Raw genomic sequence first — 48,679 nt, 5'->3', positions numbered from 1 at the left:
AGCGTCTTGTGCGGGCCGTAGTCGCTGGGCGCATCACGCCAGCGCAGCCCATTGCGGTTCACGAAAACGATGCCGCTCAACACCCGCCGGTCGTCAACTCGCGGCTTGCCATGGCTCTTTGGGAAATATGGCCGCAGGCGTGCCATCTGCTCGTCCGTTAGCCAGTACAGGTCGCTCATCCTCAGTCTCCTCACGGAGCCTGAATCAGATCGCGCCTCTCACATCAATGGGTCCTGACCCTAACAATGCAAAGATGTTTACGCAGATCACCTCTTGGACGCGCCGTAACCGATCGAATTGAGGGCTTCGCGGACCGCGTCCATCGCACTGGGATCGTCTATCGTGGCGGGAAGAGCCACTGCCTCATCATCGGCGACGCGGCGGATCGCTGCGCGGAGGATCTTGCCTGATCGTGTCTTAGGCAGCAGCCGCGTGACCACTACAGACTTGAAGGCGGCGACCGGCCCGAGTTCGTTGCGCACCCGCTCCACGACTTCGCGACATACCGTGTCGTCGCTCCGATCGACACCGGTCTTTAGCACCACCAATCCCACCGGGACCATGCCCTTCAGTTCGTCGGCCGCGCCGATCACTGCACATTCGGCGACATCGGGATGGGCCGCGATGATCTGCTCGATGCCGCCGGTCGACAGCCGGTGGCCTGCGACGTTGATGATGTCGTCGATGCGGCTCATCACATGGACAAAGCCTCCGGCGTCAATCAAGCCCGCGTCACCGGTGGTGTAGTATCCCGGGTGAGCCTCCAGATAGGAGGCGCGGAACTGCTCGGCCCGCTGCCACAAGGTCGTGAGTGCGCCCGGCGCGAGTGGAAGGCGGATGACGATGTCGCCCGTCTCGCCGATCGCCACCAACCTGCCGTCCGGGCCCAATACCTCGAAGTGGTTGCCGGGCACCGGCCTGCCCGCACTGCCATGCCGCGTTTTCGTCTCGCCAAGGCCCAGGCAGATCGCCAGCGCCGGCCAACCCAGTTCGGTCTGCCACCAGTGATCGATGACCGGGACGTTCAACATCGCCTCCGCCCAACGGAGCGTGTCCGGATCGGCGCGCTCGCCGGCCAGGAACAGAGCGCGCAGGCTGCCAATACCATCCGCCGCTACATGCTTGCCATCGGGATCGTCGCGCTTGATCGCACGGATCGCAGTCGGCGCGGTGAACAGCACGCTGACACCGTGGTCGCGAATGACACGCCAGAAGGCTCCGGCGTCGGGCGTCCCGACCGGTTTGCCCTCGTAGAGCACGGTGGTGCAACCGCAGAACAGCGGCGCATAGACGATATAGCTGTGGCCCACCGCCCAGCCGATGTCCGAAGCAGACCAGAAGGTCTCACCCGGTTGCACGCCATAGATGTTCGGCAGGCTCCAGCTTAGTGCAACCGCATGGCCGCCATTGTCATGAACGACACCCTTCGGGATGCCGGTCGTACCGGAGGTGTAGAGGATGTAGAGTGGATCGCCCGAAGCCACCGTCACGCAATCGGCATGCGGTGCTGCGGCGACCGCCTCGGTCCAATCGATATCACGCCCCGGCATGAGAAGCGCGGTGCATTGCGGCCTCTGGAGCACGATGCAGCTATCCGGCTTGTGCGTGGAAAGCGCGATCGCGTCATCCAGCAGCGGCTTGTAGGCGACGACCCGCCCAGGCTCGAGACCACAGGAGGCGGTGAGCACTAGCTTGGGGGTCGCGTCCTCAATGCGTTTGGCTAGCTCGGCCGCAGCGAATCCGCCGAACACCACCGCGTGGATCGCGCCGAGCCGCGCACAGGCGAGCATTGCGAACACTGCCTCGGGTACCATCGGCATATAGACCAGCACCCGGTCACCAGCCTCAACTCCCTGCGTAACCATCATGCCTGCGACACGCCCGACATGATCGTATAGTTCTAGGTAAGTGAAACGGCGGACCGATTCCGTCATCGCGCTGTCGTAGATCAGCGCGAGCTGATCGCCGCGTCCGGCGGCGACGTGTCGATCGAGTGCGTTGTAGCAGCTGTTCAGCTTACCGTCGGGGAACCAGTGCCAGGTGCCATCGGGCTCGACTGCGGCGGCACGGCGCGGTTCAGCAATCCAATCGACAGCGCGAGCAGCTTCCAGCCAGAAGGCTTCGGGCTCCGCAATGCTGCGGCGATAGACATCGGCATAGTCGCGAGCGTTCGTTTGGCCCATCACTGTCATTCTCTGCCCGATCTCAACGGTCAGGCCGCCCGCTCGCGCAACATGTCCAGCGCAACATCGACGATCATGTCCTCTTGTCCACCGATCATCTTACGTCGGCCGAGTTCGACTAAGATTGTGCGAGTATCGAGCCCATAATCTGCCGCGGCCTTCTCGGCATGACGCAGAAAGGACGAATAGACCCCGGCATAGCCCAATGCGAGCGTTTCGCGATCTACCCGGACCGGCCGATCCTGCAACGGTCGAACAAGATCCTCGGCAGCATCCATCAGCTTCATGACATTGCAGCCATGGTCCCAGCCCTTGCGGTCGGCCGCCGCGACGAAAACCTCGAGCGGCGCATTGCCCGCTCCCGCGCCCATCCCCGCCAGGCTCGCGTCGATGCGGATGGCTCCCTCCTGCGCGGCGACGATCGAATTGGCGACGCCGAGAGACAGGTTATGATGCGCGTGCATGCCGCGCTCGGTTTCGGGCTTGAGCACGCGATCATAGGCCTTGAGGCGCGCACGCACGCCGTCCATGTCGAGCGCGCCGCCGCTATCAGTCACATAGACGCACTGCGCGCCGTAGCTTTCCATCAGCAGCGCTTGGCTGGCCAGCGCGTCGGGTTCGACCATGTGGCTCATCATCAGAAAGCCAGACACATCCATGCCGAGATCGCGGGCGATGCCGATATGCTGTTTCGAGACGTCGGCCTCGGTGCAGTGTGTCGCAACACGGACCGACCGTACGCCTAGTTCATAGGCCCGGCGGAGTTCGTCGACTGTGCCGACGCCTGGCAGGATTAGCGTGGTCAGCACCGAATTGGTCAGAACCTCTGCGACCGCTTCCAGCCATTCCCAATCGGTGTGCGCGCCGAAGCCGTAGTTGAAGCTCGCGCCCGACAATCCATCGCCATGCGCCACCTCAATCGCATCGACCCCGGCTTCATCGAGCGCCTTGGCGATGCTGCGTACATGGTCGAGTCCGTACATATGCTTGATGGCATGCATACCGTCGCGCAGCGTCACGTCCTGGATGTAGATCTTCTGGGTGTTTACGTCGAACGTCATGCTGCGGCCCTCCGGTCCATGATCTTCTGCGCCAGCAGTTCGCCGGTCGCCTTGGCAGCAGCCGTCATGATGTCGAGATTGCCCGAGTAGCTCGGCAGATAATCGCCCGCACCCTCAACCTCGAGATAGATCGAGGTCTTTACGCCGGTGAATTCGCCAAGGCCCGGGATCTTGAGCTTGCTGTTGTCGCCATAGCGCTCGAACTGGACTTCCTGCTTGAGGCGATAGCCCGGCACATAGCCCTGAACCTTGGCGACCATCGCCTCGACCGAAGCGCGGATCGCGTCCTCGTCTGCGCCTTCCGATAGCGTGAACACCGTATCGCGCATGATCATCGGCGGCTCGGCGGGATTTAAGATGATGATCGCCTTGCCCTGCGCGGCACCGCCGACTCGTTCGATTGCACGGGAGGTGGTACGAGTGAATTCGTCAATATTTGCGCGGGTACCTGGTCCGGCCGATCTCGACGACACGGACGCCACGATCTCTGCGTAATGTACCTTCGCGACCTGGCTGACGGCCGCCACCATGGGGATAGTCGCTTGCCCGCCGCACGTCACCATATTGACGTTGGGCGCGTCGAGATTAGCCTGCATGTTCACCGGCGGAATCGTGAACGGGCCGAGCGCTGCAGGTGTCAGGTCAATGACCTGCTTGCCATCGGCACGCAACCGGGCGTCATGTACCTTATGCGCATAGGCGGAGGTTGCATCGAAAACGATGCCAATCTCGGGATAGTCTGCCATCTTGACGAGACCCTCGAGACCTTCATGCGTGGTTGCCACACCGCGTGCCTTCGCCATCGCCAGGCCCTCTGACGCCGCGTCGATGCCGACAACCGCCACAAGCTCCATATTTTGCGGATATTTGATCATCTTGATCATCAGGTCGGTGCCGATATTGCCCGAACCAATGATCGCCGCCTTGACCTTCGTGCTCATGATTTCGTCCCATATTCGAAGGCGCAGGTGCCGATGCCGCCGATGCGGGTGCGAACCTGATCGCCGGGAGTGAGTGCGACCATCGGGCCAAGAGCGCCCGACAGGATGATGTCACCGGCCTTGAGCGCCTCTCCGCGCGCGGAGAGCGTTCGCGCGAGCCACTGGACGGCATTGAGCGGATGACCGAGGCATGCGGCACCAGCACCCAGCGATGCGATTGCGCCGTTGATCTCCATCACCATGCCGCAACTGTAGAGATCAAGGTCGCGTAATAGCCGGTGGTCGGTACCGAGCACAAAGAACGCCGAAGAGCCGTTGTCAGCAACCGTATCGGCGAAGGCGATCTTCCAGTCCGCGATGCGGCTATCGACAATCTCGATCGCCGCGACCGCATAGTCGACCGCTGATGTGAGCGTCTCGATCGACACATCCGGATCATCCACATCGCGCGCCATTACGAAGGCGATCTCCGCCTCGGCTTTAGGCTGGATGGCCTTGGCCGGATCGAGCCTGCCGCCATCGGGAATCTGCATGTCCTCGAACAACGCGCCGAGGTCCGGCCGATCGACGCCGAGTTGGGCCTGGACCGCCTTCGCGGTCAGCCCGATTTTGCGCCCGATCAGCCGGCGACCCTGATCCTGCCACAGGCGTGTGTTGATCGCCTGGACGGCATAGGCCCCGTCGATATCGACGGGCTCAAGCAGTTCACGCAATGGGGAAATCGGTACCCCCAAATAAGCTTCGCGCAGCGCCCGGGCCGCAGTCTCATAATCTTTTGCCATGGACGAAGCGTAGGTTTCGATCGGAGACCGGTCAAATCATGCTTGCCGACATATCCCATAGCGTGAGAAGTAGCCTTATGATCAAAACTAGAACAGAACCACCGCAAACCTTGATCAAATCGCTTTCGCTGCTGGCCCGTATCCTGGAGGACGATGGCGGCCGTTCGCTATCAGGGGTGGCGGTCGAAGCTGGGATTCCACTGTCCACCGCACACCGCCTGGCGGTCGGGTTCGAGAAGAGTGGCTTCCTGCTCCGTGTCGGCCGTGGCCAATATGTCGCTGGGCCGGTCTTGTCCCGGATCGCCGCTGCACGGCGCGACTGGGGAAGCTTCGCCTCACGGGTGGCCCGACCGCTCCTAAAAGAGCTCTATCGCCGAACGGGCAAGACCGTTCATTTTGGCATCTTCGAGGACAATATGATGACTTACCTGGTCAAGATCGGTGATCCTCGCTGCGTTATGATCTCACGGCAGGGTATGCAGTTGGAGGCCTATTGCTCAGGCATCGGCAAGGCGCTGCTGGCGAATCTGCCGCAGAAGGAGCGGGAAGCCTATCTGGCAGCGGGCCCATTCGTCGGCCTGACGTCGAAGACGATTACCTCGGCCACCGAACTGGCACGCGAACTTGCGGATATCCGCGAGCGCGGCTATGCCATCGACGATGGCGAGATCACCCCGGGGCTGATATGCATTGCGGTCCCGATCGGAAGCGAACAGGGAGTGTTAGCTGCTATTTCCCTGATCGTGACCCATATCGGCGAGCCATGCATACCGACCGACTTCCTGCCGCCGCTGATCGAAACTGCACGCGTGATCGAATCGCGGCTATTTCCCTATCGGAGCTGCACATGAACGGCTTGAATCAGGTCATATAAACACTTGCTCGATGAATGCAGGTGGGGGTCGGTTCCGGCTGAGGGCGAAATGACACCCCAAGCGGATGTGTCTCGGCATGCTTTGCATGCGCGGACGGTAGATCGTGTTTGTGGTGAGCGGTCCCGGACGGTATCGTGACGTCCCATGGCAGCAGGCAAAGGCAAAGCTCCGGACACGAAGATGGTTCGTGCACTGCTGGATCGCCATGCCTGCCCGGTGCCGTTCCACGCGGTCCGTACACGCTTTCTCGGCAACATCGCGACGCCAATGTTCAGCGCATCACCGTTGCAGGTCGTGGAAGGGCTGTGGGGCGGAGAACTGCCGGAATTCGACAGCATGGCGGAAGCGGAGACGCTGATCGGCTTGCTGGTCCAGGGGCTTTGGAACGACCTTGCCCAGCACCAGAAGCGGAGCCAGCCCTTCCGGCTGGCGCGGTTGCCGATGGAGGCGACCGCCCCGAACCTGCGGTATTTCGGGAAGGTCCGCATGGAAGAGCTCGATGGCTTCGTCGACGGCCTGTTCGCCGGGGAGGACGAGGTCGACTTGTCCGAACGTGCGCATGTCGCGGTCGGGTTGCTCGGAGAGATGCACGCGATGATGGTCGGCATCGTCGATCTGGTCGACCGCGATCCCATGGCTGACGACCGTACGCAGCTTGAGATCACATTCCACGGCTTGCGCGACCTGACCCGGATCATGGAAGGCGAGATTCACGAGGCGGTGCTGTCTTGCACGCGCGCGCGTCGGCAGATGCTCGAGGGCATTCCGACCATGAATCCCACAATGCATTGATAAGGGTGCCAAACGAGGAGCGTCTGCGCGCGACGTTGCGCAAGATCGAAGCGCTGTATGCCGCGGCTGGGACCCAGGGCGAGAAGGTTGCGGCAGGTGCCGCGGCCGAGCGCCTCCGGCGCCGCTTCGAGAAGACGCGTGACGAAGAGGCGAGCGAGGAGTTCAGGTTCTCGATCTCCGATCCCTGGTCCCGTCAGCTGTTCGTCGCGCTATGTCGCCGGTACGGTCTGCGGCCGTTTCGCTACAGCCGGATGCACCGCCAGTCAGTTGTTGTACAGGGACCGCGCAGCTTCGTGGACGGTATACTCTGGCCGGAATTCGAGGAGTTGAGCGTCGCGCTGACTTCGCATCTGGGCGAGATCACCGATCGGATCATTCGCGAGGAAGTTCATGCCTCGACCCAGGACGCTGAAGAGGTTCGTGAAACGCCACTTCTGAGGTAATCGTCGCGTGGGTGCGCTACAGATCGGTGAGATCCTCGGGGTATTGCCCACCGCGTTGGCAAAAGGCCTCCCAGGCTTTCTTCCCGCACTCTGAAACCACGAGACATTCCGGATCATCCGGCATCGGTTCCAAGAGGCCGAGACGAAGGAGCGGTGCGATCGTCTTGTCGCCGATGGCCTTGTCGAGGGCACGCCCGGGGACGACGAGTTCCCATCCGGCCGTTCCGCGTTCGGTGATGGTCAAGGTGAGGTGTCCGCCCCACGCCGGCTCGGCGCCACGCCCCAGCGTGAACAGGCAAATGCTCCAGAAAGCAGTTCTTGGGCGGGGTGGGATCAGCACCCATTCCATAGGTCCGGTACCCGGCTGCCCGACAGCGGATATCGGGTTGGCCGAATCGGCGCCGACACCTCCAACACCATCGCGCCAAGCTCGCTCCAATGCCTGGGCGATGGCGCCTGCCGTATCAACGGCAAGGCCGTATTTGCGGTTGTAGCGGTCCTTGGCGACGATCCCGCGCGCGATCTCCCGAAATCGCGCTTTGCGCTTGGAATTTGGCGGGGGACGCTCCGGTTTCATGCTCATGCCATCGCCTCCGGCCCCGGCTCCAGGGGATCAGCCGCCCTGGCACGGCCGACGATCGCGCCGACCGTGTTCTTGCTGAGGCCTAGATCGCGCGCGATCCAGCGATAGCTGCGTCCTTCGGCGATGAGCGCCAACACTTTGGTTGCCAGCCGGTCGGATTTCGGCCGGTCTCCCGCCTGCCGTCCAAGTTTGCGGCCCCGCGCACGCGCTGCGGCAAGTCCCGAACGGACGCGCTCACCCAGCATGTCGCGCTCGAACTGCGCGATGCCGGCGAGCATCGTCGCCATCATTCGTCCGTGCGGCGTATCGACCTCGAACGTCATGCCGCTCATCGCCACGACTGACACGCGCCAGCCCGAAAGCCGGTTCAACGTGTCGAGCAGGTCCTGCGTCGAGCGTCCCCAGCGACTGAGTTCGGTGACGAGAATCGCATCGATGTGGCGCGCCTGGGCCAGCTTCATCACTTCGGCGCGCGCCGAGCGGTTGGCCTTCATTCCCGAGGCGGTTTCGCGGAAGACCTCGACCACCTCATAGCCGCCCCGTTCGGCAAAACCGGCCAAGTCGCGCAACTGCCGCTCGCACGACTGGTCGGCGGTCGAGACACGGGCGTAGATGGCGGCGCGTTGTCCCAATTGAACCTTCCCGAAATCGGATCCCGAAAACCCTTGATTTGCGCGGGGTCAGTGTTGTCCAAAACAGACATCTGTTCAACAGGGACACTACCGCATGCCGAGACGCCATATCCTGAGCGCGCGCCAGCGGTCGGCGCTGCTCGATCTGCCGACCGACGAGGCGTCGCTGCTGCGGCATTACATCCTGGCGGACGACGACCTGATCCACATCGACCGGCGTCGCCGGCCGGAAAACCGGATCGGCTTCGCGCTGCAACTGTGCGCGCTGCGCTATCCCGGCCGGATGCTGGCGCCGGGTGAGGTGATCCCGCTCGCCGTGTCTACATTTCTCGGTGCCCAGCTCGGCATCGCTGGCGACACGCTCGTCCGCTACGCTGTCCGTCGCCAGACGCGACAGCAACATATGGAGGTGCTGCGCCGAATCTACGGGTACAGGACGTTCCCCGGTCAGGGCGCGCCAGCACGCTCGTTCCGCGAATGGCTGCTCGCCGAAGCCGAACAGGCCCGCTCGAACGACGATCTCGCCCGGCGCTTCATCGCCCGCTGCCGCGACACCATCACCATCCTGCCGGCTATCACAACGATCGAGCGGCTGTGCGCGGACGCGCTGGTCGCGGCCGAGCGCGATATCGAGAAGCGTATCGCCGCGCGCCTCGATCGCGTCGCCTGCGCCCGGCTCGACCGCCTGACGACCGAGATGCTGCCGGGGGTGATCAGTCGCTTCATCTGGCTGCGCCGGATCGAACCGGGCAACAATTCCGCCGCGGCGAACCGGCTGCTCGACCGTTTGGAGTTCCTGCGCGCGATGAACCTCGGCCCTGATCTGCTCGCCGGCGTCCCGCCCCATCGCGTCGCTCGCCTGCGCCGGCAGGGCGAACGCTATTTCGCCGATGGCCTGCGCGACCTGAACGCCGATCGGCGTCGCGCCATCCTTGCGGTCTGCGTCATCGAATGGGCCGCCGCGACCGCCGATGCCATGATCGAGACGCATGACCGCATTGTCGGTCGGACCTGGCGCGAGGCCAAGCAGCTGCACGATGCGCGCGCCGCGGAAACCAGAGGGGCCGTCACTGCGACGCTGGACGGGTTCGCCGCGCTTGGCCGGTCGCTGCTCGACGCGCATGGCGATGGCGCGTCGCTGGAGGATGCGGTCGCGCGTGCAGCGGGATGGGATCATCTTACCCGTCTCGTCGCGACGGCCAGAACGCTGACCGACACGCTGGGCGACGATCCGCTGGCCCATGTGGATCAGGGGTATCACCGCTTCCGGCGCTATGCCCCGCGCATGCTGCGCTGCCTCGAGCTCGAAGCCGCGCCGGTCGCCCGGCCCTTGCTGAATGCTGTGACCGCCATCGCCATCAGGGGCGCACTTCCGGCTACCGATGATTTCCTGCGCCCACATTCCAAATGGCGGCGTCAGTTGCGGGCGAAGGGCGACGATGATGCGCGCCTCCGGGAAGTCGCGGTCATGTTCCACCTGCGCGACGCGCTGCGCTCGGGCGACATATGGCTCGATCGCTCGCATCGTTACGGCGACCTCCGCCACGTCCTCGTGCCGATGGCGGTCGCGCGCGCCGCGAAGCTGGCGGTCCCGCCAGACCCGCATGTCTGGCTAGCCGACCGCAAGGCCCGACTTACCGATGGCCTTGCCCGGCTCGGTCGCGCCGCGCGCAACGGCACGATCCCGAAAGGCAGCATCGAGGGCGGCACGTTGCGCATCGATCGCCTGACCGCCGATGCGCCGGACGGCATCGATGATCTGGTGCTCGACCTGTATCGTCGCCTGCCGCCCGTCCGCATCACCGACCTGCTGCTCGAAGTGGACGCCGCACTCGGGTTTACAGACGCCTTCACCCATCTGCGCACCGGCGTACCATGCGGCGACCGGATCGGCCTGCTCAACGTCCTGCTCGCCGAGGGGCTGAACCTGGGACTGCGCAAGATGGCCGAGGCGTGCAACACCCACGATTACTGGCAACTCTCCCGCCTCGCGCGCTGGCACATCGAAAGCGAGGCGATCGAGCAGGCGCTGGCCAACGTGGTCGCCGCGCAAGGAGCGCTGTCGATGGCGCGGGTCTGGGGGATGGGCACCACCGCATCGGCCGACGGACAATTCTACCCGGCCGCGCGGCAGGGCGAGGCGATGAACACGGTCAACGCCCGTTACGGCAACGATCCCGGCATCAAGGCCTATACTCACGTCAACGACCGCTTCGCGCCGTTCGCATCGCGGACCATCCCCGCAACCGTCAGCGAGGCACCCTATCTGCTCGACGGGCTGACGATGAACGAGGCCGGGCGACGGATCGAGGAGCAGTACGCCGACACCGGCGGGTTCACCGACCATCTGTTCGGAATCAGCGCCATGCTCGGTTACCGCCTCGTACTGCGTATCCGCGACCTTCCGTCCAAACGGCTGTACGTGTTCGATCCCGCCGCCACGCCGAGCGAACTGCGCCCGCTGGTGGGCGGTAAGGCACGCGACGCACTGATCGTGTCCAACTGGCCCGACCTGTTCCGCTGCGCGGCTACCATGAGTGCTGGCCAAGTCGCGCCGAGCCGCATCCTGCGCAAGCTTGCCGCCTATCCGCGCCAGAACGATCTGGCGGCCGCATTGCGCGAGGTCGGCCGGATCGAACGGACGCTGTTCATTATCGAATGGATTCTCGATGCCGGCATGCAGCGCCGTACCCAGGTCGGCCTCAACAAGGGCGAAGCGCACCACGCGCTGAAGAACGCCCTGCGCATCGGCCGTCAGGGCGAGATCCGCGACCGCACCACCGAGGGCCAGCACTATCGGATCGCGGGCCTCAACCTGCTCACCGCCATCATCGTCTACTGGAACACCCTGCATCTCGGTCATGCCGTCGAAGCCCGACGCCGCGAAGGGCTCGAGACGCCCGATCACCTTCTCGCTCATATCTCACCGCTCGGATGGGCGCATATCCTCCTCACTGGCGAATACCTCTGGCCCAAGGATACCACCGCTTAGAGTGTCATTTCGCCCTCAGCCGGAACCGACTCCAGGTGGGGCGATGTAGCCAGCAGCACCGATCTCTGTACATGACGCTTCCGCCGCCGCATGAGATGCGCCGAGTTTGTATGAACTGCACGAGTACAGAACTTTACTACGAAACCCTGCCGGGGACCCTCAATCTTCGGGCCGGACTCTAGCTCCAAATGGAGGAAAAAACGGGGTCAGGTCAATACCTATACAAGTCGCCTGATGCAGTACCGTCGTCCAGCGATTCCATCCTCAGGTTGTTCACGACAATCGCGCGGATGGCTATTTTCAGTAGCTTGCCGGTCGCGGTATGCGGCAGCTCATCGACGACCACCACATCGTCCGGAATACTCCATTTAGGAACCTTGCCCGTGTACAGGTCTACCATGTCCTGAGTTGAGAAATTCATCTCCGGGTTAAGCTGCACGACGAGCACCGGGCGCTCGCCCCAACGCTCGTCCGGCTTGGCGACGACAGCAGCCTCTTTGATGGCCGGATGGGCCTGAGCGATATTCTCCAGCTCGATCGAGCTGATCCATTCGCCGCCGGATTTCACCACATCCTTGGTGCGGTCGACGATCTGGACGAAACCATCGGCATCCATGGTTACAACGTCGCCTGTGTCGAACCAGCCCTCGGCCGCGTGCGCGTGGCTGATGGGGCTGTTGAAATAGCTAGCGGCTACCCAGGGGCCGCGTACGAGCATCGAACCGAAGCTGTTGCCGTCCCTCGCGATCGGCTCACCCTCGGCGCCTATGATGCAGAACTCCATGCCGAAAAGCGGTCTTCCCTGCTTGGCCTGCAGCGACAGCTTCTGTTCGGCCGGTAGTCCTTCGTGCTTCGTTTTCAACGTCGCGGCGAGGCCGATCGGGCTGGTCTCGGTCATGCCCCACACATGCCGGACCATGACACCTTGGTTCTGGAAGCGACTGATCATGATCGAAGGCGAAGCGGAACCCCCGATCGCAACGCGCTTCAAACTGGTAAACGATTGGGCGTGCAAGTCCATCCAGTCCAGCAGCGCGAGCCAAACGGTCGGCACACCGGCGGTAAATGTCACGCCTTCCTGCTCGAACAGCTCATGTAGGCTGGCGCCGTCCAGCCTCGGTCCCGGCATGACAAGCTTGGCGCCGACCATCGGTGCCGCGAAAGGGACACCCCAGGCATTGACGTGGAACATCGGCACGATCGGAGAGGCCGCATCCAGGGCTGAGAGTCCCATCACGTCGGGCAGCGCGCAGGTCATGCCGTGCAATACGCTGGACCGATGGCTGTAGAGCACGCCCTTGGGCTCGCCCGTAGTCCCGGAGGTGTAGCACAGGCCGGACGCAGTATTCTCATCGATATCCGGCCACTCGTATTCGTCCGATTCTCCCGCGATCAGTGTCTCGTAGCAGACGAGACCGGGAAGGATCTCGGATTTCGGCATATGGGCTTCGTCGGTCATGATGACGACGGCCTTCAGGTCCTTCAGCCTGTCCGCCAGCGCTTCGAGGATCGGCAGAAACGACAGGTCCGAGAAGAGGATCCGGTCTCCGGCATGCGCGATGAGATAGGCGATCTGCTCTGGGAAGAGGCGTGGATTGATCGTGTGGCAGACTAGGCCGGATCCGGACACGCCATAATAGAGCTCCATGTGCCGATAGCCGTTCCAGGCCAGTGTTCCGACCCGGTCGCCATTTTCGAGGCCGAGGCGTCCGAGGGCATTGGCGAGCTTCTGCGCGCGCCCTGAAAGCTCGGCATAGGTATAGCGGTGGATCGACCCTTCCACGGTACGCGATACCACCTCCGTGTCACCGTGATAGGCCGACGCGTGTCGCAGGATCGACGACACGAGCAGTGGCGAGTGCATCATCTGTCCAAGCATCACATTTCCTCCACCGGAATTCTTCCGATCAAAATCTCCTGCATCATAGGCGATTTTCATGAAATCATTCGTTTGATCTTTAAACGATCAGAAGCGATAGCCAATTCCTACACCGATAATGGTCGGGTTTATCGCTACATGCGCCGAAGCCGGTGCTGGACCGACTTTTGCGGTCACATTAGTGCTCACCCAAATCTGTTGAATATAACTGTGTAATGTCCAGCGCTCAGAAACGTCGTAGTCGACCCCAAGCTTCAGTGCAGGCCCGAACGCATTGTCAACGCTGACGTCATTAAGTGCAGCATCGTCAACATTCAGGAACACGACATAGGTTACGCCTGCGCCGACATACGGCTTGAGCGCGCCGAAACCTGAGAAGTGATATTCGCCCGACACAGTCAAAGGGCCGTAATTGGCGCTCGCCAACGTGCCGAAGGCGGCGAGCGAGCCAGCCCCCTTGATGTGCGCTCGCGGCGGATATCCAGAATAGACATTTAGCGCAATTTTAGGCGTCAAAAAATAGCTGACATCAAACGTCGCAGTAAGATTGTTCGCAAGCGAAACCGAGCCGTCTGGTACCTTAGCACCGCCAACCGCGACACTCGAACTCTCATTAGTGAACACGTTGGCACCGTCTACGTGTACCAACCAATGTTTAAAATCGCTGGGAATTGCGGTGCTATCGCCTTCTTGCAAAGACGTTGAAGGAGAATAAACCATTCCTTGGTTGGGTATAGTAGCTTCATCCGCCGGGTTGGTTTGCGCCTGTACCGATGAAGAGCATACAAGCAAAAATGATGCCGCTAAAAGCGGCAATAGGTAACCTATCATCACCTGCTCCATAAATTAATTTTTTTGCTTTATATTTGAAAGGCATCAAATACTGAGAACTTTCTAGTTCAAGCCAACAAACTTATGCCCCCATATGCTAATACTGTCATAGCGGACCACAGACCAGCCAGGTGCGACACTTCGCGCGCCCCAACCATATTCGATTGAAAAGCCGGACGGAGTTGCGCCGTAGAACGAAACCATATGGTCGTTCGTATGCCGTCCCAGAGTCGCTACGACCGCCCCGTCGATCTCAAATTTGTCGAAAGCCAAGCCAACATCGTCGAGTTGGTTTAGCTCGAGCATGAAATGATGAAGCGTCTTTCCTTCCGGCATGCTAACCAAAGCCAGCGTATGGTGCCGTCCGTTGCAATGCAGAAAGGTCAACCGTACAGTCAATTGATCGCTTAATTTCCAATCAATAATGTCTGAAAGGTGAAAGCCAAGGCTTTTAATGTAGAAATCAAGAGCCAACGATATGTCAGGAACGTTTAGAACGTAATGTCCTAGGCCCTGATCGCCAGTCAAAAACCCGGAAACCCCAATTGGAGAAGTAAAGGGCTTTTCGAAAACCTCTGTGCCCCCATAAAATATCTCGACACGATTTCCTGCAGGATCTAGGCATGAAATTAGCCCCATAACCCCCCGGTCCGCTGCAAGGTCGGCCCCTTCGACGGTTACGGTAACGTGGTGCTTTTCCAAGCGGTCCTTGACAGCCGCAAGAGCGTCTTCACTATCAACCTCGTAGCCAGAGAACGATAGATCGTCTGCGGGCCCCTTAGCGACATTCAAACGCCATGCGCGACTGTCAATTCGAAAGCGCGCATTGTCCGCGCCGCCGGAGCATTCCATTATACCCAGCTTCGTAGTGGCGAAAGCCCGCCAAGCATTGACGTCTGATACCTCGAAGCCCAAGTAGCCAAGTCGTTGAATGCTCATGCCGCTTTTCCGTCCATAGTTTGTTTACCGAAGCATCTGTCGAGCTCGGCACCTAGATTAACATCTATCAGGCCGCGGACGCCCCAGCCGCTGTTAAAGTCCAGAATGGAACCGGTGAGGGGAACAGTCTCAGCCCGCGTCGCAAAGAAGACATAGGCACCTGTGTATTCCTCGGCCGTGGCGACTTTTCCTGTGGGCAGCACATGATCAAGCATGTCCGGCAGCGATATCGTTGATATGCTCTGCTCTTGTAGTCCGAGTGCCTTCAGGCCACGAAGATCGCTTCCGACGACACCTCCAGGTGCGATGCCGTTGACGCGGATATGCGGCCCCAACTCATAAGCGAGTTGCTTGATTAAACCAACTACGGCATGTTTGCTGGACGTGTAGAGCGGTCCCCCGCCCGACGTGTAAAACGCGGCATTAGAGGCCGTCAAGATAACGCGCCCCTTGCTATCGTAAAGCGCTGGAAGAGCGGCTTTGACAGCTAAGAGATAACCCTTGACGTTAACCGAAAACATTTCGTCAAAAGCAGCTTCTATTTGGTCATCAGGCATGCTGACCAGAGTGGCCATATAATCCCAGACGCCTGCGTTACCTACGAGGCAGTCGAGCTTTCCGAAGGCTTCAATGCAACGGGCTACGGCGTGCTTGTTGCTCTCTAGAAGCCGGACGTCACCTTCTATTCCTACAATGGCATCTCCATGCGTTTCTTTGAGCTTGGCTAACCCAATACTCGATCTATCCAGCACGGCGACCCGCGCACCCTCTGCGACATAGCGATCGACAACTGCTCGCCCTAACCCTGAAGCGCCGCCTGTAACAAGTGCGACCTCACCTCTCAGTCTCATATTATTATCCTACCTGAGTGGAACGCGCGATATCGCGCAGACTTATTCCTTGATCTCTCAGCGCTTCCGGCGGAATGCGGGCCCCACCTTCTACGAGCTTAAAAGCCATGGCGAAATCGCGCGGCGCATCGACAGCCACCACCGCCCGAACTACATTGTCGACAACCCGGAATAGTAGTGCAGGTCCGGCACCCAGGCTTCCGCGCGCAACAATCTCACCCGCCCCTTCGATATCACCACCAATCTGCATTCGATGTCCTGCAATCTCGGTCCACGAGACAGGAGTCTGTGGTGCAGGCTCATCTTTTCCAAGGATAGCACCTACCACTGCCGCCGCTTGGCGTTGTGCATTGAGGTAAGTTTCCAACGACCGACGTCCGCCATCACGCAGTGGCCAACTTGCGACATCCCCAACGGCGAATATTCCCTCAACCTGGGTGGCGCCGCTCGCATTGACCAGGATCCCACGGTCACAGGCCAAACCCGCTTGTTTGGCGAGTTGATCCGCCGGCTCAGCACCGATGCAAATCAGAGCCGCGTCGGCGTCGTATCTATGACCATCCGAAGCGATAACCGCAGCGAGATGGCCCTGCCCGACAAACCTTTCGACGGCGACCCCGAGTTCTACCCGCACGCCGAGTTCCAACAACCTCTCGCGGGTCCAACTGCCAATACGGCGTCCCAAGACTCGCATCAGCAATTCATCAGATGCTTCTAGAATTGTAACTTCGAGACCACGTTTGCGCGCCGTAGTGGCGACCTCGCAGCCTATCAGCCCGCCACCCATAACTACGAGCCGCGTCCCGGAGACCCATTCTCGTCGTAGACGATCCACGTCGTCGTGGTTGCGCAGTGTAGCGACCCCGGAAAGATCGACACCTGAAAGCAAAGGCTGTTTCGCACGGCTGCCAGTAGCAACTACGATCACATCGGCCGCCAGCGTGGTCCCATCGTCAAGAATGATTTGCTTCTTCGCCGTATCTACCACTTTTGCGGTTCTTCCGAAGATCAGGTCTATCCCGGCCTCATCGTACCACTCGCGGGCGACAAGCGGCGGTGATTGTGAAAGGTCGCCACCAAGTACCCCCTTGGATAACGACGGCCTGTCGTAAGGCAGATGGATTTCGTCTCCGATGAGAGAGATACGCCCCTTATAGCCTTCACCACGCAGTAACTGCGCTGTTGTGACACCAGCTACTCCGCTGCCAATAATTGCAATGTGTTGAACCATTAATTATCTGCCCCGGCGTCAAGGTCGATCAGGACTGCATTGTTCTCGACCTTCACGGGAAAAACCCGAAGCGCCTTGCAGGCGGGCAGCGCAGTCACCTTGCCGGTGCGTACGCAGAACTTTGCGAAATGAAGGGAGCACTCAACAACATCACCCTTGATGTAACCATCCGACAGCGCCCATTCCCCATGCGTACATGTATCCTGTACTGCATAGAAATCGCCGTCGACATTACATAGGAGCACCGGCTCCGGTCCACCTTCGTGGCGATGCATATCGCCAGGCTGCAGAGCTGATTGCTCAATGACCTTTGTCCAAACCACTGGTGCTACCGTTAGAAAAAGAAGCTGAGGTTGTTGGCGAGGATCGTGCTTTGGTCGATAAGGATCGTTCGGCTCACGATCTCGAAGCCCGATTCCTTTACCGTTCGCCTCAGCGTGTCACGACGTTCGCCCGCAAAGATGTCAAGCTGACGTTCTAGTCGGTTGCGATATACCAAGACTGCGTTGGAGATCTGATACTCGTCTGCTGACATGCCCGGGGCGATCATTACGTTGGTGATGAGGTGCCGAGTACGTGATGCAGGATTCTCAGACCAGCTAACGTCGGATGTAATCTTCCGAATTCGGCCCTTCATCATGTTGTAATCGTCGTCAAAATGGGCGTACTCACCAACACCGGAGTATTCCTGATCCGCTTCCCGCATACTTCGTGTGGTGCGGATCGGCATAAAGTACCGAATATCTGCTGCTAGCAAGCCGAACCATTCTTCAAAGCGACGATTATTGAGAAGCTTGGCTTCCCAATAATAAAACTGTTCGATCTCTTGTTGAAGCTCCGGTGCAATTGTGACTGGCTTCGATTGAAAGGTGTCGCGTGTATCTGTTGACATCAACATGGGGTAGCCCTTGTCGTTTAACTGCTAATAGGGAGGGTGTGGTCACGTAGGAGGAGCTATTCCGCAGCTACAGGAATGGCGGCAGGCGTCCCCGGTCCGGTCTCTCCCTCAGTCGGACGGGTGGCGTTGAGGGCTTCCCAGTTCTTCGACGTCATCATGCGCGCCCATTGTGCGTACATACCTCTGGCCGCCTCTTCGCTATATACGTAGCTGATCATCCCGGGGTAATCCGGGTCGTTATCAACGGCTTTGCCAAGACCCATTTCGATGTTGAACGGGCGGCTCCGTGCCTTATGGCCGCGCAGAATGTGCTGTATCTCGACCCAGTTCTCGCCGTCGTCCTGCTCGAACACGCCGCCTGCGGAAAAAGTTCGCAACGTTTGACGCCGGAATTCTTCTTTGATGTCTTCTGGGGCGTCGGCGTCGACAAGTGTGAAAGCCCAAACCTCTACCTCGTTCGGGCCGCGCGGATGCCACGCCCGGATGGTATTAATGCCGGGCAGGAAGGAGCAGGTCGGGAATACCGTCATGTGCTGAGCCATCACTTCGGTGCCGCGTTCGACGCTACCCAAACGTTCGGCGGCCTTTTCGGCTGCGGGGCCTTCGGTCATATAGCTGGTGATTTTCGGACCCATAATAGCCAGGAGTAGGTTCGGGTCGCCGATATAGAAGCCGGTGCCGTGCCCGCCCCATGGTGCGCGATACTGTTTACCGACGGACGGCGGCATAAGGTCCGTCAGTTCCAATCCCTCGGGCAAGCCAGCGAGAATTCCGGAAAGGTGCGAGGTGGTGCCGGCATGATACATGTCGCTACAGAACTGTTCGGCGGCAAACTTCCAGTTGCATGGGATCACCCACTTTTGGACGCCGGGAATCGCTTCCGTCCCCGCCTCGGTGCGATCCAGCATATGATCCATGTAAAACCGGGCATCGCCGAGATAGGTATTCAGGTCCGGAGCATCAGCATCCCAATTTGCAAAGATCAAACCTTTGTAGGTTTCGACCCGGGCCTGTAGGGGGCCCCAATCTGCCTTGTTAAGGCAGGGGAATGCCTCTTTCTCGGTAAGCATCCGGTAAGGACCGCGTTTACGCGGCCTTGAGCAGTTCTGCTGGTCGTCGCCAGTTCCAAGGTAGCAGTTCGCAAAGCTGGCTCTGCTGGATATCGGCGATGCGAGCGAGGACGTCGGCGAGCCAGGCTTGCGGATCGATGTCGTTGAGCTTGGCGGTGCCGATCAGCGTATACATGAACGCGGCGCGCTCGCCGCCGCGGTCGGAGCCTGCGAACAGCCACGACTTCCTACCGAGGGCCACGCCACGCAGCGCGCGTTCTGCGGCGTTGTTGGTCAGGCAGATACGGCCGTCGTCGAGGAACCGGGCGAACGCAGCCCAGTCCTTGAGCATGTAGTCGATCGCACCCGCGACCGGGTTGTGGCGTGCGAGCGCGGCACGCTGGGATCGCAGCCACTGCTCCAGGTCTGTGACGAGCGGGATCGCGATCTCCTGGCGCATGGCAAGCCGCTCCGCGATGGTGTTGCCGTTGACCGCGCGTTCGGCGTCGAAGATCACGTCGATCCGCCTGACCGCTTCGGCCGCGATCGGCGAGATGACCGATGCACCCTTACGCCGCTTCAGCTGCGCGGCGACGTCGCCCAGCTCGAAGAACTTGCGCCTGGCATGTGCCCAGCAGAGTGCACGGGTGACTGGTGACGGCGACCGATCGGAGCGGAACAGGGTGTTGTAGCCGGCATAGGCGTCGCCTTGCAGGATACCGCCATAGCCGGTGAGATGTGCGACCGGATGTTCGGCGCGACGGGTCCGCGAATAGCGGAACAGGGCAGCTGGCGGCGCAGGCCCTGCGAACGGTCGGTCATCGCGCACGTAGGTCCATAGGCGTCCGACATGGGCCGTGGTCTTCGCCAGCACCGGCACGGTCGTGTCGTCGCCGTGGAGCCGCTCGGCGGCTAGAACGTGCGCCTCGATCAGCCGGTGGAGCGGCGCGAGTGCGGCCGCGCACGCCCCGACCTGGTCGGCGAGCGTCGACAGACTGATCTCCACGCCCTCCCGAGCATAGCGGTCGCGCTGACGGTTGAGCGGCTGATGCGTCCCGAACTTCTCGAACATGACCATCGCCAGAAAGCTTGGTCCGAACAGCCCGCGCGGCGTCGCATGGAACGGAGCAGGTGGCTGGGTGATACCCTCGCACACGCGGCAGGCGAACCGCTCACGAACGGTCTGCACGACCTTCCACTGCCGCGGGATCACCTCCAGCGTCTCGGTCACGTCCTCGCCCAGCTTCGACAGCCGGTCCGACCCGCAGCAGGCGCAACTGGTGGGCGCGGCAACGACGACGCGCTCGCGCGGCAGATGCGCCGGCAACGGCTTGCGCGAAGGTCGCGTCCGGGTGAACGCCTCGACAGGGGTGCCGGCCGCGGCACGCTGGCCCAGAGCCTCATCCTCGCCGGCGCTCGCCTCCAGCTCCTCCAGACCAAGCTCGAGCTGGCCGATCAACAACTGGCCGCGCTCGGAACGCTGCCCGTAAAGTGCCCGACGCATCTTCTCGTTCTGCAACTCGAGCAGAGCCACCCGGGCCACCAGATCGGCGTTGATCGCCTTCGCGCGGGCAGCTTCGGCCTCGGCATCCAGAAGTGCCGCGCGAAGCGCCGTGACATCGCTGATGGGTGCCGCTGCCATGGCTTGAGGATAGCGAAAAAGCCCCGGAAAACCTAGCTTTTTAGCATCATCCAGCGGCCTGCGGACGCCATGTCATGCGCGGATTACGCCAGTCGATCGCTTCGAGCAGACACGCCATCTGCGACGCGGTGATCGCTACGACGCCATCAGTCGCCGCAGGCCATATGAACCGTCCACGGTCGAGCCGCTTGGCATAGAGCGACATACCCACACCGTCATGCCACAGCACCTTGATCAGATCGCCGCGTCGTCCACGGAAGATGTAGAGATCGCCGGCATGCGGGTCGCGCTTGAGCCCTTGCTGCACCAGCAACGCCAAACCGAACATCCCACGGCGCATGTCTGTGCACCCGGTCGCGAGCCAGATCCGGACGTCGCTTCGGACCGGGATCATCGCCTGAGCGACCGCACCACAGCCGCCACCAATGCGGGCGGCGCATCGCTTGCGATCCGCAGCACCGCCCCGCCGACCTCCAGCACTATCGCGCATCCTGCCGCGGGCTCAGGCTCGGCGCCGACCGTCACCGCCGCGAAGCCCGGCGACACCGGCTCGGCAAGATCGCGTCGCCACCGATAAAGCTGGCTCGGCCGCAGGTCGGCACGCCGCGCGATCTCCGCCACGCTCGCTCCCGGCTCGCAGGCCGCCGCCACCAGCGCCCGCTTCTGATCGTCCGTCCAAACCCGGCGCCGCTCCGCGCCCGAAATAATCGTGATCTGACTCATCGCACCATCGCTAACACCGGTGCAAACACCGTCGCTTGCACCAGTGCTACGTCAGCCGATCACCCGTTCCCGGCAAGGCGGTCCACACCGGAGGGGTACCTTTCTCGAAGGGAACACTTACCAGATTCCCCCCTGTGTCATATGCCCAGCCGTGATAGGTACACGTGAATGCCTTGGCATTTCCAGCGTCGGCTCGGCAGATACGCATCCCACGATGCCGGCACTGGTTAAGGAAGACCTTTATACTGCCGTCCTTTTGCCTCACGACGATGACCGGGTCTTCTCCCATGTAATTGGTGACAAAATCGCCGGGCTTCTTCAGTTGACTCTCGTGACCCAACAGAAGCCACGATCGTCCGAAAACCCGCTCGAGTTCAAGCTCGTAAAGGCTTTCATCACTATATACCGCGGGGTTCAACCTGCCGGTTTCCTCATTAACCATGTCGAGGATCTGTTGATCGGACCAAAGCGATTTTGATTGAGGAGTGCTGGTGTTCATCGTACTTACCTTTCCTAAATCACATATATTCTAGTCATCATCGGTTTTGTAACGCAGGACAGAAATCGGCTCAGACCGAGGTTTGACCCTCTGCGTCGGAAAGGAAGTCCCGCACTTGTCGTGTGAAACCAGTAGCATGCTCGATCTGGACCCAGTGGCCGCACCGGCCAAAGACATGAAGCTGAGATGAAATAATAAGCTCGTGGAGGCGCAAAGAAGTCTCGAGCGGAACCACCTGATCGTCACGGCCATGCAGAATAAGCGTTTCGTGTTGTAAAGCTCGAATATCGTTCTCGGGACTGGCGAGCGCGCCAACCCACCGTTGCCGGGGTGACGGAAACATCGACGAAAAGGCTTCTTGGAAGCCGGGTCTGATACTGGCCTTAAACCGGAGTTCGGCAAGTTCGTCGTTTACCAAACTCCTGTCGTACGCGAAGTAATCCATGATTTTGCGCATATTTTCCGCGGACGGTTCATACCCCCAAACCGCATCAAGACCTTCTGTTATTTTAAAATCGACGCCGGCAGCCCCCATCAAAACGAGTTTCCGGACGCGCCCCGGAAACCTTATGGCAAAAGCCAGGGACAGCGCACCACCAAAGGAATTTCCAATGAGATCAACGCGATCGATTTCCATGGCATCCAGAAGGTCAACCAGATGGTTTACCCAAACATCGCGATCGTAGTTGATGTTTGAAGGCCGTTCTGTGAAGCCGAACCCCACCATGTCGGGAGCGATGACACGCCTGTCTATCGAAAGGGCGGGGATTACAGTGCGCCAGTTTGCCCATGCTGTGACGCCTGGCCCTGATCCATGGATCAGCACGACAGGAGGTCCCTCACCGACGTCATGAACGTTGGTCCTAATGCCACCGGCCTGGACGTATTTAGCAATTTCGAGATGCGCGCCGGACATGGTCAAGCACTGCCTCCGGCGCGCAGAAAAAATGGTGCTGCTACGGCCCGGGGTGGCCCCAGAGTTAAAGCTGGCGAGCACATCATCGTTACATTCATCAGGCATCCTCTCGGTCAGCACCATTGCGGCGTCCGTTAATATCGTTATTATAGAAAAAAACGACTTTGCGCAAGCCAGAGATCGGGCTCCGTGGGAATCTCTACAGCGGTGTACGCTAAGCGATTTGGTGACGGCGGGGGGTAACGGGAAACAGGTCAGACCGTCCGAAAACGCATTCTGGGCAGATGCGAACTTGATCGGGTGCCAGAGGTGTCGTCGCTGACGCTGTTTTCGTCCCAAGTCCGCTTTGATAGCGCGAGAGCCGCGCCCTGGCTGCTGATAGCCGGCTTATAAGGGCGTTTCGGGCAGCCAGACGCGTGCCTTTCAGGCCTGCATGGCCTGCAGCATGGCGGGGATCCCGCGGATCGTGATGGCTCGCCTCAGATTGTAGGCGATCGAGGTGAGGCTGAACTCTGCGTTCACGCTTGCAAGCCCGCGCGTCAGGAACGCACCTTGATTCATCCACTGCTTGATCGAGCCGAACGGATGCTCGACCGTCTCACGGTGCCGGTCAAGGATGTCTGGGCGGGCAGCGATCCGCTCTGCCATGCGGTCGAGTACTGCCTCGCCTTCCCAGCGGCTGATGGTGCGCCGCGCGCCCGACGCGCATTGTGGCCTGAGCGCGCAGTCCTGGCAGGCCTGCCGGTTGCCGTAGCGGATGGTATGATGCCCGTCCTTCACAGAACGGCTGAACGGATCGAGTCGCTGGCTGGCAGGACAGATGTAACAGTCCTGCGCCGCGACGTATCGAAACGCGCTCTTGGCGAAATAGCCATCGTCGATGGCGGGGCCGCGCTCGGGTCGAGCGACATAGGGGACCACGCCTACAGTCTCGCAGGCAGCAATGTCCTCGCCTTTGTAATACCCTTTGTCAGCGACCGCTGCGATACGTTCGACGCCCAGCATCTCGCGCGCGGCGCCGGCCGTTTGCGCCAGCAATCCAAGGTCGCTGCCGGCGTTAGTGACGTGCTGTTCCACGATCAGCTTGTGCCGTGCGTCGACGGCGACCTGCGCGTTGTAGCCGACGCCGACCTTGGGGTGCATCGCCATGCCGCGAGAATCAGGATCGGTCAGCGACTTCTGGCTCTCGCCGCTGGCCACAAGCTCGGCCAGCATCGCTGAATGCCGCAGCCGGCGCTCGCGCATTCGCGCAATCTTCGCTGTCAGCACCGCGGCGCGTGCGGAGGCTCCTTCCGCCTCAGTCTCGGCCTGGTCGGCACGGTCGAGCCGGGTCACATATTCCTCGATCCGCTCATCGGCGATCGTGATCCACCCAGCCAGCTTCTGGCGAGTGAAGTTGCGCCGACGGCTGTTCACCGCCTTGAGCCGTGTGCCGTCCACCGCCAGCAGCTCCCGCCCGAACAGGTCGAGCCTGCGGCACAGCAGCATGAACGACCGAAACAATGGCTTGAACGCGGCCACGTTGACGCGCCGGAAATCCGCGATCGTGCGGAAGTCCGGTCGCAGGCCACCCAGCAGCCACATCACTTCCAGGTTGCGTCCCGCCTCTGCCGCCAGGCACCGGCTCGACCGGACCCGGTTGAGATAGCCGTAGAGGTACAGCTTCAGCAGATCAGCAGGATCATAGCCGGGCCGGCCTGTCGCCTTGGGTCGCGCCCGGCCAAAACCAAGCTCGCCCAGGTCCAGATCGTCGACGAACGCCGCGATGAACCGCGCCGGGTTGTCCGCCGATACGTAGTCATCGACCGATGCCGGCAGCAACAGCATCTGATCGCGTGAAAGCCCTTCGATGTACCCCATGCCGGATCATATCGATCCGGCCGCCACGCTGGAATCCCTCATGACGTTTTCGGACGGTCTGAGGTGATTGTCGTGCTTGGCGTGTGACCAATGGTCTAGCGTCGCGAAAGCCGTAATATCCCGCGCGACAATCCCTGTCGGATCGCTACGGTGTGCGTCAATGTCCGATCGGGGGTTTGTCGCACATGCTAGTCGGTTACATGCGGGTGTCGACCAATGATGAGCGCCAATCGGTCGACCTGCAGCGTGACGCCCTGCTCGGCGCAGGGGTGGACGAGCGGCACCTGCATCACGATCGCGCCTCGGGCGCGCGAGATGACCGGCCCGGCCTCAAGACATGCATGGCCGACCTGCGCGAGGGCGATGTCCTGGTCGTTTGAAGCTCGATCGGCTCGGCCGGTCGCTGTCGCACCTGATCCGGATCGTCGAGGAGCTGAAACAGCGCGGGGTCGCCTTCCGATCGTTGACCGAGGCGATCGACACGACGAGCGTGCATGGCAGCTTCCTGTTCAACCTTTTCGGCACGCTCGCCGAATATGAGCGGGCGCTGATCACCGAGCGCGTCAACGCCGGGCTCGTGGCGGCGCGTCGACGTGGCCGCAAGGGCGGCAGGCCGCCCACGATCGATGCGGAGAAGATCGACCAGATTTTGGCGGCGTTGGAGGGCGGTGCCAGCAAGGCCTCGGTGTGCCGCAGCTTCAAGGTGCCGCGCTCGACATTGATCGACATGCTGAAGCGGACCGGATGGGCTGGGGCCGGGACCGCCGACAAGCCCGCAATCACCGGCTGAAGGAGCGGATCGCGGGCATGGCCTTCCTGGACGCTCAAGCGCGAGCGGTCCTGTTCGAGCCTCCCGACACCCACGAAGAGACGCTGGCGCGCTATGCGCTCACGCCGGAGGACGTCGCCTTCGCCAGGCGTCGTCGCCGATCGCACAACCGGCTGGGCTTTGCGGTGCAGCTGGCGCTGGTGCGCGATCTCGGGCGGCCGTTGCGCCCGGGCGAGACGATCCCGGCTGCCGTCCTGGATACGGTCGCCGACCAGATCGGCATCGATCCGGTCGTGTTCGAGCTTTACGCCCGGCGTGACGAGACCCGCCGCGAGCATCTGGCCGAGATCGTGGCCCAACTGGACCTGCGCACGATGCGCGAGCGGGATTACCGATTGTGCATCCGCGCGGCGGCGACAGGTGCTGTCGCCACGGAAAGGGTGAACCGATCGTACTCGCCGTGATCGACGCGCTGAAGGCCGCGCGCATCGTCGTCCCGGGCGCGGGCCTGGTCGAGCGACTTGCGCTGGCCGGTCGCGCCATGGCGCGACGACAGACGTATCGGCACCTGATCGCCGGACTTGCCCCGGCCACGCTCGCCAGCCTGGACGAGCTGCTCAGCGAGCGGAGCGGAGAACGAACCCTGCTCGGCTGGATCGCCGATGCGCCCGAAGGCGCCAGACCGAAGAGCCTGAAGGCGGTGATCGCGCGGCTCGAGGTCGTGCGCCGCGCAGGCATCACCGACGAACGGCGAAAGACGATCCACGCCAACCGCTACGGCGTCATCGCCAGGGAAGCGCGGATCCTTCACGCCCGCGAGATGCAGCGCTTCTCTGCCGATCGCCGCTATGCGACGCTGACCGCGTTCGTGATCGAGCGCCAGGCCGCGCTGACCGATCTGGCGATCGACCTGTTCGGCAGTCTGCTCGGCACCGCCGGCGCAAGGCGGAGTGGAGCCGCACCGAGCGGCGCCTGCGCGAGGCCGATATCCTGGCCCGTGTCGCGGTGGACCATGTGCGGCTCGGCCAAGCGCTACTGGCGGCGCGCGCGAGCGGCGCTGATCTCTCCGCGGCGATCACCAGCACGCTCGGATGGGAGGTGCTGGAGACCAGTGTCGCGGTCGCCTCGGGTCTCGTTCATCCCGACCGGCACGACGAGTTCGACGAGCTGGTCGATCGCCAGAGATCGTTGCGTGCCGTCGCCAGGCTCGTGTTCGCGGCGTTCAGCTTTCGGTCGTTCCGCCCGACCGATCAGATCCTTCCGTCGATCGAGCTGCTGCGGGCGGTGTATGGGGGCGGCAGGCTGCCGAAGACGGTGCCGCTGTCCTTTCTAACCCGCAAATGGAGACGCCGGGTTCGCTCAGGGAGCGGCGATCTCGATGTCCGCGCCTGGGAGGTCGCGGTTCTTGTCCATCTGCGCGACCGGTTGCGTGCCGGCGACATCTGGGTCGAGGGTAGCCGCGCCTGGCGCAGCTTCGAGGATTATCTCCTGCCGCGGCCGACCTTCAACCTGATGCGAGCCGAGGGTCGCCTGGGGCTCGCCGTACCGGACAGCTTCGATGCATGGCGCAAGGAGCGTACCGTGACGCTTGATGCCCGGCTGAAGGCAATCGCGCAGGCGGCGGCGGCCGATGCGATCCCTGACGCCACCCTTACCGACAAGGGGCTTTCGATCAGCCCGATCGCCACTTTCGCCCCGAAACCTATGCGACGGCAACCGCCGTGCTGGTCGATGCGCAGCAGGCCCATCCGTTCGCGGCGATATGGGGCGATGGCCATGTATCCTCGTCCGATGGACAGTTCTTCCCGCTGGTGGTCGCGGCGAGGCCAGCCTCGACTATAACGCCAAATACGGCAAGCGGCCCGGTGCCTCGCTTTACGGGTTCCTTTCCAACCGGTTCGCCTCCTTCTTCTCCCGGCTGATCTCGGCCTCCGAGAGCGAAGCGCCCTATGTGCTCGACGGGCTCGTCCACAATGAAAGCTCGATCGAAATACACGAGCATGCGACCGACACCGCAGGCGCGACCGAGACGACCTTCGCCATGTTCCACGCGTTCGGCTACCGGCTCATCCCGCGCATCCGCAACCTGGGCGATCGCCGGCTGTTCGTGATCGCCCCCGACAGCGCCTACGATCCACTCGACGCGCTGATCGGCGGCACGATCAACATGAACAGGATCGAGCCGCACTGGGACGAGGTGCTGCGGCTCGGCGCCTCGGTCGCCGCCGGGCTCGTACCCCCTTCAGTAATCCTCAAGAAGATCGCCGCGACGCCTCGCCAGAACGGGCTGTCGGTCGCGCTGCGCGAGATCGGGCGGATCGAGCGCTCGATCTTCATCTGCGACTGGCTCCTCGATCCCAAGCTGCGCCGGCGGTCCCACGCCATCCTCAACAAGGGCGAAAGCCGCCATGCCCTGGCGCGCGCCGTGTTCCTTCATCAGCTCGGCGAACTGCGCAACCGCGTCGCCGAGACGATGGCCTATCGCGCCTCGGGCCTCAACCTCGTCGTCAACGCGATCATCCTGTGGAACACCGTCTATCTCAGCCGCGCCGTCCGCTTCGTCCACGACCAGGGGACCACGATCCCCGATGCGCTTCTCGCCCAGGTCGCGCCGCTGCCCTGGAGCCATATCGCGCTGACCGGCGATTATTGTGGAACGAGATCGACCGCCCCCTCGAACGCTACCGCCCGATCCGCGCCAACCGCTTCAATCCCAAGAACTTCGTGTTCCCTTAGCGTACACGGCTGAAGAAACTCCCACGGAGCCCCGAGAGGGTGCATCGTGAGCAATGCCGGGGGTATGCCTCGCTTCTGCCTTCCAGTCGCGCCTCGCTCGGCGTTTGGATGGTGCGGATGTTGCTTTCCGGTCTGGTTCCGCTGATGAATCGCACAGCCATGATGAAGATCGAAAATGTGGAAGGGGTTACCGATATGAAGGCCACAAGGGGCGCAGCCTTTGAAGCGATTTCACGCCCGATTAACGACCGTGCTGATAAACGAGGGGCAACGGCTATCGAGTGGGCCTACTCAATGCTCAGAAATCAAATCGTTGGCGGCGATTATCCTCACGGTTCGAGGCTTCACCTTGAAAACCTTAAATCTTCCTTGGGCGTGAGCGGTAGTACGCTGCGGGAGGCCCTGACACGCCTAATGAGCGACCGCCTCGTAATCGCCGAAGGTCAAAAAGGATTTACCGTCGCACCGATGTCTTTATCGGATCTTGAAGACCTTACTAGTGCGCGCATTATGCTGGAGACCAGCGCCCTAGTCGAAAGTATCGCACTTGGAGACCACAATTGGGAGGACAATCTGGCCTCTGCTTTTCACCGATTGGCGCTTGCTCAAGGTCGGCTTGAGACCGATACCGCAAACGCCTTCGATGCATGGGAAATTAGGAACAAGGAGTTTCACGAAGCGCTTCTAGCAGCTTCTCCGTCCAATTGGCGAAGGCATTTCAGGCAGACCCTATTCCAAAACTCCGAGCGTTATCGCAGATTGTCGGGCACAGAAGGCCCGATTCCCAAGGAGGTACATCAGGAGCATCAGGAAATATTCACGGCTGCGTTAGAGCGAGACGTTGATCGTGCGGTCAAGTCCCTGGATCATCACATTCAGCGCTCAGCAAATGTGATCCGCTCCAATGCTCTGCTAAATTCGTAAGTGTAGCTGCTTGCAATGACGGTCGTCCGGAACTGCAAATAGATGCGCTTTTTGCGCTCGGTCTATGTGAGACGCAGACGATTTCGGCCGACGCACGTTTGATGAGACGCAAATCAGACAGAGGTGATCGGGTGGACGCCCCCCGACTGCATCGATGTGCAATAGTGGGGGTGTTGAACACCACTGAGGGAGGCGTCCATGGCAGAGGTTACCACGATCGGTCTCGATATCGCCAAGCATGTTTTTAACGCGCACGGCGCCGATGCGACCGGTCGAGCTGTGTTCAGTCGCAGGATCACGCGCGGAAAGCTGCTCGACTTCTTCGCGGCACATCCGCGCTGCTTGGTGGCGCTGGAGGCGTGCGGTGGTGCACATCATTGGGCTCGCGAGCTGCGGGCGATGGGACATGAGGTCCGACTGATCCCACCTGCGTACGTCAAGCCGTTTGTAAAGCGGCACAAGAACGATGCGGTGGATGCGGAGGCGATCTGCGAGGCGGCACAGCGGCCGAGCATGCGCTTCGTCGCGGTGAAGACCGAGGAACAGCAGGCAGCCGCGCTGGTGTTCCGCACGCGCGACTTGGCGGTCAAGCAGCGCACTCAGCTCGGCAACGCGATCCGCGGTCACTTGGCCGAATATGGCTGGGTTGCACCCAAAGGTGCGGCTCACCTTGCGATGCTGGCGGATCTGCTTGATGGCGGCGAGATCGGGGGAACACTGCCGGAGGCGGCACGACCGATGTTTTCGATGATGATCGAGAGGCTGGCCGAACTCGACAAACGAGTAGCAGCCCTCGACAAGGAAATCGCGCGCCGGGCTCGCGAGGACGAGGTGGCGCGCCAATTGATGACTATTCCCGGCATCGGTCCGATTACCGCAACCGCCATTGCTGCCATCGCGCCACTAGCCGAGAAATTCGCCAAGGGGCGCGACTTTGCTGCGTGGCTTGGGCTCGTGCCAAAACAAGCCTCGATGGGCGGCAAACAGAAGCTTGGTGCGATCTCGCGGATGGGTGAGCGAACATTGCGGCGCCTGTTGATCATCGGCAGCCGAGATAGACTGTGTTCCACAGGATGATGGCCGAGACGATGAGGTTGAGGCCGGAGGCGCGGTGTCGCTGGTTCTCGAAGGTGCGGTCGCGAAGCTCGCCGAGCCGGTTGAAGAAGACCGCGCGGGCGAGCACGTTGCGGGCCTCGCCCTTGTTGAGGTTGGCGTTGGTGCGGCGACGCAGATCGGCATCGTCGAGCCAGTCGAGCATGAACAGGGTGCGCTCCACCCGCCCGATCTCGCGCAACGCGCGGGCGACCGGATTTTGGCGCGGATAGCCGGCAAGCTTGCGCAGCATCACCGATGCGCGGACGGTGCCGGCCCGGATCGAGGCGGCAAGCCGCAGCGTCTCGTTCCAGTCCTCCTCGATGGCGCGGAGGTTCACCGGACCGGCGACGAGCGGACGAAGTGTCGGCCAAGGTGTCAGGTCACTCATGGCATAGAGGCGGCGTTAGCCAAGGTCGCGGATGCGGGGTGCGAAGCGGAAGCCGAGCAGGTGGCACAGGCCGAAGACGTGATCGACGGCGCCGGCGGTATCGGTCGCATGTTCGCGGATCGCGATGCCGCTTTCATGGTCGAGTAGCCCGTCAATGACGTGCGAAGCCTCGCCGGTATTGGGGGCAATGACCTTGCTGTGGAAGGGCGCATAACGGTCGGAGACATGGGTGTAGAACAGCACGCCCGGCTCGCTGCCGTAGCGGGCGTTGTGGTCGGCGCGCGCCTCACCTCGTCCGCCCGCACGGAAGAACTGCCCGTCCGACGACGAGGTGTCGCCCAGTCCCCATAGCTGTAGCGGCTTGCAATGATGATCGCCCGGAACTGCAATAAAGGGCGGTTTCCGGCTCACATTGGGTGAGACGTTAGGGGCCGGCAGGCTCACATTGGTTGAGACGCAAATCACAATCGGTGCGACGGACGCGAGATGTTCGGCGATCGGCGCAGGATCGCGGACACGCCATGACGTTGCGACTTCGTGGCCCTTTCGACCTGTGAGGTTGCTAAGCCATGACAGACCGCAGGCATGGTCCGCTCCGCACGACGCTTGCAATCACGCGGTGCTGCCTCCAGTCGAAGGCGACGTGCTCACGATGCTGCAGCGAAAGGACGGGTGCGAGATGACCGATGCCAACCGGATCGCTGCCGCCATTAACCTGCGGGTCCGCCAGCTTGAAGCGCAGGGAATCACCGGGATCGCGCTGGCCAATCATATGATCGGCCACATGCAGGACCTGCACGCCATCTACACCACTGCAAGCGACCGGGCGTTACGCGATCTGTGTGACCGCTTTCCCGGGTTTGAGCGTTATGCCAGAATCATGGAGGAGGTTTCGGAACGGAACCAGGCCATGATGGCCTCCGGCAGCCATCCCCATGGCGATTTACCCGAGTTGCCTGAGCCCATGAAAGCAAAGCTCGTGCACGTGCTGCGCGCTGCCGCCGAACTCGAGCGAGAGGCCCAGGCAGCCGTTGATGGTCGCACAGGCGACCTGTCGGAGCGATTGACGGAGTTGAGGCGAAGTTGGGCCGACGGCTGCGCGCGATTAGTATCCGAATTCAAATCCTCGGATTTACCGCTCGGTTCCCAGGCTTTGGTGGAACAGGTGCTCAAGGCGACAGCAGAAAGAATTTGCAAGGCGGTGGAAAACCGTAGCGCAGCCTGATCGCCGGAAACCGATGCCGGGACCGCCAGGAAAACGAGCGGTTTTCTCGCGGTCGGGCGATGCCGCTTCCGGCTGCCCGAAAACAGCAAGAAAACCCGTTGTGAAAACCAGCGCCATCTTGCACCATGCCGGTGATCTTTTCTGGCGGGGTACGCATTGCTCATCGGCTATATCCGGGTGTCCAAGTCGGACGGCACGCAAACGCTGGAGCCGCAGCGCGACGCACTGTTCGCGGCCGGCATCGATCCATCCCGCATCTATGAGGATATGGCCTCGGGTCGGCATGATGCCCGGCCGGGACTCACCGCCTGCCTGAAGGCGCTCCAGCCAGGCAACACGCTCGTCATCTGGAAGCTCGACCGGCTCGGTCGCGATCTGCGTCACCTCGTGACGACGGCGGAGGATCTCCGGTCGCGCGGGGTCGGGTTGAAGGTCCTGGCCGGTGCCGGCGCGCAGATCGACACAACGTCTGCCAATGGCCGTCTCGCTTTCGGCATCTTCGCGGCGTTCGCCGAGTTCGAGCGCGAGTTGATCGCCGAGCGCACCCATGCCGGCCTTGCTGCGGCGCGCGCGCGCGGTCGCATGGGCGGTCGGCCGCGCAAGATGAACCGGGCGACGCTGACGATGGCGATGGCGGCGATGTCCGATCGGGGTGCCGTCGCAGCCGATGTCGCCAAGCGGCTCGGAATCACGACCACCACGCTCTATGTCTACGTCAACGGCGACGGCACTCCCAAGGCGCCGGGGCAGGCGTTGCTCGATGCTGGTCCCAGTCGGCAACTACAAAGCCAGGCTGCGTAATGAGCGCGGGCGTCACGGTCCCCATTGAGGCGATCGTGACGCTCCGGCGTCGATTGGCGGCACTTCCGGCGAGGCATCCTGAGCGGCAGCCGCTGATGGCATCGACCGCCGAACTCTACGATATCAGCCGCGCCACGCTCTACCGGCTGTTGCGCGGCGAGAGGCGTCCGAAGGACGCGCACCGCGCCGATCGTGGTCTGTCGCGGACGATGCCTGCCGACGAGATTGAGTGGTGGTGCGAGGTCGTCGCGGCGATGAAGAGCCGCACGACCAACCGGCAGGGTCGTCGCCTCTCGACGAAACGTATCCTCGAAATCGTCACTGAACACGGCGTCGAGACCCCCGATCGCGGTCTGGTGAAGCTGCCGTCAGGGCGCTTGGCGGCCTCGACGCTCAATCGCCACATGCGGCAACGCGGGTACGACACCGAGCGGATGACGCGCGAGCCGACTGCGGTGCGCTATCAGGCCGAACGCGCCAACATGCTCTGGCATTTCGACATGAGCCCGTCGGACCTCAAACAGTTGAAAGCCCCGACCTGGATCGATCCCGATCGGGGCGGCGCACCGACGCTGATGCTGTTCTCGGTGGTCGATGACCGGTCGGGCGTCGTCTATCAGGAATATGCGCTGGTTTACGGCGAGGATGCCGAGGCGGCGCTGCGCTTCCTGTTCCGGGCGATGGCGCCGAAGGAGGACAATCCCTTCGAAGGCATTCCGGAGAACATCCAGCTCGATGGCGGCCCGGTCGGCAAATCGAGCGTGTTCAAGCGGGTCATGGAATGTCTCGGGATCACCGTCACCCCGCACATGCCGGCAGGGTCGGACGGACGCCGCACTACCGCGCGCGCCAAAGGCAAGGTCGAGCGACCGTTCCGCACCGTCAAGGAAGCGCACGAGACGCTGTACCACTTCCACGAACCCACCAGTGAGGAAGAGGCCAATCGCTGGCTGGCCCGCTACATCGCCACCTACAACGGTGGCGATCATCGTCGCGAGCCGCATTCCCGGATCGACGACTGGCTCGGGCATCTGCCCGACGGCGGCATTCGCGCCATGTGCGGTTGGGAGCGCTATTGTGCATTCGCCCGCGAGCCCGAACGCCGCAAGGTCGGGCTCGACTGCCGCCTGACCGTCGCTGGCGTTACCTATGAGGTCACGTCCGAGGTGGCCGGCGAAACGGTCGTCGTCTGGTGGGGGCTGTTCGACCAGGAGCTATGGGTTGAATATGGCGACGAGCGGTACGGACCGTTCGATCCGGTCGGAGGGCCGGTGCCGCTGCATCGCTACCGCAAACATCGCAAGAGCCGGCGTGAGATTCGCGCGGATCGGGTTGATGCGCTGGCAACGAAAATCGGGATTCCCCGCTCGGTCCTGACGGGCGAGAATGACATCGTGGTGATCGGTCGCAAGCCTGCCGATGGGATCGCGCCTGTGCCGGCCCGGCCATTTGCCGATCCCGACCCGTTCGGCGAACTCACCTTCGCCACGCCGCTCAAGGCACGCTTCGCCATATCCGAGGAGTTGCGCCTGCCCCTGGGCGGGCTTTGCGAGGAGGACCGCGCCTTCATCGACGCGCTGCTCGCGCGCACGCTCTCCAGGCCCGAGGTGATGGAAGAAATCCGCAGGCGATTCCCGCCCGGCCATAGACGGAGCGGCTGATGCAAACCGAGGTAATGCGCTATTACGGACTGGCCCGGCCTCCGGTCGATCTCGGCTTCTTCGAGACCGAGCATCATGCCCAGCTCACCCATGATCTGAAGACTGCGATTAATGGCGGACGCCTAGTTGCGCTCACCGCCACCATCGGCTCGGGCAAGACCGTGCTGACGCGGCGACTGCGCGAAGAGCTGGAGCGCGAGGGGCGCGTGATCGTGTCGCGCGCGCTCAGCCTGGAGAAGGCCAAGATATCGGTACCGCTGTTGGTCGCGGCCCTGTTCTACGACCTCTCGTCGGAGAAGACCGTCTCGATCCCCAGCCAGTCGGAACGGCGCGAACGCGATTTGCAGGAGCTGTTCCGCAAGGCCAAGCGGCCGGTCGCACTGTTCGTCGACGACGCGCACGACCTCCATCCCAAAACGCTGACCGCGCTCAAGCGCCTCGTCGAGCTTGTCACCGAGGGCGGCGGTCAACTTGCCGTGATCCTCGTCGGCCATCCAAAGCTGCGCAACGACCTCAAGCGCCCTCTTATGGAGGAAATCGGCGATCGGACGACGGTGTTCGAGTTTGGCGGTCTGCGCGACCGTCAGCGCGATTACATCGACTGGGCGCTGCGCACTGCGCTGTCGCCGGGGATTGAGCCCGATGCCGTGCTGACCGAGGATGCCGCGATCCTGCTCGCCGCCAAGCTCAAGACCCCGCTCCAGATCGGCCGTCATCTTGTGCGGGCGTTCGAGGCAGGGTTCGAGGCCAGCGTGAAACCGATCGACGCCGCGACCGTCGAGGGTGTGCTTTCACGCCAGATCGACGACCTCGAACCTCAGCTTACCCGCCACGGCTACGACACGAAGAGCCTGGCGGACCAGTTCTACGCCAAGCCGGCGGAAATCCGCCAATTGCTCCGGGGCGGACTCGACCCGGCTCGTGCGCGCGAACTGACCGACGATATGCGAGCAGCAGGATTGCCGCTTTGACCGCCGTGTCCGCGATCCTGCGCCCATCGCCGAACATCTCACGTCCGTCGCACCGAATGTGATTTGCGTCTCAACGAAACTGCGTCTGCCGCGCCCTTCCGTCTCACGCAATGTGAGCCGGAAACCGTCCTTTATTGCAGTTCCGGCCGCGCATCATTGCAAGCCACTACAACTATGCCGCTGCACCGAGCATGCCCGCGACCCCGCGGCCGGCACCGCCGATGCCCACCGCGGCGCTCGCGCGTCTGCTGCGGCTGTGTCCCTGCCTGTTCAATCAGATCGATGTGGCACCCACACCACGCGCAATCGTCCACTTCTGCGAACTTACCCTGGGCCAAGAAATCACGGCGGCGAACGTGCATGCCGCCTTCATGGTCCAGCACCCGAACCTGCCTCCCGGCTTCAATCCGGGTCCGATCAAATCCTGTGGCAGCGGTGGTGCCATCATGGAGATGCTTTGCAGCGAGGTGCTGACTTCTGCCGGCATCCCGGCCATGTCCCCGGAAACCAGAGGCTGGCCCCAGTGGGAGATGCCGGGGCATGTTCTCCTGAACGAAGGGAAAATGTCGAGCCTCCAGGCACTCGGCGACATCCTGATCCCGTGTGCACCGACCAACCTGATAATCTCGGTCAAGAGCGAGGTGGCGCGCGAACGTCTGCTGTACTCGGCCAATTCGATCGAAGGCATCGGATTCGGCTTCTTCAAGGAGCCGGAGGAGTTCTGGACCAGCTCCAGGATGAGCCTCTACAAGCGAATGGGCTTCACCGCGATCTACATGCCGGACGGCACGCATCAGGCGGTGATGGATCACGTCCTGGCGGCCGGCGAGGAGCGCCACGCGATCAACATCAACGGGACCGAACTGTACCGGCCGCTTTCCGTTTTCGCCACGGACATGCTGCGGGTGATCGGCAGATCGAGTGCTCTGCTATAGCCAAGAGATGGTCGCAGGTGACTAGAACTAAGCAAGTAAGCCACTAACCCACTAAGCGACTAAGCCCACGAGAGTAACCTGTCGTATGGGCGTGCGCGCCCGTACCGGGCCGCGCTCTATCTCCGCTGCGCTCCGATCAAGCCGCCGTGCGGCGTCTTGCCCCATGCGGGTGACGATCGCTCGCGCGGGCGGGGCATGCCCCGCATTGAGGACGCCGGCGTTGCCGGCGAAGATCCTGCCAGGAGGGGAAAGGGAGCGCCGCCCCCTCTCCCCAGCAACGGCAATCAGCCGGGCCGTGGCTCGCTGCGCTGCGCCCGCACCACCCCGGCAGATTCCCGCTGCCCCCCTCTCCCCCGCTGTTCGCCACGAGGCAGGGCCGATGGCCGAGGCCATCGCCCGAGGGCGATTTGAGAAGGGAGACGACGACATGGAGCAGGACAACCGCGAGAGCTGGCTGAACCGGGTTGCGATCGGCATGGCCCCCCTGTTCGACGCGCTGGATGCCCCCTACCCGACCGCATCCGCGTTGCGATCGGCTTCACCAGCGCGGGCCGCAAGGGTAAGGCAATCGGCGAGTGCTGGGACAACCGTCGCAGCGCGGACGGCCATTTCGAAATCTTCATCCGCCCGGACCTTGCGCACGCGCCCGACGCCATGCCGGCGCAGATCGCCGCCATCCTCGCGCATGAGCTGGTTCACGCGGCGGTCGGCATCCCGGCCGGACATGGGAAGGCGTTTAAACGTATCGCGATCGGGCTGGGGCTGGTCGGGCCGATGCGCGCGACGACACCGGGCGATGCCTTCCTTGCCACGGTCGCACCGATCCTCTCCACCGCAGGCCACCTTCCCCATGCACGGCTCGATACGGCCGGCGAGACCACCGCGCCGAGAAAGCAGGCGGCGCGAATGCTCAAATGCGAGTGCCAGACGTGCGGCTACACGGTCAGGACCACGCGCAAGTGGCTGGAGACTGCCGGCGCACCGCTTTGCCCGATCGCGGGCCACGGCTCGATGCGTCATGAAACGCTGGAGCACGAGGACGTGGAACCACAGGATTAGAGATCGATAGGGCTAAGCGACTAAGCGGCTAGACGAATAAGCGACTAATGTCTATTAACCGCTTAGTCGCTTAACAGGAGTCGACCATGAGGACATGGGCCATCATCGCTCAAAAGGGCGGGCAGTCGAAGACGACGCTGGCGACGGGCTTCGCGGTCGAAGCGGCGCGGGAGGGCGCTGCCGTCGTGATCCTCGATGCCGACGACCGACAGGGATCGGCGCTCTACTGGTCCGAGCGGCGCGCGCTCGACGACGTGACGGTGAAGGACAGCAGCGTCGCCGGCCTGCCGCTGCACGTCACGCGAGGCCGGGCCAGCGGCAAGCTCGACCTCATCATCATCGACACGCCGGCGAACTCGAAGGACATCGCCATGCTTGCGGCCGAACAGGCCGATTTCGTCATCATCCCCGTAGCGCCGCGCGGACTGGACGTTCACTCGGTCCTGCAAACGGTCAAGCAGGTGCAGCAGGCCGGAACGCCATTCGCAGTCATCCTGACGCAGGTGCCGCATCAGGGCGGGGAGGGGGAGGAAGCCCGCGCGGGCTTCGCCGCAAAGGGCATCGCGATGTTCGACACCCGCCTTCATTTCCGCAAGGACTATTACCGCGCCACGCCGATCGGCCAGACCGCGGCCGAGCTGGAGCCGGATGGCAAGGCCGCGGCCGAGCTGCGCGCGGCCTATGACGAGGCTAAGCGACTAAGCGGCTATACGACTAAGCCAATAAGCGAGGTGGCGTGATGGCAAGGAAACCGTCAGCACTGGCGGGCATTTTCGATGACGAGCCGGAGGCACCCGCATCCGTGCCGCCGTCGGAGCCGACGCCGGCCCGCGCACCTGCGCGATCGGCATCCACGTCCAGAACCCGGCGCACGGCCGATGCGCCCGCGCCGCAACGTCGGAGCAGCCATCCCGGCAAGAAGCCCGTCCTGATCCATATTCCCGAGGACATGCACCGAACGCTGCGCCAGCTCAGTGTCGAGGAGGGGGGCGAGCCGCTGACCGTCGTGACGGAGCGCCTGTTACGGCAGTATCTCGTGCAGCGGGGCCACGCCAGGTTCGCGCCGTGAGCAAGCGCCGCGATCCCAATCCCGAGTTCGACCTGTTCATCCCGGCGCTGGGCGACCTTCCGCTAAAGGACCAGCGGGAGGTCATGGAGCGGCCGTTCTTTTCGCTCCAGAAGCGCAAGCGGTTGAAGCCGATCGAGTATCGCAGCCCGGACGGCGAGGCGTGGGTGCGCGTGCAGGCCATACCCGACTACGGCATGGCGACGATCTGGGATGCCGATATCCTGATCTGGGCGGCGTCCACCCTGAACAGGATGAAGCAGCAGGGGATCAACGATCTGCCGCGCACACTGACGACGACGCCCTACGACCTGCTACGCGCGATAAAGCGGAGCACCGGCGGCCGGGATTATCAGGAATTGCAGGCAGCGCTTCTCCGGCTCCAGACGACATCGATCACGACCTCAATCCGGGCGACCAAGCGCCGGCAGAAGGCCGGATTCAACTGGCTCGATAGCTGGACGTTCGACACGGACGCCGAGACGGAGCAGCCCCGCGGCATGACGCTGACCCTATCGGATTGGGTCTACGATGGGATCGTGAACGAGAAATCGCTCCTCACCATGCACCCCGATTATTTTCTCTTATCGGGAGGGCTGGAACGCGCGCTCTATCGGATCGCACGCAAGCACGCCGGCACGCAGCGCGGCGGGTGGCTGTGCAGGGTGGAGGTGCTGCGCGACAAGACCGGCAGCGACGCCAAACCCAAGGAGTTCAATCGCATGCTGCGGCGGGCGATCGAGGCCGATCAGCTCCCCGACTATGGCATGGAATTGACCGAGACGACCGACAAAAGCCCAGCCGTGTTATTCCGGCTGCGCGGCGAAGCCGAAGCCCTAGCCTTTGGTGAAAGGATGCGGGCGGAGGAGGAGCGGCACGCCCGCTTCGCCGCCGATCGCCAGCGCGCCGATCAGGTTGATGCTCACATGGACCGGCTTGCAGGCCGACGCTAACTATCGGGGTTTCACCCACCCTCAGTCCAACTATCGGGGGATGACACACCGTAGCGGTGCAGCCGCCGGGCAGCTTCGGGGGCACACGGGATGGCAGGAGGCCGGGTGCCTGTGGATAAGTGACATTCCCGGCAGCTTTTGGGTCGCGAACGGTCGGGGTTTCACACACCTTGGCTTCGGGGTTTCACACACCCCACTATCGGGGGATCACACACCGAATCACGGGGTTTCACCCACCAAGGGTCCGCTTAAGCCGCTGTAATCTAACGGGAAAATTCGCTTTTTTGCGGGCTTAACCTTCTTAACAATTCCTATTTAACAGAATCCTTTAACGTCAGCCCCCGACCACCGCGCGAACAACGAAGGGACCAATGGAATCGGCCTTCGGCCGATACCCCCTTCGTTTCGTGCCGCCTTCGGCGTCACAGGAGCGGCGCAAGCGCCGCGGGCTGGGCGGGAAAGAAGTGGGGACGGATGGCGACGGAATCGCTCGCCACGGCCGCCCAAGCGCGCCGTGAGGGCAGCAGAGGAGCTTTCGGGTAGTTCGGGATGCTTATCGCAGCGAAGGTCGCCAGCAAGGCTTAAATCAAGCCGGATCAAACAGCCCGGCAAACTCGCGCTGATCGTAATAGCGGATTTTCTCGACCGCGAGCGGGTGTTCGCCCTGGCGCAGCAGCAGGAGCTGGTCGGGCCGCATCCGCATGATTTCATCGGGCGTGGCAAGCCGGCGGGCGGAGACGTGTCCGCTGACGCTTTCCGAAGGGCCGGCGCGGTTTTCGCCCCAGCCGGTGCCGCGCGACGTGCTGACGGTATCGTATTCGATCGTGGTGTCGCCGATCGTGCGCGAGAGCATGTCGGCGGTGGCATGATCGTTCACCCCGAACGTCTGGATCACGCCCGCGTTGGACATGAAGGTGCCGGCCCGCTCGCCATAGGTGGCCTTGAGCTGGTGCATGTCCTGAAGGATCGGCCAGAGCTGGAGGCCGTAGCCCGCCATCAGCCCCATCGCACGCTCGACCGGCTCCAGTCGGCCGAGGGCGGCGAACTCGTCCAGCAGGAACAGCACGGGCCGGGCAGGGCGGGCGGTCGATCGCGCCATGTCGGTGACGGCCTGGCTTACCAGCAGCCGCAGCCAGCGGGCATAGGTATCGAGGCGATCGGGCGGGAGCACCAAGAACACGGTAGCGGTCGTGTCCTTCAATCCTGCGAAGGTGAAATCCGACGCGGCCGTGCTGGCGACGATGCGCGGGCTGTCGAGAAAGTGGGTGTGGCGCTGCGCCGAGGACAGCACGCCGGCGGCTTCACGGTCGGACTTGCCGAGCTGGCGGTTGGCGGCGCGGGCGATCAGGCCCCCGGCGCCGGCGCTGTCCTGCATATCGGCCAGCAGCGCGGCGAAGGCGGCAGGGGCGAGCGTCAGCTTGTCGCGCACCGTCGCCAGCACGCGGGCGTCGGCAGGTTCGTGGACGACGGTGTGCAGGATCAGCCCGGCGATCAGCGCCCTGGCTTCCTCGTTCCAGTGGGCTTCGCCTGATTGTCCCGGCGCATCGTGGACCAGCGCATCGGCGAGGGTGTTGGCATCTTCCGCGAGATCGAGGCTGGCAGGATCGAGCCGGTCGAGTGGATTGTAGCGGGCAGGGAGACCTTGCCCCTGGCGGCACGGGCGCGGGCTGTGACGCGGGCATTCTCGCCCTTGGGGTCGATGCAGATCACCGAGCGATCGAGCAGCAGCAGGTTGGGGATGATCGTGCCGACGCCCTTGCCCGAGCGGGTGGGTGCCATCGTCAGCAGATGCGCCGCGCCGTCGTAATGCAGCAGCTTCCCCGATTTCGCCGAGCGGCCGATCAGGAGATCCCCGTTCGCTTCCAGCTTCCGCACATCGGCACGGTCGCCGAACCGGGCGGAGCCGAGCAGTTCGTTCCGCTCGCTGGTAACGCGCCGGTTGTAGCGCCAGGCCAGGAACAGGATTGCGCCGGCCAGCAGGAACGGAATGTCGGTCGCGATCTCGCCATAACCGAAGATGCCCTTGAGCCAGGCGTTGCTCGCCATCAGCACCACGAAGGCGACGAAGACCGCGAACAGGGGTCTGATCCGTCGCCTCGGCATCAGCGCGCCGCCATCGGCGTGACCGGCAGAGACCGGTCGGCGTCGGGATGATCGAGCAGCCGGAGCAGGATTTGCGACACGAGGGGAGGGGGCACGCCCTCATCCAGCATCATCTCGAAAAACGCATCGTCGTTGGGCGTCGGGATCATGTTTTCGATGACCAGGTTGGCGCGCGCGTCGGCCATGTCCTGATGCCACATGGCGATTTCCGCCGACGTGCCGCGCACGAAATCCATCGCGCGCACCTCGCGGCGGATCGCCTCGATATCGAAATCGGCCATCCTCTTATCTCCTCAGAGCCGCAATCCAAACCTAGGCCCCGCCCATGTCATGGCGAGGTACAGCGCGATGGTGAGCAGGCACCCAGCCGTGAGCGCCAGCCAGAACGGTGCGCTGCGATTGAGCATGGCCGGGATCAGCAGAAACATCGGCAGCGAGGGCAGCACGAACCAGAAGGTCGCACCGGCGTGAGCTGCCATGCGGACGGGATCGCGCGTGTCGCGCCAGAGCCAGATCATACCCAGCACGGAAACGAGGGGGAGCGAGGCGACCAGTGCACCGACGCCAGGGCTGCGCTTCGCGATTTCGGAAACGGCGACGATGATGATCGCCGAAATGCCGGCCTTGAGAAGCAGGTAAAAGCACAGGACACCTCAGCTATCGATCAATGGTTCGGCTTCCGCATCGAACGCGCGTTTTCCGCGTCTTTTCCACAACGCCAGCACGTCGCCGGCATCGTCGCCGCGCCCACGTCCAGCGAGATCGAGCAGCGCGCCGTAGAGCGTCGCGCGATCGTCGTCGGTCAGCTCGACCAGCCCCGCTTTCTGGACCAGCCCGCCCAGCTCAATCAGGTGGCGTGTGCGTTCCCGACGCTGCATGACCCAGCCCCTGCTATCCGTGCGTCGTTCCGCCGCTTCCGCCCGCAGCGTCGCGGCCCGGTTCAGCCGCAACGCCCGATCCGTCGATTGCAGCAGCGCCAGCACCCCCCTCGACTTCGATCGGGACAGGTTTGCGCCCGCGCCGTTGAAAGAAGGCCGCGCCCTTCGCGCGCCATGCCTCCTTCGCGCCCGCATCCTTCGACCCGAGCGCATCGAGCAGGACGCCGGCGAGGGTTTCCGCATCGAGCGCGTCGGCCCCGGTCGCCGCGACGAGCTGGCCGAGTTGTTCGACCCGTTTTGCCTTGAGCGCGCGGGCCTTGTCACCCAGCGCCTTCAGTTCGGCATCGTAATCGCGAACCTTCCGCATCGCCGTCACCCTTCCGCGTATCGGTCAGCAGCATCTTAGCGCGTCCAGCATACTGGTAAAGCCGGAACGGGCAGAAAGCGGCACCAAGTCAATCAGGAGATGCGAAGCAGATCGTGAGTGCGCGCTTATACGTCGTTGCCGACGTGCGCTAAGTAGGGCAGTGTGCGAAGCGTCATGGCGATCTACCATTTCTCCGCCAAGGTTGTGAGCCGCGCGAACGGATCGAGCGCCGTTGCGAGCGCTGCCTATCGTTCCGCGTCCGAGCTGCACGATGATCGGCTGAACCGCGATCACGACTTCAGCAACAAGGCCGGTGTGATCCACTCCGAGGTGATGTTGCCAGAGGGCGCACCGGAGCGTTTAAACGACCGCACGACCCTGTGGAACGAGGTGGAGGCCGGTGAGAAGCGCAAGGACGCGCAGCTTGCCCGCGAGGTGGAGTTCTCGATTCCACGCGAAATGAACGAGAAGCAGGGCGTCCAGCTCGCGCGCGATTTTGTGAAGAAGCAGTTTGTCGATCGCGGGATGGTCGCGGACCTGAACGTGCATTGGGACAAGGCGAAGGACGGCACGCCCAAGCCGCACGCGCATGTGATGATGACGATGCGCGACGTGGGGCCGGAGGGGTTCGGGAAGAAGAACCGCGACTGGAACAGTACCGAGCTGTTGAAGGACTGGCGCGAGGCGTGGAGCGCGCACGTCAACGAACGCATGGCGGAGCTGGGGCTTGAGGGTCGCATCGACCATCGCAGTTACGAGGCGCAGGGGATCGGGCTGGAGCCGCAGCACAAGATCGGCCCGGCCGCATCGCGCCGGCCGGAGCAGGGGCTTGAGGCGGAGCGGATCGAGGATCACACGCGCATCGCCCGTGAGAACGGCGCGAAGATCATCGCCGATCCCAATGTCGCGCTGGACGCGATCACGCGCAGCCAAGCGACGTTCACCACCCGCGATCTTGCGACGTTCGCGTTCCGGCACAGCGACGGCAAGGAGCAGTTCGATCAGGTGATGGGGGCGGTGCGCGCCAGCCCCGAGCTGGTCGCATTGGGGAAGGACGGACGCGACCAGGAGCGGTTCACGTCGCGCGACATGATCGCGACCGAGGCGCGGCTGGAGCGCGCCGGTGACGATTTATCGAGGCGTTCGGATCACGGGCTCCCGGCAGCTTCAAACAGGGGGGGTCGGGAGGGCAACCGCGCTGCCGGGAGTGAGGGTATAACGCTCGGCGACGAACAAGTTGCCGCGCTTGAGCATATTTCCCAGCCGAACGGTCTGGCGGCGGTGATCGGCTATGCCGGTACAGGCAAGTCGACGATGCTGGGTGTGGCGCGGCAGGCGTGGGAGGATGCCGGCTACACGGTGCGTGGCGCGGCGCTGTCGGGCATCGCGGCCGAGAACCTCGAGGGCGGATCGGGCATCCGGTCCCGCACCATCGCCAGCCTTGAACACGCATGGGGGCAGGGGCGCGAGCAGCTAGGCCCTAGGGACGTGCTGGTTGTGGATGAGGCCGGCATGATCGGTTCGCGCCAGATGGAGCGCGTGCTGTCTCACGCCCGCGACGCGGGCGCAAAGGTGGTGCTGGTCGGCGATCCCGAGCAGTTGCAGGCGATCGAGGCGGGCGCGGCGTTCCGAGCCATCACCGAGCGGCACGGCGCGGCCGAGATCACCGAGATCAGACGGCAGCGCGAGGATTGGCAGCGCGACGCGACGCGCGCGCTGGCGACGGGACGCACAGCGCAAGCGATCCACGCCTATGACGGCAAGGGCATGGTCCACGCGGCCGACACGCGCTTGGCTGCGCGGGGCGAGCTGGTGGACGGTTGGGATCGTGCCCGTCAGGCCGAACCTGGCAAGAGCCGGATCATCCTCACCCACACCAACGCCGAGGTGCAGAGCCTCAATGGCGAGGCGCGCGACCGGTTGCGCGCATCCGGCGACCTTGGCGACGACGTGACGGTGAAGGCCGAGCGCGGTGAGCGTCAGTTCGCGACCGGCGACCGCATCATGTTCCTGCGCAACGAGCGCGGCATGGGGGTGAAGAACGGCACGCTGGCGACGATCGAGCGGGTATCGCCCGGGGGCATGGCGGTGCGCCTCGATGACGGGCGCGGGGTCGCGTTCGACACGAAGGACTATGCCCATGTCGATCATGGCTATGCGGCGACGTTCCACAAATCGCAGGGCGTGACGGTCGATCGCGCGCACGTCCTCGCTACCCCCGGGATGGACCGCCACAGTGCCTATGTCGGCATGTCGCGGCACCGCGACGACGTGCAGCTTCACTATGGCCGCGACGACTTCGCTGACCAGCGCCAGCTTGTTCGCGCCCTGTCGCGCGAACGCGGCAAGGACATGGCCGGCGACTATGCCCGACCCGAGCAGGACCAGGCGCGCGCGTTCGCCGATCGGCGCGAGATCCGGTTCCCGGAACTCGCGCGTGAAATGGTGGCGAAGGTCCGCGACAAGGCCAAGGGCATGTTCGCCGGCTTCCGGCCGAAGCCGGCGACCGAGAAGGCGACGTCGCCGGAGCGTGTCGCGGCCGATCGGCCGCTGGCACCCTCGCAGGCCCGCGCGATCGAACGCTATGGGCGCGCCGCAGCCGATATAGGCCGGATGCGAGACAAGGGATTGCCGGTGCTGGCGCACCAGGAACAGGCGCTGGCAAAGGCCGGCGACGCGCTCGACCAGGTGCGACCACATGCTGCGCGTGACCTCGCCAGCGCGATCGAGCGCGATCCCCGGCTCGCGCGTGACGCGGCCGAGGGGAACACGGGCGGCGCGGCGAAGGCGATGGAAACCGAGCGCCAGGTCCACATCGACCCGGAGAAGCGCGCGGGCCGGTTCGTGGAGCAGTGGCAGGGCATGAAGGAGGCGCGGGCCAGTATGGAGCGTGCCGGCGACCATGCGGGTGCGGAACGGCTCGGCAAGCGCATGGAGAGCTTCGCGGGCGGGCTGCACCGCGACCCGCAGCTCGAATCCGCGCTGCACCGGCGCGCGCCCGAGCTGGAATTGAAAATGGAGCGCGGCCGATCGATCGCAAACGAGCTGGCGCAGTCGGTCAGCATCGGGCGTGACCGCGACCGTGGCATGAGCCGGTAGGTGACGATGGACGACGATATTCAGGAAGGCGGCGATCCGGCGGAGGCGTTCGACCGGTTGCGTGCCGTGATCGAAGGCCAGGACCGCGAGCTGGCGTTGCTACGCCGTGCCGTGGAGGGCTTGGCGGCCGAGCGGGCGCATATCGACGTTCCCGACTACACCGAGACATTAGGCCGCATACAGCAGGGCGTGGACGCCACGGCCGACCGGATCGCTGTCATCAACGACGTGATCGCGCGAAGTCCGGCGCTGGCGATGACGCCCGACCAAATGGCGCAGCGGATCGCCACAGCGGGCAACGCCGCCCGGCGCGAGGATCAGGCGGCGCTTGCCACGGCAAGGAAAGGCTTGGAGGACGTAACGCGGCAGCTTCATGCCTATGTCGTGTCCGGGCGAACGGGCGACGAGCAAAACCGTTGGCTGGCATGGTCCGCGATCGGCGGTGCGATCATCGGCATCGTGTTGTGGGCGTTGCTCGCGGGACCGATCTTACGAGCCACCCCGGATCGCTGGCGTTTGCCTGAGAGCACGGCAGCGCGGATACTTGGCGGATCGGCATGGGAGGGTGCGCGCCGGCTAGCGACGACGAACGGGGTCGATACTTGGAACGCGATGGTGACGGGCGCGGCGATCGGCCAAGGCAACGAGGATGCGCTTGAGCGATGCCAGCGGGAAGCGAAGAAAGCGGGTGAGCCGGTGCGATGCACGGTCAGGATCAAACCTGAGAAACGGAAGGCCACGCAATAACGAGCAGAGGGGGGTGAGCGGCCTCTGGCAAAAGCAGCTATCAGGACCAGTCGCACCTAGGGTCAGGACTTCATGACCAAGCCTGATCATCTCTCGAGCCCAGTGATGAGCGCTGCCACAAGCTTCCATCACGACCAAGGCGGGAGGCTGTTTGGCCATGAACTCGGAGAAGCTTTGGCGTGACAGCTTTTTGCGGAACCTTGGCTCTCCGGTCATCGATGCCCCGTGAACCTGAAAAACAGCCTTTGCCAGATCCACGCCAATCATCGTCTCGTTCATCATGGTCGCCGTCCTCTCCGCTAAGCTTGAGCACTTCCTGGCATAATGCGATGCCGTCCGGGGGGGCGGCAACCACCCCATCTCGTTGATCAAAGCCAGAAGATGACAGTGGCAGCGAGGGCGATGGCGGACAAGAAGACCGTCGGACACCTGTCGTAGCGGGTCGCAACGCGGCGCCAGTCCTTCAGCCGTCCGAACATGATCTCGATACGGCTACGGCGCCTGTAGCGGCGTTTGTCGTATTTGATGGGCTCGAGCCGAGACTTCCGACCTGGGATGCATGGCTGGATGCCCTTGGCCTGCAAGGCATCCCTGAACCAGTCGGCGTCGTAACCGCGGTCGCCGAGCAGCCATTGCGCCTTGGGCAGATCGTCGAGCAATGCGGCCGCACCGGTGTAGTCGCTGACCTGTCCGGCGGTCATGAAGAAGCTGAGCGGACGGCCGTTTGCGTCGGTCACGGCATGGAGCTTCGTGTTCATGCCACCTTTGGTGCGACCAATCAGGCGCCCGAGATCCCCTTTATGGATGGCTCGCCCCTTATCCGAATCGTTGTCATCCTACGACAGCAGGTCGTTTGAGGAAGGAGCGAAGGTCATGGACGTATCGGTTCTGGGAATTGATCTAGGCAAGAACAGCTGCAGCGTGGTTGGGCTGGATGCGACCGGCAAGGTCGTCGTCCGCCGACGGATGCGCCGCGACACGGTCATCACATACGCCGCAGGTCTGCCGGCTTGCGTCGTGGCGATGGAGGCCTGCTGCGGAGCTCATCACATGGGACGGGCGCTGGCACGACAAGGCCATGCCGTTCGGCTGATGTCGCCGGAATATGTCCGTCCATACGTTAAGGCGCAGAAGAACGACGACCGCGACGCTGAGGCGATCGCGGAAGCGGCAACACGGCCGACCATGCGGTTCGTCGAGTTGAAAACCGAGGAACAACTCGACATGCAAACGCTGCATCGCATCCGTGACCAGCTTGTCGGTGATCGCACCTCGTTGATGAACCAGATCAGAAGTCTTCTTCTGGAGCGCGGCTACATAGTCCCGCAAGGACGCGCAAAGCTTGCCGTCCGGCTGGGTGAGATGCTCGATGGTGACGAGCCAGTGCTGGGCTCTCGTATCCACCGGCTCGTCAGTGATATGCGTCTGCGCTGGATTGCCCTTGATGACCGGATCGCAGATCTCAATGCCGAGTTTACCGAGGCTGCCCGCTCGGATGAGCGAACGCGGCGCCTCCTGACTATTCCTGGTATCGGCGCGCTGAACGCGACGGCGCTGGTAGCTGCAGTTGGCGACGCTCGAACATTCGGACGGGGCAGGGATCTTGCCGCGTGGCTTGGGCTCGTGCCGCGTCAAGCAACGACCGGGGGTAAACCGCGATTGCTCGGCATTACCAAGCGCGGAAGCCGCTATCTGCGGAAAAACCTGATCCAGGGTGCCCGGGCATCACTACCGACGATGAGCAAGAGCGACACACGACTTGGCGCCTGGCTACGCGGCCTTTTGTCGCGTTCCCATCACAACACCGTCGTGGTGGCGCTAGCGGCCAAGATGGCGCGCATCGTCTGGGCGCTGCTGCGTCATGAGCGTACTTACGATCCAGCCGCACAAGCGGCGTGAACGAGATCAGCCGATGCACCTTGCACCGGCTGGATGATGTCTGCGGGAGGTAAGTGAAAGATGGCCTGACAGTCGACCGGTGACCTGGAACCCTATGGCTTAAAATGGCACTCGATGCCGGCCCCTTTATGAGGACCAGGACGCGCGGATCTCCATCTTGGCCAACGACCTCGCGTCGAAAGGCCGGATACGTTTTCGCAGACTGCTCAGAACATCAGACACAAACCGCTTGCCGACGGGGCGAGCCATACGTTTTAACCCGCAGGCTCGATGCCGTGCGGTGCGCCTTCAGATACGTCGCGTCGATCATGACGGTCTTTGGGTCGGCATCAGCGGCAGCCAGACCTTCCATCATGCGGAGGAACACACCCATCTCACCCCACCGTTTCCAGCGATTGTAG

At 62.8% G+C, this 48,679-nt stretch carries 45 protein-coding genes and 7 pseudogenes; 22 read left to right on the top strand and 30 right to left on the bottom strand.

All coding sequences use genetic code 11. The features are described 5' to 3' along the window. From H4W01_RS22510 to H4W01_RS22490, 5 genes are all read right to left on the bottom strand, one after another. Nucleotides 1-179: transposase (locus H4W01_RS22510; protein WP_209613676.1), on the bottom strand; the 179-nt coding region annotated here is incomplete at its 3' end. A gap of 87 nt (nt 180-266) precedes the next feature. Next, the gene (locus tag H4W01_RS22505; protein WP_126849414.1) at nt 267-2,183 is read right to left on the bottom strand and encodes an AMP-binding protein; all 1,917 of its coding nucleotides are present in this window, start codon (nt 2,181-2,183) and stop codon (nt 267-269) included. Nucleotides 2,184-2,212: 29 nt separating this feature from the next. Beyond that, nucleotides 2,213-3,244 carry a 4-hydroxy-2-oxovalerate aldolase gene (dmpG, locus tag H4W01_RS22500; RefSeq protein ID WP_126849409.1) on the bottom strand — a complete coding sequence of 344 codons (1,032 nt, stop codon included), beginning with the start codon at nt 3,242-3,244 and terminating at the stop codon, nt 2,213-2,215. Further along, nucleotides 3,241-4,185 carry an acetaldehyde dehydrogenase (acetylating) gene (locus H4W01_RS22495; RefSeq protein ID WP_126849410.1) on the bottom strand — a complete coding sequence of 315 codons (945 nt, stop codon included), beginning with the start codon at nt 4,183-4,185 and terminating at the stop codon, nt 3,241-3,243. Before H4W01_RS22495 ends, dmpG begins: the two co-directional genes overlap by 4 nt. Beyond that, the gene (locus tag H4W01_RS22490; RefSeq protein WP_126849411.1) at nt 4,182-4,967 is read right to left on the bottom strand and encodes a 2-keto-4-pentenoate hydratase; all 786 of its coding nucleotides are present in this window, start codon (nt 4,965-4,967) and stop codon (nt 4,182-4,184) included. Before H4W01_RS22490 ends, H4W01_RS22495 begins: the two co-directional genes overlap by 4 nt. A gap of 77 nt (nt 4,968-5,044) precedes the next feature. Between H4W01_RS22490 and H4W01_RS22485 the strand changes: the two genes are divergently transcribed. The 3 genes from H4W01_RS22485 (at nt 5,045) to H4W01_RS22475 (ending at nt 7,077) form a co-directional block, all read left to right on the top strand. Continuing rightward, complete coding sequence (locus H4W01_RS22485; RefSeq protein ID WP_126849412.1) at nt 5,045-5,818, top strand: IclR family transcriptional regulator; 774 nt, start codon at nt 5,045-5,047, stop codon at nt 5,816-5,818. 204 nt (nt 5,819-6,022) lie between these two features. Continuing rightward, nucleotides 6,023-6,634: a hypothetical protein gene (locus tag H4W01_RS22480; protein WP_334685451.1), complete on the top strand. Its 612-nt coding sequence runs from the start codon at nt 6,023-6,025 to the stop codon at nt 6,632-6,634. Nucleotides 6,635-6,669: 35 nt separating this feature from the next. Continuing rightward, nucleotides 6,670-7,077 carry a hypothetical protein gene (locus H4W01_RS22475; RefSeq protein ID WP_334685450.1) on the top strand — a complete coding sequence of 136 codons (408 nt, stop codon included), beginning with the start codon at nt 6,670-6,672 and terminating at the stop codon, nt 7,075-7,077. Nucleotides 7,078-7,093: 16 nt separating this feature from the next. On the opposite strand, the gene H4W01_RS22470 is transcribed toward H4W01_RS22475, so the two are convergent. Both H4W01_RS22470 and H4W01_RS22465 read right to left on the bottom strand, forming a co-directional pair. After that, entirely contained in the window at nt 7,094-7,660 is a 567-nt protein-coding gene (locus H4W01_RS22470; protein WP_209613665.1) for a hypothetical protein, read from the bottom strand. Next, nucleotides 7,657-8,292, bottom strand: a complete 636-nt coding sequence (locus H4W01_RS22465; protein ID WP_209613662.1) for a recombinase family protein — start codon at nt 8,290-8,292, stop codon at nt 7,657-7,659. The genes H4W01_RS22470 and H4W01_RS22465 overlap by 4 nt, the downstream gene beginning before the upstream one ends. Nucleotides 8,293-8,386: 94 nt before the next feature. Between H4W01_RS22465 and H4W01_RS22460 the strand changes: the two genes are divergently transcribed. Next, nucleotides 8,387-11,284: a Tn3 family transposase gene (locus H4W01_RS22460; protein ID WP_209613660.1), complete on the top strand. Its 2,898-nt coding sequence runs from the start codon at nt 8,387-8,389 to the stop codon at nt 11,282-11,284. A gap of 211 nt (nt 11,285-11,495) precedes the next feature. Here H4W01_RS22460 and H4W01_RS22455 read toward each other — a convergent pair whose 3' ends face one another. From H4W01_RS22455 to H4W01_RS22390, 14 genes are all read right to left on the bottom strand, one after another. Continuing rightward, nucleotides 11,496-13,223 carry a long-chain-fatty-acid--CoA ligase gene (locus H4W01_RS22455; protein WP_334685449.1) on the bottom strand — a complete coding sequence of 576 codons (1,728 nt, stop codon included), beginning with the start codon at nt 13,221-13,223 and terminating at the stop codon, nt 11,496-11,498. A 27-nt stretch (nt 13,224-13,250) separates the two neighbouring features. Then, nucleotides 13,251-14,006: an OmpW/AlkL family protein gene (locus tag H4W01_RS22450; protein ID WP_209613658.1), complete on the bottom strand. Its 756-nt coding sequence runs from the start codon at nt 14,004-14,006 to the stop codon at nt 13,251-13,253. 51 nt (nt 14,007-14,057) lie between these two features. Beyond that, complete coding sequence (gene bphC, locus H4W01_RS22445) at nt 14,058-14,933, bottom strand: biphenyl-2,3-diol 1,2-dioxygenase (protein WP_209613656.1); 876 nt, start codon at nt 14,931-14,933, stop codon at nt 14,058-14,060. Further along, entirely contained in the window at nt 14,930-15,784 is an 855-nt protein-coding gene (hcaB, locus tag H4W01_RS22440; protein ID WP_209613654.1) for a 3-(cis-5,6-dihydroxycyclohexa-1,3-dien-1-yl)propanoate dehydrogenase, read from the bottom strand. The genes bphC and hcaB overlap by 4 nt, the downstream gene beginning before the upstream one ends. Before the next feature lie 4 nt (nt 15,785-15,788). Beyond that, nucleotides 15,789-17,015, bottom strand: a complete 1,227-nt coding sequence (locus H4W01_RS22435) for an NAD(P)/FAD-dependent oxidoreductase (RefSeq protein WP_209613652.1) — start codon at nt 17,013-17,015, stop codon at nt 15,789-15,791. Continuing rightward, entirely contained in the window at nt 17,015-17,338 is a 324-nt protein-coding gene (locus H4W01_RS22430) for a non-heme iron oxygenase ferredoxin subunit (protein ID WP_209613650.1), read from the bottom strand. The genes H4W01_RS22435 and H4W01_RS22430 overlap by 1 nt, the downstream gene beginning before the upstream one ends. An 11-nt stretch (nt 17,339-17,349) precedes the next feature. Then, the gene (locus H4W01_RS22425) at nt 17,350-17,913 is read right to left on the bottom strand and encodes an aromatic-ring-hydroxylating dioxygenase subunit beta (protein ID WP_209613648.1); all 564 of its coding nucleotides are present in this window, start codon (nt 17,911-17,913) and stop codon (nt 17,350-17,352) included. 56 nt (nt 17,914-17,969) lie between these two features. Then, a complete protein-coding gene (locus H4W01_RS22420; RefSeq protein ID WP_334685448.1) occupies nt 17,970-18,983 on the bottom strand; it encodes an aromatic ring-hydroxylating dioxygenase subunit alpha in 1,014 nt (337 codons plus the stop codon). A gap of 16 nt (nt 18,984-18,999) precedes the next feature. Beyond that, on the bottom strand, nt 19,000-20,604 hold the full coding sequence (tnpC, locus tag H4W01_RS22415; RefSeq protein ID WP_209611180.1) for an IS66 family transposase: 1,605 nt from the start codon (nt 20,602-20,604) through the stop codon (nt 19,000-19,002). Nucleotides 20,605-20,650: 46 nt separating this feature from the next. Then, a complete protein-coding gene (gene tnpB / locus H4W01_RS22410; protein ID WP_010189271.1) occupies nt 20,651-20,998 on the bottom strand; it encodes an IS66 family insertion sequence element accessory protein TnpB in 348 nt (115 codons plus the stop codon). Continuing rightward, the gene (gene tnpA, locus H4W01_RS22405) at nt 20,995-21,327 is read right to left on the bottom strand and encodes an IS66-like element accessory protein TnpA (RefSeq protein WP_209611178.1); all 333 of its coding nucleotides are present in this window, start codon (nt 21,325-21,327) and stop codon (nt 20,995-20,997) included. Before tnpA ends, tnpB begins: the two co-directional genes overlap by 4 nt. 46 nt (nt 21,328-21,373) lie before the next feature. After that, entirely contained in the window at nt 21,374-21,826 is a 453-nt protein-coding gene (locus tag H4W01_RS22400; RefSeq protein ID WP_209613645.1) for a Rieske 2Fe-2S domain-containing protein, read from the bottom strand. A gap of 70 nt (nt 21,827-21,896) precedes the next feature. After that, nucleotides 21,897-22,742, bottom strand: a complete 846-nt coding sequence (locus H4W01_RS22395; protein ID WP_209613672.1) for an alpha/beta fold hydrolase — start codon at nt 22,740-22,742, stop codon at nt 21,897-21,899. Between the two features lie 423 nt (nt 22,743-23,165). Further along, the gene (locus H4W01_RS22390) at nt 23,166-24,602 is read right to left on the bottom strand and encodes an IS1182 family transposase (protein WP_209613643.1); all 1,437 of its coding nucleotides are present in this window, start codon (nt 24,600-24,602) and stop codon (nt 23,166-23,168) included. A gap of 185 nt (nt 24,603-24,787) precedes the next feature. Here H4W01_RS22390 and H4W01_RS22385 point away from each other — a divergent pair. From H4W01_RS22385 to H4W01_RS22355, 6 genes and pseudogenes are all read left to right on the top strand, one after another. Continuing rightward, nucleotides 24,788-25,392: pseudogene (locus H4W01_RS22385) on the top strand (recombinase family protein). Between the two features lie 17 nt (nt 25,393-25,409). Beyond that, nucleotides 25,410-25,835 carry a DUF4158 domain-containing protein gene (locus tag H4W01_RS22380; RefSeq protein ID WP_209613641.1) on the top strand — a complete coding sequence of 142 codons (426 nt, stop codon included), beginning with the start codon at nt 25,410-25,412 and terminating at the stop codon, nt 25,833-25,835. Further along, complete coding sequence (locus tag H4W01_RS22960) at nt 25,832-26,704, top strand: hypothetical protein (RefSeq protein ID WP_334685447.1); 873 nt, start codon at nt 25,832-25,834, stop codon at nt 26,702-26,704. Before H4W01_RS22380 ends, H4W01_RS22960 begins: the two co-directional genes overlap by 4 nt. Nucleotides 26,705-27,133: 429 nt before the next feature. Beyond that, entirely contained in the window at nt 27,134-28,120 is a 987-nt protein-coding gene (locus tag H4W01_RS22365; protein WP_209613635.1) for a Tn3 family transposase, read from the top strand. Nucleotides 28,121-28,224: 104 nt separating this feature from the next. Further along, nucleotides 28,225-29,031: a GntR family transcriptional regulator gene (locus tag H4W01_RS22360; RefSeq protein WP_209613633.1), complete on the top strand. Its 807-nt coding sequence runs from the start codon at nt 28,225-28,227 to the stop codon at nt 29,029-29,031. 198 nt (nt 29,032-29,229) lie between these two features. After that, nucleotides 29,230-30,081 (top strand): annotated as a pseudogene (locus H4W01_RS22355) (IS110 family transposase); the annotation flags it as partial. Nucleotide 30,082: 1 nt separating this feature from the next. On the opposite strand, the pseudogene H4W01_RS22350 reads toward H4W01_RS22355, so the two are convergent. Beyond that, nucleotides 30,083-30,862 (bottom strand): annotated as a pseudogene (locus H4W01_RS22350) (Tn3 family transposase); the annotation flags it as partial. 331 nt (nt 30,863-31,193) lie between these two features. On the opposite strand from H4W01_RS22350, the gene H4W01_RS22345 reads away from it, so the two are divergent. The 9 genes and pseudogenes from H4W01_RS22345 (at nt 31,194) to H4W01_RS22305 (ending at nt 39,185) form a co-directional block, all read left to right on the top strand. Beyond that, nucleotides 31,194-31,739 carry a hypothetical protein gene (locus H4W01_RS22345; protein WP_126849571.1) on the top strand — a complete coding sequence of 182 codons (546 nt, stop codon included), beginning with the start codon at nt 31,194-31,196 and terminating at the stop codon, nt 31,737-31,739. Between the two features lie 156 nt (nt 31,740-31,895). Further along, nucleotides 31,896-32,540, top strand: coding sequence for a recombinase family protein (locus tag H4W01_RS22340; RefSeq protein ID WP_126849570.1), 645 nt, complete (start codon nt 31,896-31,898; stop codon nt 32,538-32,540). Beyond that, the gene (locus H4W01_RS22335; RefSeq protein ID WP_126849569.1) at nt 32,540-34,201 is read left to right on the top strand and encodes an IS481 family transposase; all 1,662 of its coding nucleotides are present in this window, start codon (nt 32,540-32,542) and stop codon (nt 34,199-34,201) included. Before H4W01_RS22340 ends, H4W01_RS22335 begins: the two co-directional genes overlap by 1 nt. Beyond that, nucleotides 34,201-35,172 carry an ExeA family protein gene (locus tag H4W01_RS22330; RefSeq protein WP_126849568.1) on the top strand — a complete coding sequence of 324 codons (972 nt, stop codon included), beginning with the start codon at nt 34,201-34,203 and terminating at the stop codon, nt 35,170-35,172. Before H4W01_RS22335 ends, H4W01_RS22330 begins: the two co-directional genes overlap by 1 nt. A gap of 221 nt (nt 35,173-35,393) precedes the next feature. After that, a complete protein-coding gene (locus H4W01_RS22325) occupies nt 35,394-36,107 on the top strand; it encodes a hypothetical protein (protein WP_126849399.1) in 714 nt (237 codons plus the stop codon). Between the two features lie 427 nt (nt 36,108-36,534). Beyond that, nucleotides 36,535-37,166, top strand: a pseudogene (locus H4W01_RS22320) (transcription elongation protein SprT). An 86-nt stretch (nt 37,167-37,252) separates the two neighbouring features. Next, the gene (locus tag H4W01_RS22315; RefSeq protein ID WP_126849400.1) at nt 37,253-37,906 is read left to right on the top strand and encodes a ParA family protein; all 654 of its coding nucleotides are present in this window, start codon (nt 37,253-37,255) and stop codon (nt 37,904-37,906) included. After that, complete coding sequence (locus H4W01_RS22310) at nt 37,906-38,235, top strand: hypothetical protein (RefSeq protein ID WP_126849401.1); 330 nt, start codon at nt 37,906-37,908, stop codon at nt 38,233-38,235. The genes H4W01_RS22315 and H4W01_RS22310 overlap by 1 nt, the downstream gene beginning before the upstream one ends. Continuing rightward, the gene (locus H4W01_RS22305; RefSeq protein WP_126849402.1) at nt 38,232-39,185 is read left to right on the top strand and encodes a replication initiator protein A; all 954 of its coding nucleotides are present in this window, start codon (nt 38,232-38,234) and stop codon (nt 39,183-39,185) included. Before H4W01_RS22310 ends, H4W01_RS22305 begins: the two co-directional genes overlap by 4 nt. Nucleotides 39,186-39,771: 586 nt before the next feature. Here H4W01_RS22305 and H4W01_RS22300 read toward each other — a convergent pair. From H4W01_RS22300 to H4W01_RS22280, 6 genes and pseudogenes are all read right to left on the bottom strand, one after another. Continuing rightward, nucleotides 39,772-40,890, bottom strand: coding sequence for a type IV secretory system conjugative DNA transfer family protein (locus tag H4W01_RS22300; protein WP_409574496.1), 1,119 nt, complete (start codon nt 40,888-40,890; stop codon nt 39,772-39,774). Further along, nucleotides 40,887-40,964, bottom strand: a pseudogene (locus H4W01_RS23010) (type IV secretory system conjugative DNA transfer family protein); the annotation flags it as partial. The gene H4W01_RS22300 and the pseudogene H4W01_RS23010, both read right to left, overlap by 4 nt. 323 nt (nt 40,965-41,287) lie before the next feature. Further along, entirely contained in the window at nt 41,288-41,569 is a 282-nt protein-coding gene (locus H4W01_RS22295; RefSeq protein WP_126849403.1) for a hypothetical protein, read from the bottom strand. 12 nt (nt 41,570-41,581) lie between these two features. After that, the gene (locus H4W01_RS22290; protein ID WP_126849404.1) at nt 41,582-41,935 is read right to left on the bottom strand and encodes a DUF3147 family protein; all 354 of its coding nucleotides are present in this window, start codon (nt 41,933-41,935) and stop codon (nt 41,582-41,584) included. A 6-nt stretch (nt 41,936-41,941) separates the two neighbouring features. After that, nucleotides 41,942-42,166, bottom strand: a complete 225-nt coding sequence (locus H4W01_RS22285) for a conjugal transfer protein TraD (RefSeq protein ID WP_126849405.1) — start codon at nt 42,164-42,166, stop codon at nt 41,942-41,944. Nucleotides 42,167-42,179: 13 nt separating this feature from the next. Then, nucleotides 42,180-42,533: a conjugal transfer protein TraD gene (locus tag H4W01_RS22280; protein WP_126849406.1), complete on the bottom strand. Its 354-nt coding sequence runs from the start codon at nt 42,531-42,533 to the stop codon at nt 42,180-42,182. A gap of 174 nt (nt 42,534-42,707) precedes the next feature. Between H4W01_RS22280 and traA the strand changes: the two genes are divergently transcribed. Both traA and H4W01_RS22270 read left to right on the top strand, forming a co-directional pair. Then, on the top strand, nt 42,708-45,632 hold the full coding sequence (gene traA, locus H4W01_RS22275) for a Ti-type conjugative transfer relaxase TraA (RefSeq protein WP_126849407.1): 2,925 nt from the start codon (nt 42,708-42,710) through the stop codon (nt 45,630-45,632). 6 nt (nt 45,633-45,638) lie between these two features. Continuing rightward, on the top strand, nt 45,639-46,379 hold the full coding sequence (locus H4W01_RS22270; RefSeq protein WP_126849413.1) for a DUF6118 family protein: 741 nt from the start codon (nt 45,639-45,641) through the stop codon (nt 46,377-46,379). Nucleotides 46,380-46,747: 368 nt separating this feature from the next. Here H4W01_RS22270 and H4W01_RS22265 read toward each other — a convergent pair. Then, a pseudogene (locus H4W01_RS22265) lies at nt 46,748-47,185 on the bottom strand (IS5 family transposase); the annotation flags it as partial. A gap of 67 nt (nt 47,186-47,252) precedes the next feature. Here H4W01_RS22265 and H4W01_RS22260 point away from each other — a divergent pair. Continuing rightward, the gene (locus H4W01_RS22260) at nt 47,253-48,278 is read left to right on the top strand and encodes an IS110 family transposase (RefSeq protein WP_159513066.1); all 1,026 of its coding nucleotides are present in this window, start codon (nt 47,253-47,255) and stop codon (nt 48,276-48,278) included. A gap of 235 nt (nt 48,279-48,513) precedes the next feature. Here the strand turns inward: H4W01_RS22260 and H4W01_RS22255 are convergent. Then, nucleotides 48,514-48,679, bottom strand: a pseudogene (locus H4W01_RS22255) (IS5 family transposase); the annotation flags it as partial.

It is taken from the genome of Sphingomonas sp. PL20 (assembly GCF_017875905.1).
Lineage (GTDB): Bacteria > Pseudomonadota > Alphaproteobacteria > Sphingomonadales > Sphingomonadaceae > Sphingomonas > Sphingomonas echinoides.
Note: the sequence above shows the minus strand (reverse complement) of the source record. Positions and strands in the feature narration are given on the sequence as shown.

Excerpts from the sequence above, each read along its gene's own strand:
- H4W01_RS22315 (WP_126849400.1), top strand. The coding sequence starts at position 37,253 with ATGAGGACATGGGCCATCATCGCTCAAAAGGGCGGGCAGTCGAAGACG.
- H4W01_RS22455 (WP_334685449.1), bottom strand. The coding sequence starts at position 13,223 with ATGAAAATCGCCTATGATGCAGGAGATTTTGATCGGAAGAATTCCGGT.
- H4W01_RS22490 (WP_126849411.1), bottom strand. The coding sequence starts at position 4,967 with ATGGCAAAAGATTATGAGACTGCGGCCCGGGCGCTGCGCGAAGCTTAT.
- tnpC (WP_209611180.1), bottom strand. The coding sequence starts at position 20,604 with ATGGCAGCGGCACCCATCAGCGATGTCACGGCGCTTCGCGCGGCACTT.
- tnpB (WP_010189271.1), bottom strand. The coding sequence starts at position 20,998 with ATGATCCCGGTCCGAAGCGACGTCCGGATCTGGCTCGCGACCGGGTGC.
- tnpA (WP_209611178.1), bottom strand. The coding sequence starts at position 21,327 with ATGAGTCAGATCACGATTATTTCGGGCGCGGAGCGGCGCCGGGTTTGG.
- H4W01_RS22420 (WP_334685448.1), bottom strand. The coding sequence starts at position 18,983 with ATGCTTACCGAGAAAGAGGCATTCCCCTGCCTTAACAAGGCAGATTGG.
- H4W01_RS22365 (WP_209613635.1), top strand. The coding sequence starts at position 27,134 with ATGGGGCGATGGCCATGTATCCTCGTCCGATGGACAGTTCTTCCCGCT.
- H4W01_RS22450 (WP_209613658.1), bottom strand. The coding sequence starts at position 14,006 with ATGGAGCAGGTGATGATAGGTTACCTATTGCCGCTTTTAGCGGCATCA.
- H4W01_RS22360 (WP_209613633.1), top strand. The coding sequence starts at position 28,225 with ATGTTGCTTTCCGGTCTGGTTCCGCTGATGAATCGCACAGCCATGATG.
- bphC (WP_209613656.1), bottom strand. The coding sequence starts at position 14,933 with ATGAGCATTCAACGACTTGGCTACTTGGGCTTCGAGGTATCAGACGTC.
- H4W01_RS22325 (WP_126849399.1), top strand. The coding sequence starts at position 35,394 with ATGCCCACCGCGGCGCTCGCGCGTCTGCTGCGGCTGTGTCCCTGCCTG.
- H4W01_RS22480 (WP_334685451.1), top strand. The coding sequence starts at position 6,023 with ATGGTTCGTGCACTGCTGGATCGCCATGCCTGCCCGGTGCCGTTCCAC.
- H4W01_RS22260 (WP_159513066.1), top strand. The coding sequence starts at position 47,253 with ATGGACGTATCGGTTCTGGGAATTGATCTAGGCAAGAACAGCTGCAGC.
- H4W01_RS22460 (WP_209613660.1), top strand. The coding sequence starts at position 8,387 with ATGCCGAGACGCCATATCCTGAGCGCGCGCCAGCGGTCGGCGCTGCTC.
- hcaB (WP_209613654.1), bottom strand. The coding sequence starts at position 15,784 with ATGAGACTGAGAGGTGAGGTCGCACTTGTTACAGGCGGCGCTTCAGGG.
- H4W01_RS22495 (WP_126849410.1), bottom strand. The coding sequence starts at position 4,185 with ATGAGCACGAAGGTCAAGGCGGCGATCATTGGTTCGGGCAATATCGGC.
- H4W01_RS22400 (WP_209613645.1), bottom strand. The coding sequence starts at position 21,826 with ATGAACACCAGCACTCCTCAATCAAAATCGCTTTGGTCCGATCAACAG.
- H4W01_RS22280 (WP_126849406.1), bottom strand. The coding sequence starts at position 42,533 with ATGCGGAAGGTTCGCGATTACGATGCCGAACTGAAGGCGCTGGGTGAC.
- H4W01_RS22335 (WP_126849569.1), top strand. The coding sequence starts at position 32,540 with ATGAGCGCGGGCGTCACGGTCCCCATTGAGGCGATCGTGACGCTCCGG.
- H4W01_RS22505 (WP_126849414.1), bottom strand. The coding sequence starts at position 2,183 with ATGGGCCAAACGAACGCTCGCGACTATGCCGATGTCTATCGCCGCAGC.
- H4W01_RS22395 (WP_209613672.1), bottom strand. The coding sequence starts at position 22,742 with ATGTCCGGCGCGCATCTCGAAATTGCTAAATACGTCCAGGCCGGTGGC.
- dmpG (WP_126849409.1), bottom strand. The coding sequence starts at position 3,244 with ATGACGTTCGACGTAAACACCCAGAAGATCTACATCCAGGACGTGACG.
- H4W01_RS22485 (WP_126849412.1), top strand. The coding sequence starts at position 5,045 with ATGATCAAAACTAGAACAGAACCACCGCAAACCTTGATCAAATCGCTT.
- H4W01_RS22310 (WP_126849401.1), top strand. The coding sequence starts at position 37,906 with ATGGCAAGGAAACCGTCAGCACTGGCGGGCATTTTCGATGACGAGCCG.
- H4W01_RS22295 (WP_126849403.1), bottom strand. The coding sequence starts at position 41,569 with ATGGCCGATTTCGATATCGAGGCGATCCGCCGCGAGGTGCGCGCGATG.
- H4W01_RS22435 (WP_209613652.1), bottom strand. The coding sequence starts at position 17,015 with ATGGTTCAACACATTGCAATTATTGGCAGCGGAGTAGCTGGTGTCACA.
- H4W01_RS22380 (WP_209613641.1), top strand. The coding sequence starts at position 25,410 with ATGGCCTTCCTGGACGCTCAAGCGCGAGCGGTCCTGTTCGAGCCTCCC.
- H4W01_RS22270 (WP_126849413.1), top strand. The coding sequence starts at position 45,639 with ATGGACGACGATATTCAGGAAGGCGGCGATCCGGCGGAGGCGTTCGAC.
- H4W01_RS22345 (WP_126849571.1), top strand. The coding sequence starts at position 31,194 with ATGACCGATGCCAACCGGATCGCTGCCGCCATTAACCTGCGGGTCCGC.
- H4W01_RS22285 (WP_126849405.1), bottom strand. The coding sequence starts at position 42,166 with ATGCAGCGTCGGGAACGCACACGCCACCTGATTGAGCTGGGCGGGCTG.
- traA (WP_126849407.1), top strand. The coding sequence starts at position 42,708 with ATGGCGATCTACCATTTCTCCGCCAAGGTTGTGAGCCGCGCGAACGGA.
- H4W01_RS22330 (WP_126849568.1), top strand. The coding sequence starts at position 34,201 with ATGCAAACCGAGGTAATGCGCTATTACGGACTGGCCCGGCCTCCGGTC.
- H4W01_RS22425 (WP_209613648.1), bottom strand. The coding sequence starts at position 17,913 with ATGTTGATGTCAACAGATACACGCGACACCTTTCAATCGAAGCCAGTC.
- H4W01_RS22390 (WP_209613643.1), bottom strand. The coding sequence starts at position 24,602 with ATGGGGTACATCGAAGGGCTTTCACGCGATCAGATGCTGTTGCTGCCG.
- H4W01_RS22470 (WP_209613665.1), bottom strand. The coding sequence starts at position 7,660 with ATGAGCATGAAACCGGAGCGTCCCCCGCCAAATTCCAAGCGCAAAGCG.